The organism is Myceligenerans indicum (assembly GCF_016742955.1).
GTDB lineage: Bacteria > Actinomycetota > Actinomycetes > Actinomycetales > Cellulomonadaceae > Myceligenerans > Myceligenerans indicum.
Genome location: NZ_JABBYC010000020.1, coordinates 1 through 57671, shown reverse-complemented (window position 1 = coordinate 57671; position 57671 = coordinate 1). Strand labels below are relative to the sequence as shown.

Annotated in this window: 50 protein-coding genes and 1 pseudogene (1 of these 51 running past the window's edge); 23 read left to right on the top strand and 28 right to left on the bottom strand. The window is 72.0% G+C overall.

What is annotated here, in order from left to right; genetic code table 11:
- Positions 1 to 223: the 3' portion of a hypothetical protein gene (locus HGK34_RS12340; RefSeq protein ID WP_201847673.1), read on the top strand. 1007 nt of this gene lie to the left of the window's left edge; only the last 223 of its 1230 coding nucleotides appear in the window; its start codon lies beyond the left edge, outside the window; the stop codon is at positions 221 to 223.
- Between the two features lie 54 nt (positions 224 to 277).
- Here the strand turns inward: HGK34_RS12340 and HGK34_RS12335 are convergent, their stop codons facing one another.
- Genes HGK34_RS12335 through HGK34_RS12315 form a run of 5 tightly spaced genes read right to left on the bottom strand, consistent with a single transcriptional unit; the run spans position 278 to position 4814 of the window.
- Positions 278 to 937: an MSMEG_1061 family FMN-dependent PPOX-type flavoprotein gene (locus tag HGK34_RS12335; RefSeq protein WP_244666669.1), complete on the bottom strand. Its 660-nt coding sequence runs from the start codon at positions 935 to 937 to the stop codon at positions 278 to 280.
- Between the two features lie 38 nt (positions 938 to 975).
- Positions 976 to 1587, bottom strand: a complete 612-nt coding sequence (locus HGK34_RS12330) for a response regulator (RefSeq protein WP_201847671.1) — start codon at positions 1585 to 1587, stop codon at positions 976 to 978.
- The gene (locus HGK34_RS12325; protein ID WP_201847669.1) at positions 1584 to 2996 is read right to left on the bottom strand and encodes a sensor histidine kinase; all 1413 of its coding nucleotides are present in this window, start codon (positions 2994 to 2996) and stop codon (positions 1584 to 1586) included. The genes HGK34_RS12330 and HGK34_RS12325 overlap by 4 nt, the downstream gene beginning before the upstream one ends.
- On the bottom strand, positions 2986 to 3855 hold the full coding sequence (locus HGK34_RS12320; protein WP_201847667.1) for an ABC transporter permease: 870 nt from the start codon (positions 3853 to 3855) through the stop codon (positions 2986 to 2988). Before HGK34_RS12320 ends, HGK34_RS12325 begins: the two co-directional genes overlap by 11 nt.
- A complete protein-coding gene (locus tag HGK34_RS12315; protein WP_201847665.1) occupies positions 3852 to 4814 on the bottom strand; it encodes an ABC transporter ATP-binding protein in 963 nt (320 codons plus the stop codon). Before HGK34_RS12315 ends, HGK34_RS12320 begins: the two co-directional genes overlap by 4 nt.
- Before the next feature lie 341 nt (positions 4815 to 5155).
- Here HGK34_RS12315 and HGK34_RS12310 point away from each other — a divergent pair, with 341 nt between their 5' ends.
- Positions 5156 to 5740, top strand: coding sequence for a hypothetical protein (locus HGK34_RS12310; protein ID WP_201847663.1), 585 nt, complete (start codon positions 5156 to 5158; stop codon positions 5738 to 5740).
- A gap of 39 nt (positions 5741 to 5779) precedes the next feature.
- Here HGK34_RS12310 and HGK34_RS12305 read toward each other — a convergent pair whose 3' ends face one another.
- The 4 genes and pseudogenes from HGK34_RS12305 to HGK34_RS12290 form a co-directional block, all read right to left on the bottom strand.
- Complete coding sequence (locus HGK34_RS12305) at positions 5780 to 6670, bottom strand: hypothetical protein (RefSeq protein ID WP_201847660.1); 891 nt, start codon at positions 6668 to 6670, stop codon at positions 5780 to 5782.
- Positions 6671 to 6706: 36 nt separating this feature from the next.
- The gene (gene ileS / locus HGK34_RS12300) at positions 6707 to 10066 is read right to left on the bottom strand and encodes an isoleucine--tRNA ligase (protein ID WP_201847658.1); all 3360 of its coding nucleotides are present in this window, start codon (positions 10064 to 10066) and stop codon (positions 6707 to 6709) included.
- 902 nt (positions 10067 to 10968) lie between these two features.
- Positions 10969 to 11322: pseudogene (locus HGK34_RS23835) on the bottom strand (molybdopterin-dependent oxidoreductase); the annotation flags it as partial.
- A 1002-nt stretch (positions 11323 to 12324) separates the two neighbouring features.
- Positions 12325 to 13095 carry an SDR family oxidoreductase gene (locus HGK34_RS12290; protein WP_201847654.1) on the bottom strand — a complete coding sequence of 257 codons (771 nt, stop codon included), beginning with the start codon at positions 13093 to 13095 and terminating at the stop codon, positions 12325 to 12327.
- A gap of 110 nt (positions 13096 to 13205) precedes the next feature.
- Between HGK34_RS12290 and HGK34_RS12285 the strand changes: the two genes are divergently transcribed.
- From HGK34_RS12285 to HGK34_RS12270, 4 genes are all read left to right on the top strand, one after another.
- A complete protein-coding gene (locus HGK34_RS12285) occupies positions 13206 to 14456 on the top strand; it encodes a hypothetical protein (protein WP_201847652.1) in 1251 nt (416 codons plus the stop codon).
- Positions 14457 to 14643: 187 nt separating this feature from the next.
- Positions 14644 to 15657, top strand: a complete 1014-nt coding sequence (locus HGK34_RS12280) for a putative F420-0 ABC transporter substrate-binding protein (protein ID WP_201847650.1) — start codon at positions 14644 to 14646, stop codon at positions 15655 to 15657.
- Positions 15654 to 16709 carry a putative F420-0 ABC transporter permease subunit gene (locus tag HGK34_RS12275; protein WP_201847648.1) on the top strand — a complete coding sequence of 352 codons (1056 nt, stop codon included), beginning with the start codon at positions 15654 to 15656 and terminating at the stop codon, positions 16707 to 16709. Before HGK34_RS12280 ends, HGK34_RS12275 begins: the two co-directional genes overlap by 4 nt.
- Entirely contained in the window at positions 16706 to 17578 is an 873-nt protein-coding gene (locus HGK34_RS12270) for a putative F420-0 ABC transporter ATP-binding protein (RefSeq protein WP_201847646.1), read from the top strand. Before HGK34_RS12275 ends, HGK34_RS12270 begins: the two co-directional genes overlap by 4 nt.
- Here HGK34_RS12270 and HGK34_RS12265 read toward each other — a convergent pair.
- The 4 genes from HGK34_RS12265 to HGK34_RS12250 are packed head-to-tail and all read right to left on the bottom strand — an operon-like array spanning position 17565 to position 21532.
- On the bottom strand, positions 17565 to 18473 hold the full coding sequence (locus HGK34_RS12265; protein WP_307815929.1) for a PaaX family transcriptional regulator: 909 nt from the start codon (positions 18471 to 18473) through the stop codon (positions 17565 to 17567). The genes HGK34_RS12270 and HGK34_RS12265 overlap by 14 nt on opposite strands.
- A 10-nt stretch (positions 18474 to 18483) precedes the next feature.
- Positions 18484 to 19809 (bottom strand): kynureninase, encoded by a 1326-nt coding sequence (locus tag HGK34_RS12260; protein WP_201847644.1) that lies wholly within the window; start codon positions 19807 to 19809, stop codon positions 18484 to 18486.
- The gene (locus HGK34_RS12255) at positions 19806 to 20675 is read right to left on the bottom strand and encodes an amidohydrolase family protein (protein WP_201847642.1); all 870 of its coding nucleotides are present in this window, start codon (positions 20673 to 20675) and stop codon (positions 19806 to 19808) included. The genes HGK34_RS12260 and HGK34_RS12255 overlap by 4 nt, the downstream gene beginning before the upstream one ends.
- Entirely contained in the window at positions 20675 to 21532 is an 858-nt protein-coding gene (locus HGK34_RS12250) for a tryptophan 2,3-dioxygenase (protein ID WP_201847640.1), read from the bottom strand. Before HGK34_RS12250 ends, HGK34_RS12255 begins: the two co-directional genes overlap by 1 nt.
- A gap of 112 nt (positions 21533 to 21644) precedes the next feature.
- Here HGK34_RS12250 and HGK34_RS12245 point away from each other — a divergent pair, with 112 nt between their 5' ends.
- The 7 genes from HGK34_RS12245 (at position 21645) to HGK34_RS12215 (ending at position 27797) form a co-directional block, all read left to right on the top strand.
- Positions 21645 to 22061, top strand: a complete 417-nt coding sequence (locus HGK34_RS12245; RefSeq protein WP_201847638.1) for a PNPOx family protein — start codon at positions 21645 to 21647, stop codon at positions 22059 to 22061.
- The gene (locus HGK34_RS12240; RefSeq protein WP_201847636.1) at positions 22054 to 22539 is read left to right on the top strand and encodes a GNAT family N-acetyltransferase; all 486 of its coding nucleotides are present in this window, start codon (positions 22054 to 22056) and stop codon (positions 22537 to 22539) included. Before HGK34_RS12245 ends, HGK34_RS12240 begins: the two co-directional genes overlap by 8 nt.
- Before the next feature lie 223 nt (positions 22540 to 22762).
- Positions 22763 to 23542 carry a hypothetical protein gene (locus HGK34_RS12235; protein WP_201847634.1) on the top strand — a complete coding sequence of 260 codons (780 nt, stop codon included), beginning with the start codon at positions 22763 to 22765 and terminating at the stop codon, positions 23540 to 23542.
- Positions 23543 to 23650: 108 nt separating this feature from the next.
- Positions 23651 to 24223 carry an HhH-GPD-type base excision DNA repair protein gene (locus HGK34_RS12230; protein WP_372433121.1) on the top strand — a complete coding sequence of 191 codons (573 nt, stop codon included), beginning with the start codon at positions 23651 to 23653 and terminating at the stop codon, positions 24221 to 24223.
- A gap of 160 nt (positions 24224 to 24383) precedes the next feature.
- A complete protein-coding gene (locus HGK34_RS12225) occupies positions 24384 to 24632 on the top strand; it encodes a helix-turn-helix transcriptional regulator (RefSeq protein WP_307815928.1) in 249 nt (82 codons plus the stop codon).
- Positions 24592 to 25917, top strand: coding sequence for a type II toxin-antitoxin system HipA family toxin (locus tag HGK34_RS12220; RefSeq protein ID WP_244666668.1), 1326 nt, complete (start codon positions 24592 to 24594; stop codon positions 25915 to 25917). Before HGK34_RS12225 ends, HGK34_RS12220 begins: the two co-directional genes overlap by 41 nt.
- 35 nt (positions 25918 to 25952) lie before the next feature.
- Positions 25953 to 27797, top strand: coding sequence for a glycoside hydrolase family 15 protein (locus HGK34_RS12215; RefSeq protein WP_201847625.1), 1845 nt, complete (start codon positions 25953 to 25955; stop codon positions 27795 to 27797).
- Here the strand turns inward: HGK34_RS12215 and HGK34_RS12210 are convergent.
- The gene (locus tag HGK34_RS12210; protein WP_201847623.1) at positions 27785 to 28873 is read right to left on the bottom strand and encodes a fatty acid desaturase family protein; all 1089 of its coding nucleotides are present in this window, start codon (positions 28871 to 28873) and stop codon (positions 27785 to 27787) included. The genes HGK34_RS12215 and HGK34_RS12210 overlap by 13 nt on opposite strands.
- 61 nt (positions 28874 to 28934) lie before the next feature.
- On the bottom strand, positions 28935 to 30185 hold the full coding sequence (locus HGK34_RS12205) for a sensor histidine kinase (RefSeq protein WP_201847621.1): 1251 nt from the start codon (positions 30183 to 30185) through the stop codon (positions 28935 to 28937).
- Between the two features lie 149 nt (positions 30186 to 30334).
- Here HGK34_RS12205 and HGK34_RS12200 point away from each other — a divergent pair, with 149 nt between their 5' ends.
- The gene (locus tag HGK34_RS12200) at positions 30335 to 31024 is read left to right on the top strand and encodes a response regulator (RefSeq protein WP_201847619.1); all 690 of its coding nucleotides are present in this window, start codon (positions 30335 to 30337) and stop codon (positions 31022 to 31024) included.
- An 82-nt stretch (positions 31025 to 31106) separates the two neighbouring features.
- Here HGK34_RS12200 and HGK34_RS12195 read toward each other — a convergent pair whose 3' ends face one another.
- Positions 31107 to 31682 (bottom strand): TetR/AcrR family transcriptional regulator, encoded by a 576-nt coding sequence (locus HGK34_RS12195; RefSeq protein ID WP_201847617.1) that lies wholly within the window; start codon positions 31680 to 31682, stop codon positions 31107 to 31109.
- Between the two features lie 89 nt (positions 31683 to 31771).
- On the opposite strand from HGK34_RS12195, the gene HGK34_RS12190 reads away from it, so the two are divergent.
- Entirely contained in the window at positions 31772 to 33316 is a 1545-nt protein-coding gene (locus HGK34_RS12190) for an MFS transporter (RefSeq protein ID WP_201847615.1), read from the top strand.
- Positions 33317 to 33393: 77 nt separating this feature from the next.
- On the opposite strand, the gene ppdK is transcribed toward HGK34_RS12190, so the two are convergent.
- A complete protein-coding gene (gene ppdK, locus HGK34_RS12185) occupies positions 33394 to 36186 on the bottom strand; it encodes a pyruvate, phosphate dikinase (protein WP_201847613.1) in 2793 nt (930 codons plus the stop codon).
- 301 nt (positions 36187 to 36487) lie between these two features.
- Here ppdK and HGK34_RS12180 point away from each other — a divergent pair, with 301 nt between their 5' ends.
- From HGK34_RS12180 to HGK34_RS12170, 3 genes are all read left to right on the top strand, one after another.
- Positions 36488 to 37102, top strand: a complete 615-nt coding sequence (locus HGK34_RS12180) for a DUF4126 domain-containing protein (protein WP_201847611.1) — start codon at positions 36488 to 36490, stop codon at positions 37100 to 37102.
- 73 nt (positions 37103 to 37175) lie between these two features.
- Complete coding sequence (locus HGK34_RS12175; protein ID WP_201847608.1) at positions 37176 to 37805, top strand: 1-acyl-sn-glycerol-3-phosphate acyltransferase; 630 nt, start codon at positions 37176 to 37178, stop codon at positions 37803 to 37805.
- A gap of 57 nt (positions 37806 to 37862) precedes the next feature.
- Positions 37863 to 38345, top strand: a complete 483-nt coding sequence (locus tag HGK34_RS12170; RefSeq protein ID WP_201847606.1) for a GNAT family N-acetyltransferase — start codon at positions 37863 to 37865, stop codon at positions 38343 to 38345.
- Between the two features lie 33 nt (positions 38346 to 38378).
- On the opposite strand, the gene HGK34_RS23230 is transcribed toward HGK34_RS12170, so the two are convergent.
- From HGK34_RS23230 to HGK34_RS23225, 4 genes are all read right to left on the bottom strand, one after another.
- Positions 38379 to 39116, bottom strand: coding sequence for a hypothetical protein (locus HGK34_RS23230; RefSeq protein ID WP_201847603.1), 738 nt, complete (start codon positions 39114 to 39116; stop codon positions 38379 to 38381).
- Between the two features lie 63 nt (positions 39117 to 39179).
- Entirely contained in the window at positions 39180 to 39494 is a 315-nt protein-coding gene (locus HGK34_RS12160; RefSeq protein ID WP_201847601.1) for a YkvA family protein, read from the bottom strand.
- An 89-nt stretch (positions 39495 to 39583) separates the two neighbouring features.
- Positions 39584 to 40264, bottom strand: coding sequence for a YdcF family protein (locus tag HGK34_RS12155; protein ID WP_201847599.1), 681 nt, complete (start codon positions 40262 to 40264; stop codon positions 39584 to 39586).
- A 222-nt stretch (positions 40265 to 40486) separates the two neighbouring features.
- The gene (locus HGK34_RS23225) at positions 40487 to 40699 is read right to left on the bottom strand and encodes a helix-turn-helix domain-containing protein (protein ID WP_201847597.1); all 213 of its coding nucleotides are present in this window, start codon (positions 40697 to 40699) and stop codon (positions 40487 to 40489) included.
- A gap of 213 nt (positions 40700 to 40912) precedes the next feature.
- Here HGK34_RS23225 and HGK34_RS12145 point away from each other — a divergent pair, with 213 nt between their 5' ends.
- The 3 genes from HGK34_RS12145 to HGK34_RS12135 are packed head-to-tail and all read left to right on the top strand — an operon-like array spanning position 40913 to position 46448.
- Complete coding sequence (locus HGK34_RS12145) at positions 40913 to 42382, top strand: DUF3375 domain-containing protein (RefSeq protein ID WP_201847595.1); 1470 nt, start codon at positions 40913 to 40915, stop codon at positions 42380 to 42382.
- Positions 42379 to 43140 (top strand): DUF4194 domain-containing protein, encoded by a 762-nt coding sequence (locus HGK34_RS12140; protein ID WP_201847593.1) that lies wholly within the window; start codon positions 42379 to 42381, stop codon positions 43138 to 43140. The genes HGK34_RS12145 and HGK34_RS12140 overlap by 4 nt, the downstream gene beginning before the upstream one ends.
- Before the next feature lie 2 nt (positions 43141 to 43142).
- A complete protein-coding gene (locus HGK34_RS12135; protein WP_244666671.1) occupies positions 43143 to 46448 on the top strand; it encodes an ATP-binding protein in 3306 nt (1101 codons plus the stop codon).
- A 297-nt stretch (positions 46449 to 46745) separates the two neighbouring features.
- Here HGK34_RS12135 and cofE read toward each other — a convergent pair whose 3' ends face one another.
- From cofE to HGK34_RS12120, 3 genes are read right to left on the bottom strand one after another with little or no spacing between them, the layout of a single operon-like run.
- Positions 46746 to 47534: a coenzyme F420-0:L-glutamate ligase gene (gene cofE, locus HGK34_RS12130; protein WP_201847590.1), complete on the bottom strand. Its 789-nt coding sequence runs from the start codon at positions 47532 to 47534 to the stop codon at positions 46746 to 46748.
- Positions 47535 to 47561: 27 nt separating this feature from the next.
- Positions 47562 to 48551, bottom strand: coding sequence for a TIGR03557 family F420-dependent LLM class oxidoreductase (locus tag HGK34_RS12125; RefSeq protein WP_307815927.1), 990 nt, complete (start codon positions 48549 to 48551; stop codon positions 47562 to 47564).
- A gap of 34 nt (positions 48552 to 48585) precedes the next feature.
- On the bottom strand, positions 48586 to 48900 hold the full coding sequence (locus HGK34_RS12120; protein WP_201847587.1) for a hypothetical protein: 315 nt from the start codon (positions 48898 to 48900) through the stop codon (positions 48586 to 48588).
- Positions 48901 to 49081: 181 nt separating this feature from the next.
- Between HGK34_RS12120 and valS the strand changes: the two genes are divergently transcribed.
- Both valS and HGK34_RS12110 read left to right on the top strand, forming a co-directional pair.
- Entirely contained in the window at positions 49082 to 51841 is a 2760-nt protein-coding gene (gene valS, locus HGK34_RS12115) for a valine--tRNA ligase (RefSeq protein WP_201847585.1), read from the top strand.
- A gap of 74 nt (positions 51842 to 51915) precedes the next feature.
- A complete protein-coding gene (locus tag HGK34_RS12110; protein ID WP_201847583.1) occupies positions 51916 to 52803 on the top strand; it encodes a VOC family protein in 888 nt (295 codons plus the stop codon).
- A gap of 170 nt (positions 52804 to 52973) precedes the next feature.
- Here HGK34_RS12110 and HGK34_RS12105 read toward each other — a convergent pair whose 3' ends face one another.
- From HGK34_RS12105 to HGK34_RS12090, 4 genes are all read right to left on the bottom strand, one after another.
- Positions 52974 to 54002, bottom strand: coding sequence for a LacI family DNA-binding transcriptional regulator (locus tag HGK34_RS12105; RefSeq protein WP_201847581.1), 1029 nt, complete (start codon positions 54000 to 54002; stop codon positions 52974 to 52976).
- Between the two features lie 68 nt (positions 54003 to 54070).
- Positions 54071 to 55042 (bottom strand): hydroxyacid dehydrogenase, encoded by a 972-nt coding sequence (locus HGK34_RS23540; RefSeq protein ID WP_201847579.1) that lies wholly within the window; start codon positions 55040 to 55042, stop codon positions 54071 to 54073.
- 98 nt (positions 55043 to 55140) lie between these two features.
- Complete coding sequence (locus HGK34_RS12095; protein ID WP_201847577.1) at positions 55141 to 56718, bottom strand: DUF3502 domain-containing protein; 1578 nt, start codon at positions 56716 to 56718, stop codon at positions 55141 to 55143.
- 58 nt (positions 56719 to 56776) lie between these two features.
- Positions 56777 to 57671 (bottom strand): carbohydrate ABC transporter permease (locus HGK34_RS12090; RefSeq protein WP_201847575.1); only part of this gene is annotated, 895 nt, incomplete at its 5' end.

Genomic DNA, 57671 nt, shown 5'->3' with positions numbered 1-57671 from the left:
TGCAGCGTCGATAGTGACCGTTCGCCGGAGCACTCGCTCGATCCTGGCCAGGAATCTGAACAACCTCATCATCCCGGTGGCGTCCCTTGCCCTCGCCGGGGCCGCGCTGAACGATCCGAACTGGTTCGTGTTGACCTTCGGTGCGGTCGCCACGGCCTTGCTCGGACTGAGTCGCTTGCGCATGGGCAACAGGCGCGCGGCTTCGTTGGGGCGTCAACGCTGATACCCCGTCCGGCCTCGACCGGTGCGAGCACGCTCAGGCCGTCGGCACGGCTGGTCAGTCGTAGAGCTTCTCGGCGTACCTCGGTCCGTAGTACTCGTCGAGTTCGGCGATCGACTGATCCCTGCGTTCCAGCTCCTTCGAGATGACGGCCCGGCGTGGGGCGGCGTCCGGCGTCCAGGAATCCGGGTCCCAGGCCTTGGAGCGCAGGAACGCCTTGGAGCAGTGGTAGAACACCTCGGCGATCTCCACCTCCAGCCCGATCACCGGCACGTGGCGACGTACCTGGAGGTCGGCGAACCAGGGTGCGTCCCGGACGATGCGCGCGGTGCCGTTGATCCGCAGGGTGTCGCCACGGCCGGGGACGACGAAGATCAGGCCGATACGGGGGTCGGCGAGCAGGTTGTGGAACCCGTCGGCGCGGCGGTTGCCGGGGCGTTCGGGAATGGCGATGGTGCGGTCGTCGAGCACGACGGCGAACGATCCTGTCGGGTCGCCCTTGGGTGAGACGTCGAGGTTCCCGTCGGGATCGGCGGTCGCGACGAAGCAAAGTGACGCCGCGGCGAGGAACTCCCTGTCGAGGTCGTGCAGGACGCTGCGGGTCTTGTCTCGCGCCGGGTGGGCCGCGACGCCAACGAGGTCTTCGAGCTCGGCGACGGAGGTGATCGGGGTACCGGTTCGGGAGGCCGTTGCGTCCGTCATGCCCTCAGCAGTCATGCCCCCAAGATATCCGCGCCGTCCGACTCGCAGGTCCGTCAGCCGAGCCAGCCCTGCTCGCGAGCGACCCAGACCGCGGCGGTCCGGTCCTGGACGTCCAGCTTGGTGAAGACGCGGATCAGATGGGTCTTCACGGTGGCCTCGGCGATGAACAGCCGCGCGCCGACCTCCGCGTTGGAATGGCCGTTCGCCACGAGGGTGAGCACCTCGACCTCGCGCGGCGTGAGCCGATCACTGCGAACCGAGGTCACCAGGCGCGTGGCCACGCTCGGAGCCAGCACGGTCTCGCCTCGCGCGGCCGAGCGCACCCCGGCGACGAGATCCGCACGTGGCGTGTCCTTCAGCAGGTAGCCGGTGGCTCCCGCCTCGACCGCCCGCAAGATGTCGGCATCGGTGTCGTAGGTGGTCAGGACGACGACGCGTGGCGGGTTGCGCGCTTCACGGATTCGGGTCGTCGCCCCGACACCGTCGAGCACCGGCATGCGCAGGTCCATGAGGACGACGTCGGGGGCCAGTTCCCGAGCCAGATCGACCGCCTGAGCGCCGTCGCCGGCCTCGCCCACCACCTCCACGTCGGGCTCGACGGCGAGCATGCCCACCAGTCCGGAGCGCACCACGGGGTGGTCGTCGGCCACCAGCACCTGAATCACCGGCTCTGCCTCTCCGTCGTGCCCGCATCCGGGACGCCCGCGGGTCCGGCCGCCGGGACCGCGCCCGGTTGCTCTCGCGCCGGGGCCGTCGAGGTGCCGGCCGCTTCCGGCACGCCGGGTACGCCCGCCCTCACGCCGGTGTGGTCGGCATCGCCGAGCGGCAGCCAGGCCGCCAGCAGCGTGCCGCCGGTCCGGCCGGGGCCGATCGACAACCGTCCGCCCGCCGTCGCCACTCGCTCCCGCATCCCCGACAGCCCGAATCCTTCACCCGTGCCGATCCCGACACCCTCGGGCAGCCCGCGGCCGTCGTCCGACACCTCGAGGAGCACCGTGTCCTCCACGCGGGCGAGGCGGACCTCGACCAGGCGCGCGCCCGAGTGACGCCGCACGTTGGCGAGCCCTTCCTGCGCGACCCGCAGGAGCACCACCTCGACCGACGGCGGCAGGCCGAGCACACCGTCGGCGACGAACCACGCCTCCAGGCCGGTCTCGTCGCCGAACCGGGCCACGAGCCGGCCCAGGGCCTCGGCCAGGGACTTCTCCTTCAACGGCGCCGGTGCGAATGCCGCGACCAGCGCTCGCGCCTCGGCGAGGTTGTCCCGCGCCGTCTCCTCGATCAGTTCGAGCCGGTCGCGGACCATGTCCGACCCGTCCGCGTCCAGGACCGCCGAGGCCGCCTGCGCCTGCATGACGACACTCGTGAACCCCTGCGCGAGCGTGTCGTGGATCTCGCGCGCGATCCGCGCACGCTCGGCCTCCACACCCGCGGCGTGGTGAGACCGGGCGAGGGCGAGCTGTGCGTCCCGCAGTTCTGCGACCAGCCGCGCGTGTTCCTCAGCGCGCCGCAGCGTCCACGCGGTCCAGAGCCCCAGCCCGACCGCGAACACCAGGCTCACACCCATCTGGGCCGGGACGGACGTCACCGCTTCCGGGTCCGGACCCACGCGGGCCAGGGTGCCGCAGGTCGCCGCGACCGCCAGGGCCACGCTGGCCACCAGGGACCAGAGGCGGCTCTCGAGCAGCATCCAGCACTGGGCGAAGGCCACGAACAGAAGGAAGGACGCATCGCCGGTCACGGTCAGCGCAGCCGCCACACCGACCACGGTCACGGCCAGCTGCAGAACGGCCTTCCCCTGGTTCCGGGAGCGCGCGGCCGGGCCGCCCCATACGAGGTAGGCGACCCCGATCGCCCCGATCGCCCCGCCGGCCACCATCAGGTCCCGCCCCCGGACGCCCTGCAGGACGATCTGGAGCGCCGTCAGGGCGAGCACAGCCCAGAAGGCGACGTGCCACCACACCAGGAGCCGCCCCCATGCGGCGTACGGTCCGCCGGGCGCGGGCGGGAGGTCGTCCCGCTGGACGTCCGTCGCCGTCCCGGCCGCGTCGACGCCGGTCTCGTCACCCGTCATCACGCCTCCGCCAGCGGAACGTCCGCACCCCGATCACGAGTCCCAGTATCAGCCACAGGCCGAGCACACCCGCGATCAGGAGGTGCTGCCACTCCCCGGCGGTCTCGACCGCCGCGAAGCCGTCGGGCAGGAACACCGACCTCATGCCCTGGGCGAGCCACTTGAGCGGGAACACCTGGGCGACCTGCTGCATCCAGTCCGGCAGGGACGGGTAGGGGAAGAAGACCCCGGAGATGAACTGGAGCACCAGGACGACGGGCACCACCACTGCCGACGCCGATCTCCCGGACCGGGGCACCGCCGAGAACGCGACCCCGCAGACGGTCCCTGTCGCGGTACCGAGGACGAATACCCAGGCGAAGGTCCACCAGCGTCCGGCTTCCGGCATGGGCACGTCGAACGCGAGCACCGCGAGCGCGACGAGTGCGGCGATCTGTACGACCGAGACCAGGAGCACCTCCCCGACCTTGCCGAGGAAGTAGGCGACCGCCGGCATCGGCGTGGCGCGCAGGCGCTTGAGGGTGCCGTCGTCACGCTCGGTGGCGATCGAGGTGGCCACGGTCTGGAAGCTGGACAGCATGATGCCGGTGGCGATCATGCCGGGAAGGAAGTACTGGGGGAAGTTGACCTCCATCCGGCCGGTGCCGAGATCGAACACCTGGTCCTCGCCGCCGAAGACGGAGGCGAAGATCGCCATCATGATCAGGGGGTAGGCGAAGATGAAGATCATGGCGTCGCGCTCGCGCAGGAAGCCGAGCAGCTCCACGCGCGCTCGCACCAGGCCGACGGCCAGGGTGCCGGGCAGTCGGGAACGCTCCGCGGAACGAGCCGGAGAGGTGTCGGGGGTGCCGGCGGTCATTGCTGCTCCTCGGTGCTCTGGTGGGTGGTGCCGGGGGCGTCGATGAGCTCCAGGTAGACGTCCTCGAGGCTCGGCCGGCTGACGGTGAGGCCAGGGATCTCCCCGTCCGGAGCGGCGATCTCGTGCGCGAGGCGGGCTACCGCCTCGGTGGGCCGATCGGTACGCAGCGAGCGCAGTTCGCCGCCGTCCAGCCAGGTGACCAGGGGTGTGCGCGCGTCCGGGCCGCCGAGGCTGTCCGGGGTCCCGGAGGCCGCCACTCTCCCCTTGTCGATGACGACGACCCGGTCGGCGAGTTGCGCCGCCTCCTCCAGGTAGTGCGTGGTCAGCAGGATCGTGACGCCGTCGTCGCGCAGCCCGGTCACGAGGTCCCAGAACGAGCGGCGCGCCTGCGGGTCGAAGCCGGTGGTGGGTTCGTCGAGGAAGAGCAGCTCGGGCCGGCCGACGATGCCGAGCGCGACGTCGAGTCGTCGCCGCTGCCCGCCTGACAGGGCTCGCGCCCGCTTGCGGGCGTGTTCGGTGAGGCCGACCGCGTCGATGACCTCGGCCGGGTCGCGGGGATCGGGGTAGTAGCGGGCCGTGGCCGTGACCATCTCGGCAGCGGTCAGCTCGCCCAGGTCGCGTGAGTCCTGTTGCACGACGCCGATCCGGGCGCGCCAGGCACGACCGGCCCGGTCCGGGTCCTCGCCGAGCACGGACACCTCACCGGCGTCACGGTTGCGGAAGCCCTCGAGGATCTCGATCGTGGTGGTCTTTCCCGCGCCGTTGGGGCCGAGGACCGCGAAGATCTCACCGCGCAAGACGTCGAGGTCCAGGCCGTCGACGGCCGCGACCTGGGTGTACCCCTGGCCGCCGGGGCCGCGGGATCGATACGCCTTGTGCAGCCCACGCACGCTCACGGCCGTGTCACGGCCACCTGTGTCTGTTGCCGGTCTGCGGGTCGGTGCCGACTCTGTTCGCATGCCAACCATGTTTTCGCACACGCGGCCACCTCACCACCACCGACCGGACGGACTCTGCGTCCACCGAACGGTGGACCCTGCCCGACGGCGGGCCCGCGGCAGCGATGGTCGGGCCGCATCGCCGGGCGGACCGCACGGACGGGACCTGCCGAGAACCGGCGCGGAACCGTCTCTCGCCGATGGCGAGCGGAACGGATCCGGAGGCGCTCCGTCCTCCATGGCGTCGTCGCGCCTGGTGCCTGGTGCCTGGTGCCTTGTGCGTTGTGCCTTGGCGCCCGACGATGAGGAACAGTCGCAGGTTGCGGCCAACGGGCTCTCAGTGTTGACTCGAAGTTTGTGAGGTGGACCACATCTACCTCGCGGCCCTCCTCGGGAAGGACGCCCTCATGCTTCGACGCGCCATTGCCGCCGCGGCGGCCGCCGCCGCGCTGATCCTCGTCCCGGTGGCAGGCGCGCAGGCCGCCGTTAGCCCCGGCACCTATGCGGCGACCTACGACGACCTCAACGCCAAGACCGGTGTCCATCTGCAGACAGGCACACCGGAATGCACGGTCGCGGCGGATCTCACCGTCTCGTGCACCGGCTACGAGCTCGGCGGCGTGGGCAACACGAACGCGGACGTCGACCTGTCGGCCACCTATGTGGCTGACGTGCTCTGCAACAACCCGGCCGGCTCGAAGAACCGGAACAACGACGTCGAGGCACAGCAGCAGATCCTGAACGCGACCACCAGCCTGAGCAACCTGCGGGCCAAGAACGGCCGGCTCGACGTCCCGCCGGTCACGGTCGGTCCGGACACCGGAACCAACCCGTGCCCCAACAAGAACTGGACGGCCGAGTACGTGAACCTCGAGCTCGTCGCGTTCGTCTACACCCTGACGTTCAAGGGTGAGAGCGGCGCCTACATCACCATCGCGCAGCCCTGACCGGCACGACCGGTTCGGAGCCGCGCCTCCCGTGACGCCTCAGCGCGCGCCCCGCACGCGCCACGCGGCGATCGCGCCTCCCACGACCAGCGCGACCACCCACATGGTCGCCGGCCCGTGGGCGCCGGGATCGAGCAGCGTGAGCCCGAAGTACTCCCCCAGCAGCCTGACCGGCTCGAACGGATAGGCACGCAGGACTCCCCCACCGAGGTGCACCTGCTGCAGCGTCGCGGAGATCGCCGGCAGCAGCGACTGCGCGAGCCACACGAGGGCGAGCGCCGGCACCCACATGACCCAGGTCCACGGCCTGCCGACGGCGACGCTCAGCCCGAGCGCCACGCCCACCAGCATCGCCAGGAGCCAGCTCGTGCCCAGCTGCCCGCCGGGAAACGCCGGCAGCATGATCGCCAGTGCGTCCTGCGCGAACAGGATCGGCACCGCCGCGGCGCAGGCACGGAGCCAGACCGGCCCGAGAGCGGCGAGCAGTCCGAGGGCGAGGCCGGCCGTGGTGGCCGCCAGCGCGACGACGGTCAGCCCCGCGACGATCTCCGACCCGGCGGCCGCGCCGCTCGGCCACCAGCCCTCCATCGAGTCACCGGCCAGCAGGAACGCCCCCGCGGCGGTGCCGAGCGTTCCGACGGCGGCAGCTCCCGCTGCCCAGGCGACCGGCCGTCGCCGGCCGCCGATCCTCACCTCGGCATGACGTCGGACGACAGCCGCGAGGCACCCCGCAGCCGCCCCACCGGCCACCATCCCGGTCACGAAGCTCGACATCGCCGGAGGGCCCGGTTCACCGACGCGCGCCACGAGATACAGCTGTGGCGCGACCGCGACCAACAGCCAGGCCATGGCCGCGCCGAGCATCACGACGACCAACCACCAGGACCTGCGAACCAGGCCGGGACCGCCCACGTGTTCCTCAGCCTTCACGCGGGCGATCCTGGCAAGTATCTCCACACAGGTCAACTATGCGGACTTTTGCACCGAGATGCTGCGGTCCGGCCCGTCGGCAACGGACACGTCCACGGCGTCCGCCAGCGTCTCCGCGGCCACGAGCGCCTCGTGGGCGCGCACCGCCGCCACCCACTCCTGCGGCACCCCGAGCGTGAGCGCGATCCGGTCGGTGACGTGCAGCCCGGCCGCCTTGCGCGCCTCCTGCACGTCGCGGATCACGTCGCGGGCGTAACCCTCGCCCCGCAGGTCGTCGTCGAGCGCCAGATCGAGCACGACGAAGCCGCCACCGCTCAGCACCGCGGCCGCCACCTCCGTCCCGGCGCCCTGCCCGACGACCGTGGCCAGCTCGTACTCGGAGGCCAGCAGCTCCACGTCGCCGTCGGCGGTCTGCACGACCACCCGCTCGGCACCGTCCTCACCCACGCTCTTCGTCCACGAACCTGCCTTCGACGCCTTGATCACCGCCTGCACGCCCTTGCCGAGACGCGGGCCCGCGGCGCGGGCATTGACGGCGAGCCGCTCGGTGATCCCGTACGACGCCGCCACCTCGGGCGAGAACGCCACCAGCTCGACCGACTTGAGGTTCAGCTCGGAGGCGAGCAGCTCCGCGAACGGCGCGACACCGTCCGGGTCCGGGACGGCGACCACCAGGGAGCGCAGCGGCTGACGCACCCGCAGCTTGTTCGCCTTGCGCAGCGCGAGGGTCTGCGAGACGACGGCCCGCGCCGACTCGACGGCGGCCACGAGCGCGTCGTCGGACACCAGCACCGCGTCCTCCGCGCACCCGATCACCGACCCCGCCGGCGCGCCCAGGGACGGCCAGTCCGTCAGGTGCACCGACCGGCCACCGGTCAGGCCGCGCCACACCTCCTCGGTGGTCAGCGGCGCGAGCGGCGCCATGACCCGGCACAGCACCTCCAGCGCCGTGTAGAGGGTGTCGAACGCGTCCGCGTCCTCCTCCCAGAACCGGTCCCGCTGCGTGCGCACGTACCAGTTGGTCAGCGCGTCCAGGTACTGCCGCACGGACTCGCAGGCACCCGCGATGTCGTACCCGTCGAGCTGCTCGGTCACCGTGGAGACCAGGTCGCGGGTCCGCGCGAGCAGGTAGCGGTCCATCACGCCCAGCCCCGCCACGCGCTGCGGGTCGAGGTTGCGCGCGACCCGGCCCCTGTGCGCATCGACGGAGCCGTCGTCGGCCGAGCCCTTCACGCTGTTGGCGTACAGCGTGAAGAAGTAGTACGTGCTCCACAGCGGCAGCAGCACCTGACGCACCGCGTCCCGGATGCCGTCCTCCGTCACCACCAGGTTCCCGCCGCGCAGGATCGGGGAGGCCATGAGGAACCAGCGCATCGCGTCGGATCCGTCACGGTCGAAGACCTCGTTGACGTCCGGGTAGTTGCGCAGGGACTTGGACATCTTGCGGCCGTCCGAGCCAAGCACGATGCCGTGCGAGAGCGCGGTCTGGAACGCCGGACGGTCGAACAGCGCGGTGGCGAGGATGTGCAGCGTGTAGAACCAGCCGCGGGTCTGCCCGATGTACTCGACGATGAAGTCGCCCGGGTAGTGGTGCTCGAACCAGTCGGAGTTGTCGAACGGGTAGTGCACCTGCGCGTACGGCATCGAACCGGAGTCGAACCAGACGTCCAGGACGTCCTCGACGCGGCGCATGGTCGACTTCCCGGTCGGGTCGTCCGGGTTGGGCCGGGTCAGCTCGTCGACGAACGGACGGTGCAGATCGGGCACGTCCGGGTTCGCGGGATCGCGCGGCAGCCGCCCGAAGTCACGCTCCAGCTCCTCGAAGGACCCGTACACGTCGATGCGCGGGTAGGCCGGGTCGTCGCTCTTCCACACCGGGACGGGCGAGCCCCAGAAGCGGTTGCGGGTGATCGACCAGTCCCGCGCGCCTCCCAGCCACTTGCCGAACTGCCCTTCCTGGATGTGCTCCGGCACCCAGGTGATGTCCTTGTTCAGCTCGACCATGCGGTCCTTGAGCTTCGTCACCTCGACGAACCACGACGACACACCCATGTACATCAGCGGCTGCCGACAACGCCAGCAGTGCGGGTAGGAGTGGTCGTACGACTCGCGGCGCAGCAGCACCGTGCCTGCCGTGACCGACCCCGCCTCGTCCTGCTCCGCCCCGCGCGTACGCGCCTTGAGGTGATCGATGATCGGCGAGTTCGCGTCGAACACCTGCAGCCCCGCGTACTCGTCCACGGGGTGGGTGAACCGCCCGTCGGCACCGACCGGCATCACGGACTCGACGCCCTCGCGGTCGCAGACGATCTTGTCGTCCTCACCGAACGCACCGGCGCTGTGCACCAGGCCCGTACCGTCCGTGGTGGTGACGAAGTCCGCCTCCACGACCCGGTGCGCGCGCTCGCGACCCTCGTAGTAGGAGAAGGGCGGCGTGTAGGTCACGCCGAGCAGGTCGCGGCCGGTCAGCCGGGCGACGACGCGCGCCTCCTCGGCACCCTCCTCGATCAGCTCGCGGGCGTACGCCGCGAGTCGTGCCTCGGCGACGACGTAGCGCTCACCTGCCGACTCGACCACGGCGTAGTCGATGTCCGGCCCCACCATGACCAGCAGGTTCGACGGCAGGGTCCACGGCGTCGTCGTCCAGATCAGCAGCTTGTCCCCGGTACGGACGCCCGCCGACGCGGCCGCCTCGGTGACCGTGCGCACGCCGAAACCGACCGTGACCGCCGGGTCCTGGCGGTTCTGGTAGACGTCGTCGTCCATGCGCAGCTCGTGGTTGCTCAGGGGCGTCTGGTCGTTCCAGCAGTAGGGCAGGACACGGAAGTCCTCGTAGATCAGGCCCTTGTCGAAGAGCGACTTGAACGCCCAGATCACCGACTCCATGAACGTCGGGTCCAGGGTCTTGTAGTCGTGCTCGAAGTCGACCCAGCGAGCCTGGCGGGTGACGTAGGTGCGCCACTCGTCCGTGTACTTCATGACCGAGCTGCGGCAGGCCTCGTTGAACCTGTCGATGCCGAGCTCGACGATCTCGTCCTTCGTCTTGATGCCCAGCTGGCTCATCGCCTCCAGCTCGGCCGGCAGTCCGTGGGTGTCCCAGCCGAAGCGACGCTCGACACGGTGGCCGCGCATCGTCTGGTAGCGCGGCACGACGTCCTTCGCGTAGCCCGTCAGCAGGTGGCCGTAGTGCGGCAGGCCGTTGGCGAAGGGCGGGCCGTCGTAGAAGACGAACTCGTTCTCCCCGTTCTCCCCCGCGTCGCGCTGGTCGATGGAGGCCTGGAAGGTCCCGTCGACCTCCCAGTGGTCGAGGACCTCCCGCTCGATCGCGGGCAGGTTCGGGGACGCGGCGACGTTGTCCTCGTCGCGGTGCAAGGGATAGCGGGCTGAGTCAGCCATGGTCTGTGGCTCCTGCGGTGGTCGTCGGTCCGGCAGCGCTGCTGCGAGGACGACGTCGCGCCGCCGACGGACCGGGTTCCCGGACCGTGGCGGACCGCGTGCCGCGGTACCACCCCGCTTGCCGCGCGCCGGTGCCGCCCCGTGAGGGGCAGCAGCCGCGAGCGGCCGCTCGTTGACGGCTGTGACGGGCCTGCCCGTCCGGTTCTACTGAGGTGCCCGACGACGGCCGCGGGTGGCGGTCACGCGAGGGAACCCGTTCTTCCGGAGGCTCACCGGTGATGGCCGGGTCAACGCCTGTGCGCACATCCTATCGCCAGGTCGCAACCGATATACCGCTCGACCGTCGGACGTGCCGGTGCACGCGGCTCCCGGCGTACGACCGCACCCGTCCTGCTCGGCGGAGGCGCCGCCGAGCAGGACGCCCTGGTTCGTGCGCGAGCCGCGCCACGCGGACACGGCCGGTGCGTGCAACCCTGCTACGCGACGGTGAACGTGATGGTGTGGTGGCCCGTCGCGCCGTCCGGCGCGGGCGGGGACTCGACGTCTGTCTGGGTCTCGCCGTCGGCGTTCGTCGCGCGCACGGATACCGTGTGCTCTCCGGCGCCGAGGTCCAGCACCGCACGCCACTGGCGCCAGGTGTCGGGCCCGACGGTCTCGGCGAGGTCCGCCGTGACCCAGTCGCCGTCGTCGGCCCGGACCTCGACGCCGTCGATGCCGACGTGCTGCGCCCACGCGACCCCGGCCACGACCACCTCACCGCCTGCGACGCTTGCCCCGCTCCGCGGGACGTCGATGCGGGACTGGACCTTGACCGGGCCCAGCTCGGACCAGCCGCGCGGCGTCCAGTAGCCCTCGTCCTGGTCGAACGTGGTGACCTTGAGCTCCGAGACCCACTTGGTCGCCGACACGTACCCGTACAGCCCGGGCACCACCAGGCGTGCCGGGAACCCGTGCTGCGTCGGCAGGGGCTCCCCGTTCATGCCGATGGCCAGCAGCGACGTGCGCTCCGGGTCCGTGAGCACCTCCAGCGGCGTACCGGCGGTGAAGCCGTCCACGGACCGCGAGAGGACCATGTCGGCACCCGCCTGCGGCCGGGCCCGCTCCAGCAGGTCGCGGATCGGATAGCCGAGCCAGAGGGCGTTCCCGACGAGGTCGCCGCCCACGGAGTTGGACACGCAGGTGAGGGTCACGTGGTGCTCGGACATCGGCAGGGCGACCAGTTCGTCCCAGCCGATCTCGAACGGCTCGTCGACCATTCCGGTCACGCGCAGCGACCAGTCCGCGGGATCCACCTCGGGCACCCGCAGGGCGGTGTCGATCCGGTAGAAGACATCGTTCGGCGTGATGTACGAGGACAGGCCGTCCACCGACAGATCCGCCTGCGCGGGGACAGGGTCCGCCGAATGCGCGGCACCCGGGAGCCGGAAGCGCGAGCGCACCGCCTCGACCGCACGCCCACCGGCGCTGACCGCCTGCGAGGCCACGAGCGCCAGCACGGCGCCGCCCGCGGCGAGCCCGGTGATCTGCAGGAACCGGCGGCGGTCCGGGGCCGGCGACGGAGCGGAGGGCGTGCCGCCGCCCGAAGCCGGTCCGGCCTCGGACCCGCCCGCGGAGTCCTCGGAGCCCTCGCCGGCCCCGCGCACCGACGGACCGACGGGGCCCAGCGCCCGCACGGCCGCCCGCAGCACCGGGACCGCGACCCCGATGCCGATCACACTGGGCACGGCCCACACGAGGGTCGCGCCGGGGCGTGCGACGGCGAGGGCCGCCCCCGCCACCCCCACCAGGACCAGGAGCGCGACGCCGACGCCGGACCGGCGGCGCTCCAGCCATCCGGCGAGGCCGGCACCCACCGCGAGCACGGCACCCATCGAGCCGAGCAGCACCGCCTTGTCCGCGGTCCCGAACCACTCCACCGCGAAGTCCTTGAGACCCGGCGGGGCGGCGTCGACCACCGCCGCGCCGCCCGCGAAGATCGTGCTCGCACCCGGTGCGATCACGGCGGACAGCAGTTCGGAGACCGCCAGCCCGAGCCCTCCTGCGACGAGGCCGGCCAGGGCGGCCAGGGCGGCAAGGCCGGCGGCAGGCTTTCGGACCGCATCGGTCGTGGCAACGTTCATGTTGTCAGCGTGCCACTCGCGGCGTCGGTGCCCCACCCCGGAGCGGGGGCCGTCACGAACCCGTAAGGTCCTGCCCCAGGGCACCAGGGCGCCGACGGCGCGCCGCCGGAACCCGGTTCACGCCGGGCCTGCCGGGCGTCACACGCCCGCGTTGCGCACGATCTTGCTGTTGTGCGCCTGGGCGCGCGGCCGGATCGTGACCTGGTCGATGTTCACGTGGTCCGGCCGCGAGACCGTCCAGGCCACGGTGTCGGCGATGTCCTCGGCGGTCAGCGGCGTGTAGCCGGCGTAGACCTGCGCGGCCTTCTCGGCGTCGCCGTCGAAGCGCATCAGGGAGAACTCCTCGGTGGCGACCGCACCGGGCGCGATCTCGATGACGCGCACGGGCTCGCCGGCGATCTCCCAGCGCAGCGTCTGGGACAGCATGTGCTCGCCGTGCTTGGCGGCCGTGTACCCGGCCCCGCCCTCGTACGCGCCGAACGCCGCCGTCGAGGTCAGGTTCACGACGTCAGCCACGCCACGCGCCGCGCCGGCCGCGCGCAGCAGGGGCAGCACGGCCTTGGTGACGCGCAGGGTGCCGAGCACGTTCACCTCGTACATCCGTCGCCAGCCATCGACGTCGGCGTCCTCGACGCGGTCCATACCGAGCGCGCCGCCGGCATTGTTGACCACCGCATCCAGCCCACCGGTGGCGGCCAGGTGTGCGGCGAGCGCGGCCACGGCATCGTCGTCGGTCACGTCGAGGGCGTACGGCTCCGCACCCGTCTCGGCGGCGAGCGCGTCCAACCGCTCCTTGCGGCGGGCGGCCGCGACGACGGTCCAGCCGTCGGCGGCCAGCCGGCGTACGGTCGCGGCGCCGATCCCCGACGACGCTCCGGTGACGAGTGCTCTTCTCCCCGTGGTGCTCACGGGCACGAGGGTACGCGGTGCTTCTGGTCCCACACGCACGATCTCGTGGCACTATTTCCGACATACCACGCTATGAAGTGGCGGTTCACCAGGGACAACAGGGAGCATCGGTGAGCGATCTGCACGTGCTGACCCAGGTCGCGCACGACGAGCCGGGCTGGCGGCGCGGACGGTCGGCGATCCTGGCCGTCGCACTGGTGCTGGTGGTCGCCGTCGTCGTCGGACTCCTCGCGGCCCTCGTGCGAGGCTCGCGGGAGGAGGCCCGGGCCGAGGCCGCCCTCGGGCGGAGCACGCACGCCGCGGGCGACTGCGGCGCGGCCGACCGGCACCTGAAGGCCGCCCTGGACTCGGGAACCGTCCCCTTCCTCGACCCGCCGGTCGACCGGTCGGCGCTGCGCGCCGAGATCACCGCCTGCGAGGAGCTGGAACGCGCCCGCCACCTGGCCGAGCGGGCGCAGTACCGCGAGGCCGTGGACGGGTTCGAGAGTTACCTCGACTCGGGGGTCGCGCGATACGTCAACGCTCTGCGCGAGAAGTCGGAGGCGCGGATCGCACTCGCACGCCAACTGGAGGACCAGGGCGCGGAGTTGCGCGCCGTGCACCAGTACGCCGCGGTCATGACCGAGGCCCCCGGGTCGCCCTCGGCCGAGACGGCGCAGGAGCGGGTCTGGGCCCTGTACGCGGGACAGGTCGAGCGTGCCCGGAAGAAGCAGCCGTGCCGGGCCGTGGACGCGGCACGTGCCTGGTCCGAGCTGGACGGCGCGGCGCTGGAACCCGTGCGGACCGCCGCGGACGACGCCCTGTCCTGGTCGCTGCTGCGCTGCGGTGAGGCCAGGATCGACCGCGGCCGGGCGGCCGCGCGGGACGCGCGCTACCGGCCCGACGTCTTCACCGCGGCCCGGTCCGTCCTCACGCAGGCCGCCGAGCGCTACCCGGGGACCGAGCCGGGCAGGCTCGCACGCCGGCGGCTCGACACGCTGCCCGCCGTCACGGCGCGTGCGCAGGGGCTCGCCGCCGAGGTCGCCTCGGAGCGGCGCCGGGTCGCCGGCATCAGGCGGCAGGTCGTTGCCGCCCTGCGCGACGGCGACAGCCTCCCCCGGCCCCGGCGGACCGGGGACGGCGGGAGCGAGGTGCGCCTGAGAATCCGCAACGCCACGGGACATCCCCTCTACGTCGCGTGGACGGGCGAGGACACGGACGCGACCACGATCCCCGCCGGCGGCACGACCTGCGCCAAGGCCAGAACGGTCACGCTCACCCTGACGCCCGGGGCGTACTCGCTCGCGGTCCGCGAGGGCGACGACTGGGCCGCCGGCGCCTGGAGCTTCCCGAGCAGGAACTTCACGACCTGCGTGACGTAGCGCACCGGGGTGACCGTCTGCCGAGGTCCCGGCGTATGCTGTGGGCCGGATCGCGGGGCCTGTCCGGTCTGCCCCGTCGTCGTGGCCCGGACTGTGGGCCGCTGGTCCTCCGGCGCGAGATGGCGCGTCGTCCAGACCCGGCGCCCTCGGGCGCGGGTGTCATCAGCGACCCTGCACAGGAGCCATCGTGCGCACCCCCTTCCCTGCCGTCGTTCGCCCTCTTGCCCGTCCGGCCGCCGCGCTGGCGGTCCTCGCCCTCGCCGGCTGCTCGTCCCCCGCCGCGAGCGTCGACAGCGGCCCGACGCCGGCAGGCGCCTTCCCGGTCCGCGTCGACAACTGCGGTTTCACCGCCGAGATCCCGGCACCACCCGAGCGCGTGGTGACGATCAAGTCGTCCACCACGGAGATGCTGCTCGCCCTCGGTCTCGGTGACCGGATCGTCGGCAGCGCGTTCCTGGACGGGCCCGTTCCCGACTCGCTGGCCGAGGCCGCGGCCGGCGTCCCGGCCGTCGCCACACCCATGTCCGACGAGGCTCCCGGTTCGGAGGCGGTACTGGACCTGGAGCCCGAGCTGATCTATGCGGGCTGGGAGTCGAACCTCACCGCCGAGACCGCCGGCGACCGGGACACGCTCGCCGGGCTCGGCGTCGCGACGTACGTCTCCCCGGCCGCCTGCAAGGACCCCGCGTACATGCCGGACCCGCTCACCTTCGACGACGTGTTCGGCGAGATCGAGGAGGTCGGGACCATCTTCGGGGCCGACGCCGCCGCCGCTGACCTCGTCGCCGAGCAGCGCTCCGCCCTGGACGCGATCACGGCGGACGACCGGGGCCTGACCGCCCTGTGGTACTCCTCGGGGGACGACGTCCCGTACGTCGGCGCCGGCATCGGCGCCCCGCAGATGATCATGGACGCGGCCGGGCTGGAGAACGTCGCCGCCGGCGTGCACGACACGTGGACGTCGTTCGCCTGGGAGGAGGCCGTCGACGCCGACCCCGACGTGCTGGTGCTCGTGGACGCGGCCTGGAACAGCGCCGAGAGCAAGATGCGACGGCTCGCCGAGAACCCGGCCACGGCCCGGATGACCGCCGTGCGGGACGAGAACTACGTCGTCGTGCCGTTCCCCTCGACCGAGGCCGGCGTGCGGAACGTGGACGCGGTCGCCGACGTCGTCGACCAGCTCGGAGAACTCGACCTGTGAGCGGCGCCCGGCGCCGCGGTCCGGTGGCAGCCGGGATCGGGCTCGGCGGTGTGCTCGTCGCATCTCTCCTGGCCGCGGTGCTGATCGGGCCGGCCGACCTGTCGCCCGCCGAGGTGGGGCGCGTGCTGGCGACCCACCTCGGGCTGAACCTGTTCCTGGAGCCGGTCGGCCTGGGCGTGGAGCCGCTGTCCGCGATCCGCGACGGCATGGTGTGGCAGCTGCGGGCCCCACGGGCCCTGACGGCGGCCGCCGTCGGCGCGGGCCTGGCGGTGTGCGGCGTGGTCATGCAGTCCCTGACGCGGAATCCTCTGGCCGATCCCTACCTGCTCGGGCTCAGCTCCGGGGCGTCACTCGGTGCGGTGCTCGTCCTGGTGGCGGGCGGCGCCGCCGCCGCGACGCTGCTGCCGGTCGCCGCGTTCGGCGGCGCGCTGCTCGCGCTCGGCGCGGCGCTCGGCCTGGCGGGTGCACTCGGGCAGGTGACACCCACCCGCACCGTCCTCGCCGGGCTGGCGATCAGCCAGCTGTGCTCGGCGGCGGTGTCGTTCGTGATCTTCTGGTCGGTCAAGGGCGACGCCTTCCGCGAGGTGATGAGCTGGCTCATGGGCTCGGTGGGGTCCGCGACCTGGGTATCCGTGGCCGTGACCGGCATCGCGACCCTGTTGCTGGGGACGGGCCTGATGCTGTGCGGGTCGGTCCTGGACGCGTTCACGTTCGGTGAGTCCGCGGCGGCGGCGCTCGGCACGGACGTGCAGCGGGTCCGCTGGGGCCTGCTGGTCGCCGTCGCCGTTCTGACCGGCGCGCTCGTGTCGCAGAGCGGTTCGATCGGGTTCGTCGGACTGATCCTGCCGCACGCCGTGCGGCTCGTCACCGGCGCCCGGCACCGCCTGCTGCTGCCGCTGTCGGCGCTGGCCGGGGCGTCGTTCCTGGTCTGGGCGGACACGATCGCCCGAACGGTCTTCGCCCCGCGGGAGCTGCCGGTCGGCATCGTCACGGCCGCGGTGGGCGCGCCGGTGTTCGCATTCCTCCTCTGGAAGGGCAGGGCCCGCGCATGACGCGCCGACCGCCGTCGGGCGCTCCGGCCCCGCAGGCCGGTTCCGGCCGGAACACCGCCGGGCTGACGGCCGACCGCGTGTCGTGGGGCGTCGACGGGCGGCTGATCCTGGACGGGGTCGGCCTCGAGGCACCGGCCGGAGCCGTGACCGGGCTGCTCGGGCCGAACGGATCAGGCAAGTCGACCCTGCTGCGGGCGATCGCCGGCATCCGGCCGCCGCAGGGCGGCGAGGTCGTGTTCGACGGCGACGACCTGCCGCGCATGCCGCGCCGCACCCGCGCCCGCGCCGTGGCACTGGTCGAGCAGGACGCGAGCACGGACCTGCCCGTCACCGTGCACGACGCCGTCCTGCTGGGACGCATCCCTCACCGGCCCCTGCTCGCGGGGGCCTCGGAACAGGACCGGGGGGTCGCCCGCCGCGCCCTGGAGCGCGCCGGGGCGACCGGCCTGGCGGACCGGGAGGTCACGACACTCTCCGGCGGCGAGCGCCAGCGGGTCCACCTGGCCCGCGCGCTCGCGCAGACCCCGCGCCTGCTCCTCCTGGACGAGCCGACGAACCACCTGGACATCTCCGCGCAGCTGCACACCATGCGGGTGTTGCGCCTGCTCGCCGACGACGGGGTGACCGTGCTCAGCGCGCTGCACGACCTGAACCTGGCCGCGGCGTCCTGCGACCGGATCGTGCTGATCGCCGACGGGCGGGTCGTGGCGGCGGGCCCGGCACAGGAGGTTCTGGTCCCGGAGATCATCTCGCCGGTCTACGGCGTGCACTGCGACGTCCTCACTCATCCGCGCACGGGCCGTCCGGTCCTCTCCTTCGCCCCGGCCTCGGCCGCATCGGCGCCCACGCAGCCGGTCAGGCCTGGCTGAGCCGGGGTGGCCGGTGGGGAGCCTCGTGACGGGGACGGCCCGCATCGGCCGCGACCGCGGCGGCATGGGAGCCGGCGGGGACGCGGGCGGCCGCCGCGAGGCGGGTGAACTCCGCCGCGCTGCGCGTTCCCGGCCAGTCGTCGGGCAGGAACCGCGGCGGCAGGCCCGGGTCGAGGTAGGGGATGGGTCGGTATGCGTCGAGGGCGTGGATCCAGGTGCGGAACGCCTCGGACGGCCCCGGGCCGCCGGGTCGCAGCGTGGCGTCGAGCAGCCGGGCGATCGGTTCCGCATGCCCGGCGAGGAACCGTTCGTGCAGCTCCCGCAGCGCGGGCAGGTCCCACCAGCGCGCGATCGCGGCCGCGAGACCACCGCTGTAGCGGATCTCGGAGGCGAGGAAGACCGTGGCCCGGCCGGTCAGCTCCAGCTCGTCGAGGATGAGCGCGACCTCGTCGGCGAGGTGGTCGGGGCAGATCCACAGTGCCGAGGACACGGATCCGCAGCCGATGGCGGCGAGCCGGCGCCGTAGCCGGTGACGCAGGTCGCGCCGGTCCTCGGGCACGCTCCAGGAGATGAGGCACCAGCTCTCGGCGTTGTTCCCGGTACGTCCGGTGCCGAAGATCCGGCGATCTCCGCGGGCGAGCATGTCGGCGGCCGAGCGTGCGACGGCATAGCCCGCGACGCCGTCGCGGGCCTCGGCGACCAGGAGCCCCTTGGCCTTGACGCGGCCGAGGGCCGTGCGCGTGCGGGCGGGCGGGACGTCGAGCTCGGACATGAGCGTGACCAAGGCGGAGACGGGCATCCATCCGCCCTGGTCACGCAGGGTGGCGCCGACGAGCGTCCGGAGCAGCGAGGTGGCGCTGCCGGGACGCGACTCGAAGTCGTCGAGGACGGTCACGGTCGGCCGGTCACCGTGCCGGGGAGGCCCCGGGGTCGCGGAGCGCCTCGGCGACCAGGGTGAGGCCCCGCGCGACCTCCGTGAACGACGTGCTCAGCGGCGAGAGCCCGATCCGCATCCCGGAGGGCGGCCGGAAGTCGGGCACGACACCCCACCGCCACAGCAGCGCCGTCGTCTCCTGGAACCGGGGGTGCTCCAGGGTGACGTGACTGCCGCGCACCGCCGCGTCGCGCGGGGACGCCACCTCCACTCCCAGCGGCGCGAGCTTCCGGTCCGCGACCTCGATCACGAACTCGGTCAGGGCGACGGACTTGGCGCGGACCGCCGCCATCCCGGCCTCCTCGAGGACGGCGAGCATGTCACGCATCGGCAGCATCCCCACCACCGGCGGTGTCCCGCTGATGAACTGCCGGATCCCCGCCGCGGGCTCGTACGCCGGGCCCATCGCGAACGGGTCGGCCGCGCCCATCCAGCCCTGCACCGGCTGACGCAACTGGTGCTGCAGCTCGCGTGCGACGTAGCCGAACGCGGGCGCGCCCGGGCCGCCGTTCAGGAACTTGTACGTGCACCCCACCGCCAGGTCGACCGCGCAGGCGTCGAGCTCCACCGGCACGGCGCCCGCCGAGTGGCACAGGTCCCACAGGACGAGGGCGCCGGCGTCGTGCACGGCCCGCGTGATCGCGGGCATGTCCGCGACGAAGGCGGACTTGAACGCGACATGGCTCAGCAGGACCAGGGCGGTGCGTTCCGAGACGACGCCCGCGACGTCGTCCACCGTCACGCCGAGCGCCGGGTCCGGCTCGATCCACCGGATCGTCATCCCGCGCTCGGCGGCGATGCCTTCGAGGACGAAGCGGTCGGTCGGGAAGTTCTCCGTGTCGGCCACGATCTCGTCGCGCCCCGGACGTGCGCCGACGGCGGCGCGCGCCAGCTTGTACAGCATCACGGTGGTGGAGTCCGCGACGACGGTCTGTCCCGCGGCGGCGCCGAGCGTGACCCGGCCGATGGTGTCGCCGAGCTCGGTGGGGGCATCCATCCAGCCCTCGTCCCAGGCACGGATGAGCCGGGAGGCCCAGACGTCGTCGACGAAGCCCGCGAGCCGGTCCCGCGTGGCGCGCAGGGGCCGTCCGAGCGAGTTGCCGTCCAGGTACGCCACCAGTCCCGGGCTCTGGACGAACCGGTCGCGGTACCGGGCCAGCGGGTCGGCCGCGTCGAGCGCCGCGGCGCGCTCCGCGACGTCGGGCGGCGTGAGCACGGCGGCGTCGGGAACGGCTCCGGCCGGGTCCAGGACCGGTGCGCCGCCAGGCGCCGTGGTGGCGCCGCTCGGTGTCGTCATGTCAGGGCCTCCAGGTCGGCGGGGGTGAGCCGACGGGCGTCGGCGAGCCAGTCGATCAGTTCGCCGGCGGTCTCCGGCCTGGGGTGCGGCGAGATCAGCGCCCGGCCCGGCACGACCCGGTCCGGAGCCCCGACGACGGCGCGCAGCAGCGCCTTGCCGGTCAGGCCCGCCTCGCCGAGCAGCTCGATCTCCCGGTTGTTCAGGCCCACCGGGATGGGGCCGTTGCCCATGTCCGTGCCGTACACGACGGCGCCGCCCGCCGCGGAGAACCGGCGCACATTGTCCAGCGCGGTCGCGAGGGCTTCGCCCTCGTGGATCGCGAGCGTGGAGATCCAGGTGGTGCGCCCGGCCGACGCGCGCAGCAGCTTGTCCGGCAGCGGCTCGGACCATGGCGCGTGGACGAGCACCTCGGCGCCGGCACCGAGCGCGCGTGCAGCCTGACCGGCGCCCTCGGCGTGCACGACGGCGGGGAGCCCGGCCGCGCGGGCGGCGCGCACGAGGGCGACCAGCGTGACGTCGTCGAGCAGCGGCATGTCGGCGTGCAGCGCGATCTTCACGAACGACCCGCCCGCGGCGACGACGTCGGCCACGGCACTCTTCGCGTCCTCACGTCCGGTCACGGGCCGCACGGCGGCCCGTGGCGCCCAGGCGCGCCCGGTCGGGTAGCCGCCCGGAGCGGTGTGGAAGGGGCCGGCGAAGCGGACCTTGACCCCGGCCGGCGGCGCCTTCGCGATGGCGGCGATGACCACGGGGTCCCACCCCAGATCGTGCACCTCGGCGACGACCGAGCCGGCCAGCCGGTCCGGGTCCACCAGGCCCAGGTGCACGTGGTGGTCGACGACGGCGGGCAGCAGGGACCGGGTCATCAGGCACCGACCTCCGTCCGCACGGAGATGAGTTCCGGGAAGAACGTCAGGTCCAGGGCCCGCTTGAGGAAGTCGACTCCCGAGGACCCGCCCGTCCCGGTCTTGAACCCGATGGTGCGCTGCACGGTTCGCAGGTGGCGGAACCGCCAGAGCTGGAAGGCGTCCTCCAGGTCGACCAGGTCCTCGCACGCCTCGTAGATGTCCCAGGCGGCCGACGGGTCCTGGTAGATGCCGGTGAGCACGGGGATGAGGTCCGGGTGTTCCACCCATGCCTGGCTCACGTCACGCCCGAGGATCTCCTCCGGCACGGCATGCCCCCGGCGGGCCAGCAGGCGCAGGAACGCGTCGTAGATGGTGGGCTCGTGCAGGAGGCCCTCCAGCAGCGCGTACGCCTCGGGGTTGCCGCGGAAGACGGGCAGCATCTTCTCGTTCTTGTTGCCCAGGATGAACTCGACCGCGCGGTACTGGTAGGACTGGAAGCCCGACGAGGAGCCCAGCACCCCGCGGAACTCGGCGTACTCGCTCGGGGTCAGCGTCGCCAGGACGGACCACTGCTCGGTGATGGTGCGCTGGATGTGCTTGACCCGGGCGAGCGCCTTGAGCGCGCGGAGCAGGTTGTCGGCGTCCAGGTAGGCCCGCGCCGCGCGGAGCTCGTGCAGCACCAGCTTCAACCACAGCTCCGTGGTCTGGTGCTGGATGATGAACAAGAGTTCATCATGGTGCTCGGGCTCGCTCACCGGGTGCTGCGCGGACAACACCTGATCCAGGCCCAGGTAAGAGGCGTAGTCCATCTCCTCCCGGAAGTCCGTCCGGATGCCTTCCTCCAGGGGCCGCACGCCCGCCGTCGTCGTCTTCATCACACCTTTCCCTCCTCGACCGACCATAACGCCAACCTGACGACCGGCACGAATCTGTGAGACCTCCGCACGGCGGCTCGCTCCGCGGCACAGTCCTGGCCATCATGGGCGCATGGATCTGCCTGAGCCCATCGCCGCCCTGGCCAAGACCGTCAATCCCACGTTCGAGAAGGTCGCGAACGGCCTCCCGCCCTTCGCCGTCGTCCACCACACCGGCCGCACGTCCGGCCGGGCGCTGACAACTCCCGTCACCGCGTTCGCCGGGCGGGACCCCGACTCCGCCGAGATCCTCACCGTGATCCCGCTGCCCTGGGGCCCGCGGACCGACTGGATGCGCAACATCACCAGCGCCGGGACGTTCGAGCTGACGCGCGGGTCCGAGCGCTTCCACGTGGACCTGCTGCGGGTGCTGTCCGCCGAGGAGGCGGTGACGATCCTCGCCCCGCTGCCGCGCCAGCTCCTGCAGACGCTCGCCCTGGAGGAATGTCTGGTGGGGCGGTTGCGCCGGGTACCGTCTGCCCATGCCTGAGTACACGCTGCGTGACGCACGCCTCGACGACGCGGCCGCGATCGCGGCCGTCCACTGGACCGGCCGTCGCGCCGTCTACGTGCCGCTGGTCCCCGAGGAGCACTGGATCACCGACACGCAGGCGGCCGGCATCGAGTCCTGGAAGCGGCGCCTCACCGCCGGCGAGACCCCGCTGGTGGCCGAGGTGGACGGGCTGGTGGTCGGGTTCGCCGTCATCGGGCAGGCCACCCCGCGGCTCGGCCACGAGGCCAAGCGCGACCTCGCCCTGCACGACCTGTGGGTGATGCCGGAGATGCACGGCAGCGGGATCAGCCGGGCACTCCTGAACGGCGTCCTGCCGCCCGCCCGGTCGGCAGAGCTGTGGATCGCGGCGGCCAACACGGGCGCGCGCCGGTTCTTCCAGAAGAACGGGTTCCTGCCCGACGCCACGACCGGCACGGGCGAGGACGGGGTGCTCGAGGTCCGGCTGGTGCGCTGACCGGCGGGATCACCCGCTCGGCCGCACCCCGGCCGGGCGGCGGGCCTCACCGCTGCCCCGTACCGGCCACACCCCACACGGCCGCACCTCACCGGGCGGACCGAACGCACGTCTGAGACACTCCAGCCATGGCTCCGATGAACGTCTTGGCGTCATTCATCAGCACTTACCACTCCGCTCGCCTCTGTCCCGGACTGGGCACCGCGAGCGGAGGCGGTATCCGGTGAGGCGGCCCGGCCCCCGGGGCACCTGGCGGCCGCGGCAGGCCTCGGGAGCGGTGATCGCCCTGACGCTCATGATCGCGGCATGCACGGCGAGTTTCGGCGATGGCGGGCCCGGCCCGAACGCCCCGCGCCCCGTCACGGTCGCCGAGTCCCGGCTCCTGGCGGACGTGCGCCTGCGCAACCTCGACGCGGGCAGTCGTGCGATCAGCGCGACGTACACCGACCAGGACCGTGAGATGCGGCTCTCGGGGTGGTTCGACTTCAGGACGCGCACCGGATACGGGATGGTGTCCGCCGACGGGCTGCCGTCGGACCGTGTGGCCTGGAACGACGAACTCGTCGCCACCTCCGCCGCGGGAAGCATGGGCAAGCCTCTGACATCGCTGGACGGCTGGGTGGCCGCGCCGCTCGACCCGGGCCGGTCACCGCTCGCGGTGGTGCTCGCGGTCGTCGCCGGGCTCGGTGCGGAACGCCCCGACGACGCGGCGCTCATCCGGGCCGGTGGCGCGCTCCGGCTGCGCGAGGACGAGGCCGGCGGCGAACCGGTCACCGTGTTCACCGGCCCGGCGCCCGTGGGCGCAGGCGCGGCGGACCGGACACCCGCGGCTCCCGATACCTCCCCGCTCAGGTACTGGGTGGACGAGGACGGACTGGCACATCGCGTGGACGTGCGGCTCGGTGAGGACTGGGCCGAGGTGACGCTCGAGAACGACGACGTGCCGGTACCGCCGCTGCTGGCGGAGCTGGACCTGGACGCAGGGGGCGAGCGTGCCGGCTAGCGCCGCGCCCGGCGTCCGCACGGCCCGCGGGCGTCGGGGACACGGCGCGATAATGACCGCAGGGGAATCCGCGGGACTCGCGGCCCGCGAACCGCGTCAGGAGGGGTGATTCTCGTGTCGTTCCAGGTCACAGGAGTGCCGGAGGCCGATGCCGTGCTGGACGAGCATCCGTTCGCGGTGGTGGTCGCGATGCTGCTGGACCAGCAGTACGGGATGGAGCACGCGTTCCGCGGACCGTGGAAGATCAAGTCCCGGCTCGGGTCGATCGACCCGGCCGTGATCGCCGGGACCGACCCGGACCGGTTCGTGGAGCTGGCCACCACTCCCCCGGCGATCCACCGGTACGGGCGGTCGATGGCCGGCCGCGTCCAGGACCTGGCACGGCACGTGGTCGAGGAGTACGACGGCGACGCGACACGTATCTGGGGCGAGGCCACCGACGGTGCGGACCTGTTCGCTCGCGTGCGCGCGCTGCCGGGGTACGGCGACCAGAAGACCAAGGTCTTCATCGCCCTGCTCGCCAAGCGACTCGACGTGCGCCCTGAGGGGTGGGAGGAGGCCGCCGGCGACTACGCCCTGGACGGATACCGGTCGGTCGCCGACGTCACCAGCCCCGAGACCCTCCAGAAGGTCCGCGACTTCAAGAAGGCCAGGAAGGCAGCCGCCAAAGCCGCGGGTTGAGCGGAACCTGGCGCCGCAACGGCGCATCGAGGCGCCGCGCCGCAGAGCGGTCAGGTCAGTTCGCCGATGGAGCGGTCATGTCGCCGTGTCAGGATATCGTTACATCGGTCGAACGTCAGGATATCTTTGCATCGGAAGCATGTCGCGGTACCCTGACATTGTGAGTGAGGACGGCAACGCTCTTCTCAATGCCCGATCGCTTCCCCGTCTGGCGCGGTCGGTCAAGAGACTGCGCCTCAACCGAGGTCTCACCCAGGCGGAACTGGCTCGCCGGGCGGGCGTCTCGCGGGTGTGGATCATCAACCTGGAGCGTGGAGAGACCGAGGGCCTCGAAATCGGGCGCCTGATGCGCGTGCTCGACGAACTCGATGCAAACCTCACCATTCACGATCAGCAGGCGGAGACGTGACGTGGCCACCATCAATCATCTCGCAGTGCTCATCGGCGGGCGCCACGTTGCCGACCTGGAACGTACGAGTTCCGGCCTCAGGCTCTCCTACGACCAGTCCGATCACCGTTCACGCACGGCCCCGGTGTCACTTTCCCTTCCGATGGAGGCTCCCGTCCACACGGGCGCCGTCGTCGAGAGGTTCCTCAAGGGCCTGCTACCGGAGAGCGACGGCGCCCTGCGTGCCATCGCCCGCCGCCACCAGATCGACACGACCGACACCCTCGACCTGCTGTCCGCCATCGGGAAGGACTGTGCCGGGGCTATCCAGTTCTGCACTGCCGCCGAACTCGAGGCCACGCTGAACCGCGAGGGTCACCTCGAGGAATGCAGCGTCGGCGACATCGAGATCCGTCTCGACGAGATGGATACCGACGACAACGCTTCCTGGCTCATGCCGGACGAGCACTGGTCACTCGGAGGGACGCAACAGAAGTTCGCGCTGCGACGTCAGGAAGGTCGCTGGTACATCGCGCACGGCTCCGAGGCAACGACACACCTCATCAAGCCCGGGATCCGCAAGATGCGTGCGCAGGCGCTCGACGAGCACGCGACCATGCGGGCGGCCGGTCTGATGGGCCTGGAGGTCGCGCATACGGAGTACACGGAGTTCGAGTCCCAGAACGCGATCGTGATCACCCGCTTCGACCGGGAGTTCACCGACGACGGACGGGTTGTTCGCCTGCACCAGGAGGACCTGTGCCAAGCCCTCGGAAACCCCGAGAAGTACGAGGAGTACGGTGGCCCGTCGGCGGCCGGGATCATCCGATTCCTGCGAGCCGAGGCGGACTCGCCCAAGCAGGCGCGAGCGAACGTGGAACGGTTCGTCGACGGCCTGGTCTTCAACACCGTGGTCGGTGCCCCCGACGCACACGCACGGAACCATGCCGTCATGCTCACCGGCGAGCAGGTCTCCTTCGCGCCCCTCTACGACATGGCGACCGGCTTCGCCTACGCCCCGCCGTCCGACGGCGGACGCGTGTTGTCCATGAGCATCGGCGGAACGTTCGTCCTGGACGAGGTGGACGACGACGCCTGGCGGCGCTTCGCCGGATCAGCGCGCCTGGACGAGGCTCACGTCCTCGACCGGGTCGCCGAGCTGACGGAACGCGCCCCGGATGCATTCGCCGAAGCCTTGTCCGAGGTCGACGACCACGAGGGTCACGCCGGTGCGATGCTGGAGCGGATCCAGGAGGAACTCACCGCTCGCCGCATTGCGAGCGCACCGCAGGGCGCGTCACGCTGATTCCCGTAGGCACGGACCCGGCAGAGAGGACCATGATGAGCCGGCAACCGATCGCGGACTACGCCCTCCTCTCCGACCGGCACTCCGCCGCCCTGGTCGGCCGGGACGGGGCCGTGGACTGGCTCGGCTTTCCGCGCTTCGACAGCCCCTCGGTGTTCGGCCGGCTGCTCGACGCCGACGCGGGCACCTGGACGATCCACCCGACCGACGACGACGCTCGCGCCACCAGGAGCTACGTGCCGGACACCCTGGTCCTGCGGACGATCTTCGCCACCGCGACGGGATCGGTCGAACTGACCGACGCATTGGCCGTCGCCGACCCCCGCAATCCCGACGCGGCGGATCCGGCCCGGCAGGATCCTCATCGTCTCGGAGAACACGCACCGCACACGCTGATCCGCCGGCTCCGCGGCCTCTCCGGCGAGGTCGAGCTGGACGTCGCCGTGCGCCCGCGCCCCGAGTACGGGCTCGTCGTGCCTCTGCTGTCCCACGTCGGCGACGCCGTGCGCGGCGCGGGCGGCGCCAGTCGGCTGCTCCTGTCGTCCACCGTCGACTGGACGCTGGACGACGGCGAGGCGCGGGCGACCGTCCGCGTCGCCGCCGGCCAGGAGCTTGGGTTCGCCCTCCAGCACGCGCGGCTCACCGACCGGCCGCCACGCCCCTGCTCCCCCGACCAGATCGAGGCGTCGCTGCGGTCCACGATCACCGCCTGGCAGGCCTGGTCGGCCGCGCACCAGAACTACGACGGGCCCTGGCGCGACCTCGTGCTGCAGTCCGGCCGGGTGCTGCAAGGGCTGAGCTACCAGCCGACCGGAGCGATCGTCGCCGCGGCCACGACCTCGCTTCCCGAGCAGATCGGCGGCGTTCGCAACTGGGACTACCGCTACGCCTGGGTGCGCGACGCGAGCCTCACCATGGACGCCCTGTGGGTCGCCGCGTGCCCCGACGAGGCGGGCGAGTTCTTCGGGTTCATGGCCGCCGCCGCCGCGCACGGCGCCCGCGGCGCGCTGCAGATCATGTACGGCGTGGGAGGCGAGCACGACCTGACCGAGCGAACCCTCCCCCACCTGTCCGGCTGGCGCGACAGCCGGCCCGTCAGGGTCGGCAACGCGGCATGGACCCAACCGCAGCTCGACGTCTACGGCGAGCTGCTCGGCTCGGCCCACCGGCTGCGCCATCAGCTCGCGAACCCGCCGGAGGCCACCCGGGACTTCCTGATCGGCCTCGCCGACACCGCCGCCGCCGTGTGGCGGCAGCCCGACAACGGCATCTGGGAGATCCGCGGCGAGCCCCGGCAGTTCCTGTACTCCAAGCTGATGTGCTGGGTCGCGCTGGACCGTGCGGCCGCCCTGGCCACCCAGCTGCGGGCCGGCGGGCGTGACGAGCACTGGGCGGCGGTCGCCCGGGAGATCAGGTCAACGATCCTCGACGACGGCTGGAACCCGCAGGTCGGCGCGTTCACCCAGTCGTTCGGCTCGGCCGACCTCGACGCCTCGGCCCTGATGATCCCGATCGTGGGGCTCCTGCCCGGCACCGACCCGCGCGTCCTCTCGACGATCGACGCGATCGCCGACCGGCTCACCGACGACCACGGGCTCGTGTACCGGTACCGCACCTCGACCGACGTCGACGGGCTGCCCGGCGACGAGGGCACCTTCCTCCTGTGCACGTTCTGGCTCGCCCAGGCGCAGGCGCAGGCCGGCCGTGTGGACGACGCCCGTGCCACCTTCGAGCGCGCGACCCGGTACGCGAACGACGTCGGACTGCTCGCCGAGGAGGCCGCAGGCGGCGAGATGCTCGGCAACTTCCCGCAGGCCTTCAGCCACATCGGCCTGATCAACGCCGCCTGGGCCATCCAGCAGGCGTCTCAGCGGTACTGAGCCACGATCGGGCACTCCATCGGGTCGCTGTGCCCGAGCCCCACCCTGTTGAGGTAGCGGATCACGATCCCGTAGGACTCCACCAGCCCGGTCTCCGTGTACGGGATCCCCCGCTCGGCGCAGAACTCCCGCACGATCGGCTGCACGCGCCGCAGGTTGCCCGAGGCCATCCGCGGGAATACGTGGTGCTCCACCTGCAGGTTCAGGCCGCCCATCGCCCAGTCGAGGAACCGGCCGCCGCGGATGTTGCGGGAGGTGAGCACCTGCCGGCGCAGGAAGTCCACCTCGACGTCCTTCGGGATCAGCGCCATGCCCTTGTGGTTGGGCGCGAACGACGCCCCCATGTACACGCCGAACGCCATGAGCTGGACCGCGAGGAACGCCGCGCCGAGCCCCGGCCCGAGCGTCGCGACGACGAGCACCGGGAACCCGATGAGCCGGACCGCGAGCAGCCAGCCCTCCGCGGCACGGTGCTTGATCGCCGGCGTCGTGGCCAGCACCTGGATGGCGGTCGCGTGGAAAACCGGCCCGAACAGCGTGAGCAGGGGGAAGAACAGCCAGCCCTGCCGCCGGGTCACCCAGCCGAGCAGGCCGGTGCGGCCCTCCGCCTCGCCCGGCACGAACACGAGCGCACCGGTGGCGATGTCACCGTCCTTGCCGATCACGTTGGGGTTGGCGTGGTGCTTGTTGTGCTTGCGGGTCCACCACCCGTAGCTGAGCCCGACGACGAGGTTGCCGATGATCCGGGAGTACCACCCGTTGCGGGACCCGCTGGTGAACACCTGCTGGTGGGCGCCGTCGTGCGCGAGGAAGGCACCCTGGGTGAAGACCACGGCGAACCCGACCGCGACCAGCAGCTGCCACCACGTCTGGCCCAGCGTCAGCAGCAGCACGAGGGCGGCGGCGAGCTGGGCCCCCAGCGCCACCGTCCGCCAGACGTACCAGCGGAACCTGCGCTCCATGAGACCCGCGTCGGTGACACGCTTCATGAGATCGAAGTAGTCCTGGGTCTGCGGGTTGCGGGCGGTGCGGGGCCGTGGCTGCCTTGCCGGGCGGACCGGGGCGTCGATCGTCATGGCGTCACGGTAGGAACGAGGTCACCCGGCGCACGTCCCTCCCGGGAGCCAACCTCACCCCCTACGTGAGTAGTGGGTCGGCGTCCTCGACGACGGGGATGACCGCGGTGAGCTCGAACCCGCCGTCCGCCGTCGCGCCGGCCCTGACCGTGCCACGGACGGCGCCGACGCGCTCGCGGATGCCGGCGAGGCCGAGCCGGGCACCGGGTGCGGGCTCGGCGGAACGCTCGGGCGCGGAGTTGATGATGCGAACGGTCAGGTCGTGCCCGTCCTCGGACAACGTGACCGCCACGGACGAGCCCGGGGCGTGCCGCAGGGCGTTGCTCAGGGCCTCCTGGACGACACGGAACGCCGTGAGCCCGACGGCGTCGGGAACCTCGGCGTCGGTGCCCTCATAGGCGATCTCGACCCCTGAGGCGCGGGTGGCCTCGACGAGATCGGCGACGTCGGGCAGCCCCGGCAAGGGGGCGGTGGGTGCCGTGTCGTGGCCGCGCAGGATGCCGAGCAGTCCCCGCATCTCCCCCAGAGCCCTGCGCGAGGAGGCGGCGATCTCCGCGAACTCCTGCTGCACGGCCTCGTCGATGCCGGGCCGGCGGTAGCGGGCCGTGGTGGCCTGGACGGTGATGACGGACATGGAGTGGGCGACGACGTCGTGCAGCTCGCGGGCGATGCGGTTGCGCTCCTCCAGCTCACGGCGTCGGGCGACCTCGGAGGCGCTGAGCCGCTGCGCCGCCTCGGCGCGGTCCGCACTGGCGATCCACAGCCGGACGAGTAGCCCGACCAGCGCGAACGCACCGCTCACCGAGAGCAGCACGACGCCGTTGGCCACCACGACGTCGTCGGCGTGGTGGTCGATGGCGGCGGGCGCCAGCACCGTGAGCAGGGCTCCCGCCGACCAGAGGGACGCGGCCCAGTACCAGGGGTGGCGCAGTGCCAGCACGAACACGGTGAGGCAGTGGGTGAGCAGCACGGTCACCGGCCAGGGCCACGGCCAGCCGGGTGCGGCGCCGGCCGTGATCAGGATCAGCACGAGCGCCCCGGCGACGGAGGCGCTCAGTCCCGCCCACGGCCACCGGACCGCCAGCGCCACGGCGGCACAGTGCAGCAAGGTGCCGACCATCGCCGCCGCGGGGCCGGTGCCGTAGCCGGAGGCGGTGACCGGCCAGCCGACGGCGACGAGCACCACCGTGCCGACCGAGACGACGGTCCACAGCCACACGACGGCGCGCCGCCCGGCCGGGACGGTGGCGGCGTCGGTCCCGGTCAGGGCGCGCATGACTGCGGGGAAGCGGCGTTCACGGGTGCGATCCATCACCGTCAGACTAGGCGCCGGGCGAGGTCCGCCGCGTCACTCGTGGGAGCCAACTGCAGGTCCTTCCCCGTGCCGGGCCGGGAACCGGGCCGGGCACCGGGCCGGGCACGGGCACCGGGCCGGGCGCGTCGCCGGGATAGGTTGAGACCATGGCGCCGCCCCCCGATGACCCCGAGCGGGACATCCGCGTGCTGATCGTCGACGACCAGTCGATGATCCGCGCGGGCTTCGCCGCGCTCCTGGACGCCCACCAGGGCATCACCGTGGCCGGCACCGCGGACGACGGCGCGGGAATCACCGAGGTGGTGCGCCGCACCCGGCCCGACGTCGTGCTGATGGACATCCGCATGCCGCACGTGAACGGCCTGGACGCGACCCGCGCGATCCTCGCGGCGCCCGGGACACCGCCGAAGGTCATCATGCTGACCACGTTCGACGCCGACGACTACGTGTTCGCCGCCCTGCGGGCGGGAGCGAGCGGCTTCCTGCTGAAGGACTCCCCTCCGGAGGAACTGACGCACGCGGTCCGGGTCGTGGCCGGCGGCGAAGCTCTCCTGTCCCCGAAGATCACGCGGGCGCTCATCGCCGACTACGCGGCCCGGCCGGAGGCGGAGGCCCGGCCCGACGCGACACTGTCCGGACTGACCGACCGTGAGCTCGACGTGATGCGTCAGGTCGCGGCGGGGCTGTCCAACGCGGAGATCGCCGACGAACTGGTGCTCGCGGAGCAGACCGTCAAGACTCACGTGTCACGCATCCTGGGCAAGCTCGGGCTGCGTGACCGGACCCAGATGGTCGTGCGGGCCTACGAGTCGGGGCTCGTGCGCGCGGGGCGTTAGGGCACGCACGCACCGGGCGCGTCCGCCGCCCGCATGCTGCGACCGGCAGACGGGGCTGCCGCGCCGGTCCGCGCACCGCCTCTCAGGCGCCGCCCGAGGACCGAGGACCGGACGTCATCGCCAGGAGCCGCTCGCGCAGCGCCTCCAGCTCGTCCGCGGACGGCTCGTCGCCCCAGATGGGCTGGGCACTGGCACCGTCGGCCGCGGCGATCACCAGGGTGCGCAGGCCGTCGGGCAACCCGTCCGCGCGAAGGTCCTCGCGCCACCGCCGCGCGTCCTGCCGGGCGAGCTCGCCCACCGCCTCGACGGTGGACAGGTGCGCGATGAGCGCGAGCTCCTCCCGCGCCGCCGCGGCGTCCTTCGCGGTGTCGATGCTCACGCGGACGTAGGCCCGCAGGAGCCGGCCGGGAGCCTCGTCCCCCTCGTCCACGTCGGCCAGCACCACGCCGCGGAACCGCTCCAGCCGATCGACCACCAGGGCCTGCAGGAGCTCGTCCTTCCCTGCGAAGTGGTACAGCAGGCCGCCCTTGGAAACCCCGGCGCGGCGGGCGACGTCACCGAGCGACCCGGACACGCCGCGCTCCCGCACCACCTGTGCCGCGGCATCCAGCAGCGCGCGACGCGTCGCGTCCCGGTCTCGTCCCGCAGTCCTGCTCACCTGCTGTGCCCCTCCTCGGTCGGCCGCCCTACCCTGCCACAACCTGCTCGTGGTTTTTACTGTACCGTCCAGCCGGTACAGTAAGCGGCATGCCCCAGACCGCTCGCACCGCAGAGATGTCCGCCGGGCGCCGATGGGCGGCCCTCGCCGTCCTCGTCCTCGCGGTCGGCCTCCTCGCCATCGACGCGACCGTGCTGTACCTGGCCGTCCCCTCCCTCACCCGCGATCTCGCACCCACCTCCACGCAGGTGCTCTGGATCGGCGACGTGTACTCGCTCGCCATCGCGGGGCTCCTGATCACCATGGGCACGGTCGCCGACCGGATCGGACGCAAGCGACTCCTGCTGATCGGAGCGTCCGCGTTCGGCGCCGCCTCGGCGCTCGCCGCGCTCGCGCCCAGCGCCGAGGTGCTGATCGCCGCGCGCCTGCTGCTGGGCGTCGCGGGGGCGACGATCATGCCCTCGACCCTGTCGCTGATCCGCACGATCTTCGTCGACGCGCACGAGCGCACACGGGCGATCGCGGTCTGGTCCGCCGCCGCGGGGGCGGGGGCCGCCGTCGGACCGCTCGTGGGCGGCGCGCTGCTGGAACACTTCTGGTGGGGATCGGTCTTCCTCGTCAACGTTCCCGTCGTCGTGGTGCTCGTGGTCGCGGGTCTCGTCCTCCTGCCCGAGTCCCGCGACCCCGCGCCGGGCCGGCTCGACCCGATGTCGGCGGCGCTGTCCTTCGCCACGCTCATGCCGCTGGTCTACGGCATCAAGCACGCCGTCAGCGACGGTTTCGACCCTGTCACCATCGGGGCTCTCGTCGTGGCCGCCGGTTCCGGTGTCACGTTCATCCGCCGCCAGCGACACCTCCGCGACAGATCGCTGGCACCCCTGCTCGACATCGACCTCTTCCGGATTCCCGCGTTCAGCGGGGCCGTGATGGCCAACTTCATCGCGATCTTCGCCCTGACCGGGCTGCTGTTCTTCTTCTCGCAGTACCTCCAGCTCGTGCGCGGGTTCAGCCCGCTCGTGGCGGGGCTGGCGGAGCTGCCCGCGACGGTCGCGTCGATCGTCGTCGTGGTGCTGGTGGGCACCGCCGTCGCACGCCTCGGGCGCGGACGGGCGATCGCCGCCGGGCTGGGTTCGACGGCGATCGGCATGGTCGCGATCGCGGCGGCCGAGGGCAACGACCGGTACGTGTGGCTCGCCCTCGCTCTCGTCCCCGCCGGACTGGGGGTGGGGCTGGCCATGACCCTGACCACGGACGCCGTCGTGTCGTCCGTCCCGCCCGCCCGGTCCGGGGCCGCGTCCGCGATCTCCGAGACCGCCTACGAGCTGGGCGTCGCACTCGGTGTCGCGATCCTCGGTTCGCTCGTGTCGGTGGGCTATCGCGCCCGCCTCACCGTCCCCGAGGACGTACCCGGCGACGTCCGTGCGTACGTGACCGACTCGCTCGCCTCCGCCGTGGTCGCGGCGGGCGACCGGCCCGACGTCGTCGACGCCGCCCGGGAGGCCTTCGTCGGAGCCCTGCAGACCACGTGCCTCGTGGCTGCCGCCCTGACCCTGGCCGCCGCCGTCGTGGCGTGGTGGCTCATCCCGTCGGAGCCCGCCGACCGGCTCGCCGCGCGGTCCGGCGGTCACGCCTGAGCCGCTCCACGCGCCGGAGACACGTCTCCCGCTCGTATCCGGACGACATGGCGGCCCCCTGCCGGGCCGCCATGTCCTCACCGGGTATCGCTGCCCCCGCCGTGCCCGGTCACGGCGGCGCGCCCCGCCTCCAGCCGGGCGATCGGGACCCGGTACGGCGAGCAGGACACGTAGTCCAGGCCGGCCCGGTCGAAGAACCTGACCGACGCCGGGTCGCCCCCGTGCTCCCCGCACACGCCGAGTACCAGTCCAGGACGTGCGGCGCGCCCCTCCGCGACCGCGATCTCGATCAGCCGGCCCACCCCCTCCTCGTCGATCGCCTCGAACGGCGAGACGGTGAAGATGCCCTTGTCCAGGTACGCACCGAAGAACTCGCCCTCGACGTCGTCGCGTGAGAACCCCCAGGTCGTCTGGGTGAGGTCGTTCGTGCCGAACGAGAAGAACTCGGCGGAGCCTGCGATCCGGCCCGCCGTGAGGGCGGCCCGCGGAAGCTCGATCATCGTGCCGATCGCGATGGGCACGTCCACGCCGCTGCCCGCACGGACGTCCGCCAGAACGGCCTCGATCTCCGCCCGCAGCAGCTCCAGCTCCTCGGCGCCGCCGACGAGCGGGACCATGACCTCCGGGCGTGGCGTCCCGCCCGCGCGCTTGTGGGCGACGGCCGCCTCGGCGATCGCCCGCACCTGCATGCCGACCAGCCCCGGCACCACCAGGCCGAGACGGACACCGCGCAGCCCCAGCATCGGGTTCCGCTCGTGCTGCTTGCGCACCGCCTGCAGCAGACGTTCGTCGTCCTCGTCGGGCTCACCACGCTCGCGGGCGACCGCGACCTTGACGGCGAGCTCGGTCAGATCCGGCAGGAACTCGTGCAGGGGCGGGTCGATCAGCCGGATGGTCACCGGAAGATCGTTCATCGCCTCGAAGATCCCGGCGAAGTCGTCCCGCTGGAGCGGGAGCAGCGCGTCCAGCGCCTTGTCCTGCTGCTCCCCCGTCTCCGCGAGGATGAGGTCCTCCACGTAGTGGCGGCGTTCGCCCAGGAACATGTGCTCCGTACGGCACAGCCCGATGCCTCGCGCTCCCAGCCGGCGGGCCCGCTCGGCGTCCTGGGGCGTGTCCGCGTTGGCGTGGACGCCCAGACGCGCGACCGAGTCGGCGTGCCGCATCAGACGCCGGACCGCGTGCACGACGGCGGCCGCGCCGTCGGCTCCGGCGGCGTCCTGACGCGCGGTGTCCGGCCGCGCGGTGTCCGGCCGGCCCCCGCTCTGGAGATCGCGCATGACGGGCGACGGCACGACGGCGATCTCGCCCCGGTACACCGCGCCCGTCGTGCCGTCGACCGAGATCACGTCGCCTTCGCGCACCTCGGCGCCGTGAACCGTGAACCGGCGGCGTCCGGTGTCGATCTCCAGGGCGTCGGCACCGACCACGCAGGTCTTGCCCATCCCGCGGGCGACCACCGCGGCGTGGGACGTCTTGCCGCCGCGGCTGGTGAGGATGCCCTCCGCGACGAGCATGCCCGGGAGATCGTCAGGGTTGGTCTCCTGCCGCACCAGGATCACCCGTTCGCCCCGGTCCCGGCGGGCCACGGCCTCGGCGGAGTCGAACACGGCGGCCCCGACCGCCGCTCCGGGCGAGGCCGGCACGCCGTGTGCGAGCGGTGCGGTCCCGGAGCTCTTGTCGAACTGCGGGAACATCAGGTGGGCGAGCTGGGCTCCGGTCACGCGGCGCAGTGCCTCGTCCAGGTCGATGACACCGTCGTCGACGAGCTGGACGGCCATCTGGAAGGCTGCCGCCGCGGTGCGCTTGCCGACCCGGGTCTGGAGCATCCACAGCTTGCCGCGCTCGATCGTGAACTCGATGTCGCACAGGTCCTTGTAGTGCTCCTCGAGCAGCGCCATGATCCGCAGCAGCTCGTCGTAGGACCGCTTGTCGATGTGCTCCAGCTCCTGGAGCGCGACCGTGTTCCGGATACCTGCCACGACGTCCTCGCCCTGGGCGTCGGTCAGGTAGTCGCCGTACACGCCCGGCCGGCCGGTGGCCGGGTCGCGGGTGAACGCCACGCCCGTGCCCGAGTTCGGGCCGAGGTTGCCGTAGACCATCGCCATGACGTTCACCGCGGTGCCGAGGTCGTGGGGGATGCGTTCCTGGCGCCGGTACGCCCGGGCGCGCTCGGTGTTCCACGACTCGAAGACGGCACGGATCGCCATGTCGAGCTGTTCGCGCGGGTCCTGCGGGAAGTCACGTCCGGTTCGGTCGCGGACGACCGCCTTGTGCTCGGCGACCAGGTCCCGCAGGTCCGAGACCCCGAGGCCGAGATCGCTGGTCACACCCCGGTCACGCTTCATCCGTTCCAGCGCGTCGTCGAACAGCCTGCCGTCGATACCGAGGACGGTCTTGCCGAACATCTGGATCAGCCGGCGGTACGAGTCCCAGGCGAACCGCTCGTCGCCGGACTCGGCGGCGAGCCCCGCGACCGAGCCGTCGTGCAGTCCGATGTCCAGGACGGTGTCCATCATGCCCGGCATCGAGTACATCGCACCGGAACGGACGGACACCAGCAATGGGTCCTCCTGCGCTCCGAGCTGCTTGCCGCGCTCGGCCTCCAGCCGGGCGAGATGCCGGTCCACCTCCTGCGCCAGCCCTTCCGGCTCACGCCCTTCGGCGAGGTAGTACCGGCAGGCCTCGGTGGAGATCGTGAACCCCGGGGGCACCGGCAGACCCAGGTTGGTCATCTCCGCCAGGTTGGCGCCCTTGCCGCCCAGGAGCCGCTTCTGCTCCTTGCTCCCCTCGGCGAACTCGTGGACGAACTGACGGGCGGGATCGGGCGTACGGTCGGGTGTGCCGTGGGAACCGCGGGCCGGGTTGGACATGGGACCTCCTCGTCGGGATCTCCTCGACCTCATCACCGCGGCTCGCCCCGCCGACAGGGCCGACCGGCCACGGCGGGCGTGACGTTGGTCCCTTCCGCCCGTGCCGGCGGAGCGGATCGCCTCCAGGTGGTCCGGTGCCCCCCACACCGTCCGCGGCCCGGCCCCGACGCCTCGCGGCGCCGAGCTCCCGAGAAGGTGCCGTCAGGCACCAGGGTGTCCGCATCGCCCCACTTCAGATTACAGATCGGACAAGAGCGGCATTTCGTGGTGGAGTGTCGGTGTCCCGTGGAACACTCGTCGCATGCTCGAACTCGCCACCGGTAGTGGCCTGGCCATGGCGGCCGGGGTCAACGCCTGGATCCCGCTGCTCCTGCTCGGACTGCTGTCCCGCTTCAGCGACCTGCTCACGCTGCCGCAGGGCTGGATGTGGCTGGAGAACCCGTGGGTCATGGCGATCCTGGCGGTGCTGCTGGTCCTGGAGATGACGGCCGACAAGATCCCGGCGCTCGACTCCGTCAACGACGTCATCCAGACCGTCGTCCGGCCGACCGCGGGCGGCATCGCGTTCGGGGCGGGCTCGGCATCCGAGACGGTCACCGTGCAGGACCCGCAGGCGTTCGTGTCCGGTGGCGAGTGGGTCACCGTGGTGATCGGGATCGTGCTGGCCCTCGTGGTGCACGCGGCCAAGGCCGGCGGGCGGGTCATCAGCAACACGGTGAGCGGCGGGACCGCCGCCCCGGTGATGAGCACGGTCGAGGACGTCGCCGCCGTCGGCATCTCGTTCCTCGGCATCACCCTGCCCATCCTGATGATCCCGGTGCTGATCCTGTTCGCGGTCGGGCTGTGGATGATCGTGCGCGGCGTGCGCAAGCACCGCCGTCTGAAGCGGATCGACGAGGCGTACGGCACGGCGTAGCGCACCACGCGGTCCGGCGACCAGCCAGGTCTGCGAGACTGGGGGCCTCACCTCCCGGAGATCAAGGACCCCCATGCCTCGTACCCGCCCGTCCGCTGCCACGCGTGCCATCCGGCGCGCGGGAGCCCGGCTGATCTGGTTCTTCACCGGGTATCGCCTCGCGCCCAGCACCCCTCCGGGCGAACCCACCGTGTTCGTCGGAGCGCCGCACACGTCCAACACGGACTTCTTCCTCATGCTCGCGATCGCCTGGGAGCTGGACCTGCACGTCAAGTTCCTCATCAAGGACTCGTGGCTGCGCGGCCCCTTCGGCGGGCTGATCCGAGCCCTGGGCGGAGTGGCGGTGGACCGGGCCGATCCTTCAGGACTGGTCGACCAGTTGCTGCAGGGCGTGCGGACCGGCGCGGTGTCGCACCTGGTCGTCACCCCTGAGGGAACGCGGGGCACGGGCACGGGCTACTGGAAGTCAGGTTTCTACCGGATCGCGCAGGCGGCCGGCATGCCCGTGACGCTCGGCTATGTCGACGGCGACCGGCACCTCGTGGGGCTCGGCCCGTCCCTGCGGCTGACGGGCGACGTCCGGACGGACATGGATCGCATCCGAGCGTTCTACGCGGACAAGTCGGGTGTCCGCCCGGGGAATCGCGTCGAGCCTCGCCTCCGCACGGAAGACGATCCCGGCAGCGGCCGGGCCGCGGCCTGAGCAGACGCCCTGCCGGCCGCCCGGAAGGTCCGTCGCCGCCGTCAGTAGGATCCGGGCATGAGACTGCGCACCGCGAGACTCGCCGACGCCGCTGCCGGCGCCCGGGTGCACCACACCACGTGGGTCACCGCCTACGGCGACCTGCTCCCCGCCGAGTTCTGGCGGACCCACACCCTCGCCGACCGGACCAAGGGCTGGCAGCGATCACTGCTGGGGGGTTTCGCGCCCATGCTGGCCGAGGTGGACGGCGAGGTGGTCGGGCTCGCCCATGCGTCGCGGGCGCGGGAGCAGCACGGTGTGCGCCCGGTGCGGGACACGCAGCTCTGGATGCTCTACGTCCTGGACGATCACCACGGGACAGGCGTGGGGCAGGCGCTGCTCGACGCCGTCGTCCCGCCAGACATGCCCTGCCAGCTCTGGGTCGCCGAGGACAACCCGCGGGCGAGGCGCTTCTACGAGCGCAACGGCTTCTCCGTGGAGGGTGCGCGCATCACCGACGAGAACTTCGCGGACATCACCGAGCTGCGCATGGTCCGCTGACCCGGCCCTCGTCCGGCAGCCGGGTTCCCGCTCCTACTTCTCGAGCCTGCTCGCCTCTTCCTCCGTCTGCGCGGCGCCTTCCTCGTCGCCCTTGTTGCGCAGCATCCCGGCGAGGGATCGCAGCGACACGGCATCGTCCGAGGCGGCCAGGCCCGAGGAGGCGCCACGAGCTCCACGCCACAGGCCCATGGCCTGCTGGGCGACGTCGAGCACCTTGCCGCGTTCGGCGTCGCCGACGAAGTTCGAGGTGAGGTCGCTGAGCGCGCGCTCCATCGCCTCGCGCTGCCGGGCCGGGTCGTCGTCGAGACTCTTGAAGAGCTGGACCGCGTCCGAGACGAGCGCGGACGTCCCCTTCTCCTCCTTGTCCCGCCCCCGTTCCGTCATCGCGCTGCCGAACGAGAGGAGCGCCACGGCGAAGCGGGAAACCATGCTGCCCTGGTCACCCGGGATCTTCTCGGCGCCGCGTTCGACGAGCGCGTGCAGCCGCTCGGCAGCCTTCTCCTCCAGGCCGCCCCCGGTCCGGCCGGAGCTGCCGGACCCGTCGCGGGTGGCGCCGGAGTCGGGGTCGACGGTGCCGGAACCTGCGGCTCCGTCGTCGGCGCCGGTGTCACCGGAGCCTGCCGGCCCGTCGCCGGACGCCTCCTGTGCCGCGACGTCCGTGACCGGCACCGCCGTCGGGCCGTCGTGGTCCGCCGTCGGGCCGTCCTGGTCCGCCGTCACGCCGTCCTGCTCCGCACCCGACTCGCGCACCGTCCTGCTCCCGTCACTCATGATGGAAGCGAAAATACCAGAACCGGGCAAACGACCGGCAAGATGACATGTCCCTGAAGCCGGCTACTTCCGACGCCTGCCGGGCAGGTCACCCGGATTCGCGATGATCTTCGTCCCGGCACCCGTGGGTGACGTCCTCGCCGTTCCCGCGGCGCCCTTCGCCGCGTCCGCCGCCCCCTTCGCGGCACTGCCGGCCGCCTTCGCGAGCCGGGCGGCCCGGAATGCCTTGATCGCCTTGTAGAGCGTGTACCCGGCCACGACGACGGCAACGGCGTCGTCCGACAGGCCGAGGATCGGGATGGCGTCAGGGATCAGATCGATCGGGCTCGCGATGGTCCCGATCGACGCCGCGAGCGCGATGATCTGCTTCCAGTTCATGCGTTCGAACGTAACGGAATTCTTTGCGACTCGCCAGGCTTGCCGCCGAAGACCGTTATGCCGGGCGCGCCGCCCGCCCGCCGGGTGCGTCAGACGCGGACCGGCTCCTCGGGGACCAGGCGGCTGGTGTACCCCGCGGCGACAAGGCGGTCGAACGCCCCCTGCACGTCCCCGGGAACCTCCTGGTCCGCGGCGATGAATCCCCTCTCGGCGTACACGGTCAGGCGCTGGGTGTCACCGACCAGCATGTCGATCACCCGGTCGACGTCCCCGATGCTCGAGACGTACTCGTCGAGAGGCAGTGGCGGGGAGACGCAGTACGCCGTGACCTCGGGCCACACGACCTGGCATGTCGCGAAGACCCGCCGCTGGTGGTAGGGCTTGGTGACGAACATGACCGAGCCGGCGTCGATCTGGTGGTCACTGAGCACCTTGCGGCTGTACTCGACGTTCTCGGCCGTGTTCCGGGCGAGCGGCTCGATCAGGACGGCTCCCTCCGGAACCCCCTGGGCGACGGCGCGCTCCCGGTACCCCACCGCCTCGCCCTGCGGGAAGGCCTCAAGGGTGGTGGTCGCGTTCGCCCCCGTGAAGACGATCCGGGGAAAGTAGCCCTGGTGGTAGAGATCGGCCGTGTAGTCGGCGACTCCGGTGTCGTGTCCGCCCAGGCCGATGCACACATCCACCTCACGAGGATCCTGCTGCAGGTCATGGAACGCCCACAGCGTCTCGACGTCCTCCCGCACCCCCGCAGGGATTCTGACGTTCGGCATAACTGGACCATACGACTCAGAGCGTCGTACGGCACGGGCGGGAGTCGCGCCCCCTCCCGGCTTCCGTCGGTGACGGACCTTCTCATTCATTGCGCCACGCGCTTCCGGTCGATTCCCAGCGACATGCGGAGACAACGTAGCGGAAGATTCACCCATTTCACGACCCCCGGCCGGTGATCCCGTCGCGTCGGCGTCACTGGGACCATGCTGCGGAGACCGCACCTACCCGCGCGCCCCGTCGTCCTCGGGTTCGGCGTCGATGTCGAAGCCGCCCGCCTCCACGACCCGGCGCAGGAGCGCGAAGGTGGGCTCGAACTTGCCGGACTCGATCCGGCTGACCGTGGATCGCGAGACCCCGGCCATCTCGGCCAACAGGCTCATGCTCAGGCCGCGCTCCCTACGGACTCGGGCCACGATCTCGGCTGCAGTGCTCACGGTTCCTCCGCGCTGTGGTGCCTGGCTGGACGCACGACAAGGTCTGCCGATCGGCATGTCACCGGCAGACCTTGTCGCACCTCGAGACTATTCATCTAGTTTTCCACTGTCACGCCGGACGGACCGGAGATCGCCGACAAGTTGCACGCCGTATCACTGTCCGGTAATGGCTCGTCATATATCGGTCAGCCAAACCCAGTACCCTCTGCGCTCATGAGCACCGTCCAGATCGCGCGCACCGCGCGACGCCTCGCCGGCGAGCATCCCGCGTGGATGCTGCTGCGTTCTGGGCACGCAGCCGCCGCCGTCACGCTGCTCGGACGACACCTCGCCCGCGGAACGCGCCGCCTGCCCGAGGCCGAGCTCGTCGGGCGGCTCGAGGACGACATCACGGAACTGCGGCGCCAGGGATTCACGCTTCCGCACTCCGCGGGACCGCAGGTGTCCGAGTGGCTGCGCGACGGCGTCCTCGTGCGCCGTCCCGGCGCGGGGTCCGACCGCTCGACAGCTCCCGAGCAGCTCGAGCTGTCCGACGCCGCGCTCGCCGCGATCGCCTTCGTCTCCGGTCTGACCCGCCCGCACCACGTCGCCACGGCGACGCGGTTGTCGATCGTCCTGGGCGCGCTGGGCGATCTCGCGGACGCCGCCGATCCCGACCCCTCGGCGCGGCTCGCGGCCCTCCGTGCCGAGCGAGCACGGATCGACGCCGAGATCGACCGCGTCCGGCGCGGAACGGTGCCGGAGCCGGACCCGGCCGACCTCGCCGAGCGCGCTCGCGAGGTGCTCGCCCTGGCGGCCGAGGTCCCTGCCGACCTGCTGCGCGTCCGCGCCGCCCTGACCGTGGCCGACGTCGAGCTCCGCCGCAGTCTCACGGCGTCCGGCCCGGTCCGGGACGCGTTCGTCGACGACCTGTTCCGCGGCGTCGACCACCACGCCGAGACGCCCGCCGGACGGAACCTCACGACCTTCCGCGCCGTGCTCGACGCAGGCGAGCACGATGCCACGGCCCACGTCACCCGGCTGCTGCGGTCGCCGGAGGCCACGACCGAGCTCACGTCGTCCGAAGTGGCGTCCCTGCGGCGGCTGGTCACCGAGCTGCGCTCCGCCACGGACGACGCCACGGACACCATGACGGCACTGCGCCGGGCGCTCCAGAGGGCCGCGCGGTCCGGCGACCTCCCCCAGGAGCAGGCCCTGGCCTCGCGGCTGCGGGAGGCGGAGACCATCGCGCTCGAGCTGGCCGACGAGGTGGCACCGGGCACCTGGACCGGTCTGACCCTGAAGCTCGGCGCCGTCGCGCTCGCCTCACCGGCGGGCATCCGCCCGCACGACCCCGCGGACGACCGCCCGGCGCCGCTGGTGCGTCCCCGGCCGCCGGCGGACGACGCCCCCACCGACCTCGCGGCGCTGCGCGCCCTCGCCCGGTCCGCCGAGATCGACGAGGACGAGCTACGCGGCAACGTGAACGACGTCGTAGCACGCCGGGGCGCCGCCACCGTCGGCGAGGTGCTCCGGGCCCATCCGGCGACCCAGGGCCTGGCCAGCGTCGTGGGGCTGCTGTCGCTCGCAGAGCGCCACGGGCGACGTGAAGGCGACACCGAGGACATCGCCTGGCCCGGCGCGCGAGGCAGTCTGCGCCGCGCCCGAGTACCCCGCCACCGCTTCGAGGAGCCCGTCCCGTGACCGGACCCATGGAACATCTGAGCAGCTCGCGCCCGGGCGGGACCGGACAGGCCCGGGTCGTCCGGTCGGCCCGGCCCGACGACACCGGGCAGCAGCCCGTCGCCGGCCCGACCGGTCTGGCGCACGACCTGCCCGGGACGCCGCACACCGGGGGCGAGGAGCCGGGTACCCGCCTCTGGCAGGGCGATCCCGGAAGCCTGCCCGCCTCCGCCCGCCGGTCGCTGGCGGCGCTGGTCCGGGGCCCGTACCTGGCCGCCGCCGACGACGAGGAGGCCTGGCGCGACCTGCTCACCCATCTGGAGCTGGTGCGTGGCCGGCTCGCGGACATGTACCTGGACGTGGTGGTGGACCACGACGAGCAGATCGCGTTCGTGCGGGACGCCACCGCCGCGCCCGACGCGCCCGCCGTCGTCCGGGAGCTCCCGCTGACGTTCCTCGACACGGTTCTCCTGCTGCACCTGCGCACCCGCCTGCTGGAGTCGCCCGGCCAGGAGGTGGTGACCGACCTCGACGACGTCGTCGAGCACCTGCACCCGTTCCGGCGCCGCAGCGGCACCGGGACGACCGGGTACGGGACCGGGTTCGACGCCGCCATGGACGCCGGGTGGGACCGGCTCACCGAGGCCGGGCTCCTGCAACCCACCGGCGAAAGGGGCAGGCGCCGCATCGTGTCGCCGGTCCTGCGCACCCTGTTCGGGGCCGACGAGATCCAGGCCGTCCAGGCCGAGTACACCCGACTCAGCAGGGAGGGGCTGTGAGCATGCAGAGCAGCACGCATCCGGGGCAGTGGCGCCTCGCCCGTGTGGAGGTGGTCAACTGGGGCACGTTCACCGGCCACCACCGCATCGACGTCGCGCGGAAGGGCTTCCTGCTCACCGGCCACTCCGGGTCGGGTAAGTCGTCCCTGGTCGACGCCGTCGCCGCGGTCCTCACGCCTCCGGCGGACCTCCGCTTCAACGCGGCCGCGGCCGCGGCCGTCACGAGCGGGCGCGAGGACCGGTCCGTGACCAGCTACGTGCGAGGAGCCTGGCGGCACCGGACCGACGGCGCCACGGGCGAGGCCGTCGCGGAGACCCTGCGCCCGGCCACGACATGGAGCGGCGTCCTGCTGCGCTACGAGGACGGCTCCGGAGGGGTCGCCACGCTCGCACGCCTCATGCTGCTGCGCCGGGCGGCGACGCAGTCCGCGGATCTGTACGTGTACCAGCCCGGAGAGGCCGACATCCTCGACCTGGAGCCCTACGTGCGCTCCGGGCTGGACGCTCCCGGACTGCGCGCGCACCTGCCCGACGCCACCGTGTCCGACCGGCACGCCGGTTTCGCGGCCGCGTTCAGCGAGCGGCTCGGCGTCGGCGACCCGAGCGCCCTCGTGCTGCTGCACCGCACGCAGTCCGCCAAGAACCTGGGCAGCCTCGACGACCTGTTCCGCGACTACATGCTCGACGAGCCCATCACCTTCGGCCTCGCCGAGGCCGCGGCGCAGCAGTTCGGCGAGGTGGCGCGCGCCCACGCCCGCATCGCGGACGCGCGGCGCCAGGTCGGGGCCCTCGACCAGCTGGCCCCGCTGTGCCGCCGGTTCGACTCCGGCGCCAAGGCCGCCGTCCAGGCGGCATCCCTGCACGGCTCGCTGGAGCCGTACCGGGACGCGATCAAGCTGGAGCTCGCGACGGCCGCTCTCGGCGACGCGCAGCGCCACGAGGACACGGCGGCGTACGAGCGCGACTCGGCCGACGCCGAGGTGGAGCAGGCCGCAAGCGCTCACCGCCAGGCCGTGAGCGTGGTGCAGGTGCGCGGGGGCCAGGCTCTGGCGACACAGGGCGACCGGCTCCAGCGGGCGGGTGAGATCACGGCGCTGACACGGACGCGGCGTGGGGAACTGGCCACCGACCTGGAGATGGTGGGGCTGGCTGCGCCGGAGTCGTTCGCCGAGTTCTCGGCCCTGCGTGAACTCGCACGGTCCGAGCTGTCGGCGAACGGCGGCGCCGAGACGGCCTCGTCGACGGGGTCCATGCCGGTGCTCACCGGCCCGGCCGCGCAGATGCGCAGGGCACACGAGACGCGTGCCGCTGTCGCCGCCGAACACGCCGCGATCTCCGCGCAGGTTCAGGCGCTGCGGACGTCGGCGAGCAACCTTCCGGCGGATCTGCTCGCGGCGCGCCGTGCGGTGTGCGACGCGACGGGGATCAGCGAGTCCGCGCTGCGGTTCGCCGCCGAGCTGCTCGGGGTCCGCCCGGGTGAGGAGCGCTGGACGGCCGCGATCGAGCGGGTGCTGCGCCCGCTGGCCACCACGATGCTGGTGCCGTCTGCCCACCGGGACGCCGTGCGGGACGCCGTGGACTCCATGGACCTGGGCACGCGCCTGGAGTACCGGGTCGTGGGTGTGCGGCAGGACGCGCCCCGGGCGGCGTCGGGGCCGGACTCCCTGATCCACAAGGTGGAGGTGACGGACGGACCGGCGTCGGGCTGGCTGCAGCGTCAGCTGTCGGACTACGACTACCTGTGCGTGGAGGATGCCGCCGGTCTCGACGAGGCGGAACGTGCCGTCACCCTCGCGGGTCAGGTCAAGCACGCGAGCGACCACGTGATCAAGGACGACGCGGCGGCTGATCCCGCCACGTGGGTCCTGGGCGGGGACATCACCGACAAGCTCGACCATCTGCTCGGCAAGGCGCGCGAGATCCAGTCCCGGCTCACGGCCGCCGAGGACGCCGTCGCCGCCGCGACCGCCGCGGAGCGCGAGCGCCTGCAGCGCGCCTTCGCGCTGCGGCAGGTGCAGCGCAGGGAGTGGCGCGACGTCGACATCGAGTCCGCCGAGCAGGACCTGGCCGAGGCGCAGCGGACCTTCGACTCCCTGCTGAGCGGGACGCAGGATCTCGCCGCGGCCGAGCACGACGTCGCCGGTGCGGAACGGCGGCTCGCCGAGGCCCGGACGGCGGCGTCCGCCGCGGCGGACGTCCTCGCGGAGGCGCGGGCCGCGCGTCGTGCGATGGAACGCGTGGTGCGGGAGCTGCGCGGAACGGTGTCCCCCGCGATCCCGGACGAGCACCGGGCCGAGCTGGAGCGGCGCTACGCAGAGGTCCGGCCGACCGTGACGCACGACGTCGTCGACGAGGTGTCGCTCGTCGTCTCGCGCGCCCTCGACGCGGAACGCGAGGCGGGCCTGCGCGGCTCCGGTGCGGCGGAGCGGGAGATCACCGAGCTGCTCGGCGAGTTCCGGCGGAACTGGCCCGCGCTCACGCGGGACATCGGCGCCGGGGTGGGCGACCGGGGGCACTACCTCGAGCTCGCCGAGGAGATCCGCTCCCGGCAGCTGCCGGAGCTGGAGGCCGAGCTGGAGCAGCTGCTGTCCGGCGGCGCGCAGCGCGCCCTGGACCGGCTGGCCGCCGAGATCCGGCAGGCACCGTCGGTGATCCGGGAACGGATCGTGCCGGTGAACGAGTCGTTGCGTCGATCGGAGTACGCCCCCGGACGCTACCTGGAGATCCGGGTCAAGGAACAGCAGCCCGCGGCGGTGCGCGAGTTCCTCGACACGCTGGAGGGCCTGGCGCAGGACCGTGCCACGGCGATGCCCAGGCTGGAGCGGCTGATGCGCCGCCTGGCCTCCGCGGATCCCTCCGACCGGGCGTGGCGGACACTGTGCCTGGACACGCGGCGTCATGTGCGGTTCACGGGTGTCGAGCTGGACGGGGCGGGTCTGACACTGGACGTGCACGAGTCCTCGGCGGGACTGTCCGGCGGCCAGCGCCAGAAGCTGGTGGTGTTCTGTCTGGCCGCTGCGCTGCGCTACCGCCTCTCGACCCTCGCCGACGGCGCACCGGCCTATGGTTCCGTGATCCTGGACGAGGCCTTCGACAAGGCCGACACCGAGTTCACCCGCACGGCGATGGACACGTTCCGCGACTTCGGCTTCCACATGATCCTGGCCACGCCGCTCAAGCTGCTGCAGACGCTCGAGGAGTACGTCGGCGGTGTCGGCCTGGCCACGTGCACCGACGGCCGGGAGTCCCGGATCGACGTCGTGGCCCTGGACCCGGCCCCGATCACGGAGCCCGCACCGGCCCGGTAGCAGGGAGGGCCGTCCGCGGCCCAGGCAGGCAAGGCCGCGCAGCAGGCTGCGCGGCCGGGGATGTATGGCTCGGCGCGTGGTCGGTCACCCGGCGCATGGTCGGTCAGACGACGCGTGGTCGGTCAATCACTTGACCGACCATGCGCCGGATGACCGACCACGCAGCGGTCTCCCGACCCGCGAACAGCGACCCCCGACCCGCGACGGCGCTGAAGCCGGCCCGGCGCTCCGGGACGACGAGGCGCCTCGGACGCCCCGACGCGGGTGACGTCGCGGGGCAGGAGCAGCATCGTCGGCTCAGGTGGTGGCGGCGCGCGTGTGCGCGTCGGCGAGTCCGCGCTCGTAGGCCTCGCGGGAGCCCTCCCGGAACAGGTCGTCGCCGCTGGGCCGCACGAGCGACCGCGCGCCGGGGCCGGCGTCGTCGGACACGTACCGGGCGAGTCCGCGGACGACGGCGACGGCGCGTCCGGTCGCCTTGCCCCGCACGAGTTCCGTGGCGGAGGCGACCTCGTCGGCGACGGCCGTGACCGTCACGTTCAGGGGGCGGCCGTGGCTGTCGGTGCCACCACGCAGGTCGTCGGTGGGCGAGATGCCGGCGGCGCCGATCGCGATGTCCACGAGCGCGTCGCGCCAGGGCCGGCCGGCGGTGTCGGTGACGACGACTCCCAGGCGGTCCAGTCCGAACCGGTCGCGCAGGGCCGCGCGGATGCCACGGGCGGACGCGTCCGGGTCCTGCGGCAGCAGCAGGACGGTTCCCTCCGGCGTGTTCGAGGCATCCACGCCCGCGGCCGCCATGACGAGTCCCAGGTGGTTCTCCACGATCCGCAGCGGAGGCCCGTCGGGGCGTTCTCGCACCGCGACCACACGGACCGTCTCGTCCGTGATCGCTTGTTCCCGGTCCGTGGCCGCCACCACCCGCCCTTCGGCCTTGGACACGATCTTGGAGGTCACCGCGACGACGTCGCCCTCCGTGGGCCGGTCGGCAAGCTCCTGCGCGGCGAGAAGTTCGCCGATCACGGCTCCGAGGTCGGTTCCGGGGGTGATCTCGGGCAGCCCGTCGGGCGCCCACACGGTGAGGCGATGCATGGCGGCATTCTCTCCCGCCGGACGACCTCAGCGGGTGAGGGCAGGGAGGACCTCGGCGGCATAGGCGTCGATCCAGGCGCGGGCGTCCGGGCCCGCGTCGTGCACGTAGAGGCGGTCGAAGCCCAGGTCGAGCAGGCGCTGCAGGTGCTTGGCGTGGGCCGCGAGGTCGGCCGAGACGAGGACCCGGCCGGCCAGGTCCTCCGCACGGAGCAGGCGCGCCACGGCGGCGACGTCGTGCGGGGAGCGCAGGTCGGAGCGGGGCAGCCGGGCCGCACCGATCGGCGGGTTCGCCAGCACGTTCTCCTCGGCCTGCGCGAGGTCCGGCGCCCACGAGACCGGGACCTGCACCACCTTCGGCATGGTGTCAGGGTCCTTGCCCGCCTCGCGCGCCCCGGCCGCGAACCGGTCGAGCAGCACCTGGAGCCGTTCGGGCGGTGCCGCCATGGTGATCAGGCCGTCCGCCTGCCGGCCGGCGCGGCGCGCCGTGACCGGGCCACCGGTGGCGACCAGAACCTCCGGCGCCGCCTCCGGGACGGTCCACAGCCGGGTGGCCTCCAGCCGGAAGTAGTGCCCGGAGAACCTGACGTCACGCCCCGCCGGAGCGGCGAACAGCTTCCTGACGATCTCCACTGCCTCGAACAACCGCGCGATCCGGCCCGGTGCCTCGGGCCAGTAGTCGCCGGTGACGTGCTCGTCGACGGCATCGCCGCTCGCCACGCCCAGCCAGTGGCGACCGGGATTCATCGCCGCCAGGGTCGCGGAGGCCTGCGCGAGCACGGCGGGGTGCATCCTGCTCCCGGGGACGGCGACCGGGCCGAGGTCGCCGGTGGTCCGTTCCCCCAGGGCGCCGAGCACGTCCCAGACGAAGCCCGCATGCCCCTGACGGGGCGTCCAGGGCTGGAACCGGTCGGTTGCCATCACACCGCTGAAACCGTGCTCCTGTGCGTGAACCGCCAGTTCCACCGCGTCCCGCGGATGCAGCGTCTCGAGCATCGCCGCCAGTCCGATCGTCGCCACGGCGTCGACCCTAACCCGCCCCCGGACGTCCGCGTCAGGCGGGCCCACGCGTCTCGGCACGCCGCCGGATCCAGATCCGTGCCTCACCACGGTCCACCCCGGACTCCTCGAAGTAGATCCGTGTCGCGTCCTTGGTCCGGCCCTGCGCGACGAGGTCGTCGACCTCGGCGAGCGTCTCCGGCGAGATCCCGGCGGTTCCCGGCTCGGCCGCACCGAGGTGATCCAGCAGCAGGTCGAGCCGACGTTCCAGCCGGCGCAGGCTCCTCGCGGAGGATCCGAGGTTGCCGGTGACGTTGACGACGAGGATCACGAGGAGGATGACCAGGACCGGGATGAGGTACGACTCCATACCCGGACGTTAGCCGCACAGGTCGCGACCGGGACCACTTCCGGCCGCGGAGAGACGGTCAGATCCCGGCCGGTGCCCTCGGCGGCGCCTGAACATCGCGCTCCGGGGACCGGGCAGGGTATCCCACCCGAGCTGTGGATGACGGGACACCCGGCCGTGCGGAATCTGGGACACTTGACCCATGAGTACTCCGATCCCCGCCGGTCACACGGACCCGGCCACGACCACCACGAACGCCACGACAACACCCGCCGCTCAGGTAGCTGGTGCCGACGTCGTCCGCGCGGTGGTCAAGGGAGTACCCGATCGCGTGAGCACGGACGGGCTGGAGGAGAAGCTCGACGCCCGCTGGAGCGACGAGGCCACGTTCGCGTTCGACCGCAGCAAGACCCGTGAGCAGATCTACTCGATCGACACCCCGCCACCCACGGCCTCCGGCTCGCTGCACGTGGGGCACGTGTTCTCCTACACGCACACCGACCTGGTCGCCCGCTACAAGCGCATGCGCGGGTACGAGGTCTTCTACCCGATGGGCTGGGACGACAACGGCCTGCCCACCGAACGGCGCGTGCAGAACTACTACGGCGTCCGGTGCGACCCGTCCCTGCCCTACGTGGAGGACTTCGAGCCGCCCCACCAGGGCACGGACGGCAAGAACGTGAAGCCGGCCGATCAGGTGCCGGTCAGCCGCCGCAACTTCATCGAACTGTGCGAACGCCTCACGACGGAGGACGAGCAGAAGTTCGAGCAGCTGTGGCGCCGCCTGGGCCTGTCGGTCGACTGGTCGCAGACGTACCAGACCATCGGCGCGGACTCGATCGCGACAGCCCAGAAGGCCTTCGTGCGCAACCTCGCCCGCGGTGAGGCCTACCAGGCCGAGGCGCCGGGCCTGTGGGACGTGACGTTCCAGACGGCGGTGGCCCAGGCCGAGCTGGAGGCACGTGACTATCCCGGGCACTACCACAAGGTGGCGTTCGGCCGTCCCGGCGGCGAGCCGGTGTTCATCGAGACCACTCGCCCGGAGCTGATCCCGGCCGTGGTGGCGCTCATCGCCCACCCCGACGACGAGCGCTACCAGCACCTGTTCGGCACCACGGTGACCTCGCCGCTGTTCGGCGTCGAGGTGCCGGTGCTGGCACACCACGCGGCCGAGCCCGACAAGGGCGCGGGCATCGCGATGTGCTGCACGTTCGGCGATCTGACGGACGTGCAGTGGTGGCGGGAGCTGCAGCTGCCGACCCGCTCGATCGTGCGACGGGACGGCCGGATCACCCGGGAGGTGCCGGAGTGGATCGAGGGCGGCGCCGGCGAGGCGCTGTTCGGTGAGATCTCCGGCATGACGACGTTCAGCGCACGCAAGGCGATCGTCGAGGCGCTGCGCGCCTCGGGTGACCTCGCCGGCGAACCCGTCGCGACCCAGCGCAAGGCGAACTTCTACGAGAAGGGCGACAAGCCGCTGGAGATCGTCACGTCCCGCCAGTGGTACATCCGCAACGGCGGCCGCGACGGGGACCTGCGTGACGAGCTGCTGGCCCGTGGCAAGGAACTCGACTTCCACCCCGACCACATGCGGGTGCGCTACGAGAACTGGGTGGGTGGCCTCAACGGTGACTGGCTGATCAGCCGCCAGCGCTTCTTCGGCGTGCCGATCCCCCTGTGGTACCCGGTGCTCGCCTCGGGTGACGTGGACCACGAGAACCCGATCGTCCCGGCCGAGGACCAGCTCCCGGTGGACCCGACGTCGCAGCCGCCCGCGGGATTCACCGAGGACCAGCGCGGTCGTCCGGGCGGGTTCGTGGGCGATGCCGACGTGATGGACACCTGGGCCACCTCCTCCCTCTCGCCGCAGATCGTCGCAGGCTGGGAGCGGGACGAGGACCTGTGGCAGCGGGTGTTCCCGATGGACCTTCGTCCTCAGGGCCAGGACATCATCCGCACCTGGCTCTTCTCCACCGTGGTGCGCGCACATCTGGAGAACGGCGTGCTGCCCTGGAAGAACGCGGCGATCAGCGGCTGGATCCTCGACCCGGACCGCAAGAAGATGTCGAAGTCCAAGGGCAACGTGGTCACGCCGATGGATCTGCTCGTGGAGCACGGCTCGGACGCGGTGCGCTACTGGGCCGCCTCGGCACGCCTGGGCGCGGACGCCGCGTTCGAGGTGGGGCAGATGAAGATCGGTCGCCGCCTGGCCATCAAGGTGCTGAACGCCTCGAAGTTCGCGTTGTCGTTCGGGCTGGACCCGGAGTCCGGCGAGGGTGAGATCCTGCTGGACCCGGCAGCGGTGACGGTGGAGCTGGACCGCGCGATGCTCGCCGGCCTCGCGGCCGTGACCGAGCAGGCCACGGCAGCGTTCGAGGCATACGACCACACGCGCGCGCTCGAGGTCACGGAGACGTTCTTCTGGACGTTCTGCGACGACTACCTGGAGCTCGTCAAGGACCGTGCCTACGGCGCCGGTACGGCGACGGGGTCGGCCGAGACCACGTCGGCACGCACCGCACTGGCCATCGCTCTCGACACCCTCCTGCGTCTCCTGGCGCCGTACCTGCCGTTCGCCACGGAAGAGGTCTGGTCCTGGTGGCGCACGGGTTCCGTGCACCACGCTGCGTGGCCCACGCCGGACCCGCTGCGCAGCGCCGCCGCGGGCGCCGAGGCCACCAACCTGACGGCGGCCGGGAACGCGCTGGCCGCGATCCGCAAGGTGAAGTCCGAGGCGAAGACCTCGATGCGGGCCCCGGTGCTCGCGGCCACCCTGGCGGTACCCGCCGCGGACCTGGCGGCGGTGCGCTCGGCGGTCGGCGACGTGCGCGCCGCGGGCCGGGTGACCGGTGACCTGGTGCTCACCGAGACCGCCGAGGGTCAGGGCGACCTGAACGTCCAGGGTGGCATGGTGACCTCCGGCGTCGAGCTCGGCGAGCCGGAGCCCCGCAAGAAGGGCTGAAGCGCGCGTCGGCCGGCGCGGATGTCGGTGTCCAGGTGCACCATCGGGGTATCGGAACCGAACCGGAGGGCAGCATGGCTGACGCACCCACCACACGGACGTATCCCCACGGTGTGCCGAGCTGGATCGACCTGGAGGTGCTCGACGTCGACGCGGCGCTCGCCTTCTACGGCGAACTGTTCGGCTGGACATTCACCGAGAAGGTGCCGCCCGGAGCACCGGGGCGCTACGTCGTCGCCTCCCAGGACGGCACGGACGCCACGGTGATCGGCGCGATCGCCACACCCGACCCGGGCTTCGACGGCGAGGTGATGTGGCATACGTACCTCGCCGTCGACGACATCACGGCCACGGCGAGGCAGGTCACCGCTCTGGGCGGCGTCGTGAGCTCACCTCCGGAGACGGTCGGGCCGCCGGGTGGGCCGGCCGCCGGGCAGATGGCGCGGATCGTCGACCCGCAGGGGGCGCCGAGCAGGCTGTGGCAGGCGGGTGCCCGGCTCGGTGCCCAGGTCGTCAACGCGCCGGGCACGTGGAACTTCAGCAACCTGTTCACCCCGGACGTGGATCGTGCGCTGGAGTTCTACGGCCCGCTGCTCGGGTGGGTGCGAACCGACGACCTGGGGGCCGGCATGGCGCGAGTGCCCGGCTACGGGGACCACCTGGCCCGCACGACGGACCCGGGCATCCACGAGCGTCAGGGGCACGCGCCCCCGGGCTTCGCCGACGTCGTCGCCGGGATCGTGCCGCATGACGGGCCGGCGCACTGGTCGGTGGTCTTTGCCGTGTCCGACCGGGACGCGTCCGCGACGACGGCGGAGCGGGCGGGCGCGACGGTGCTGCACAGCGAGGACAGCGCCTGGACCAAGGAGGCGACGATCCGCGACTCCTTCGGCGCCGAATTCGTCCTGTCCCAGTTCGCCCCGCCGCCGTCGTACCTCTCGACGGAGGCCGGTCGGGGCTGACGTGACGACGTGGGCTTCCGGCCCGGGACGCTTCGCCGGGGCGTTCCGGCGTGCCCGGCGCACGTCGGCCGTCGTCCGCCGAGCCATCAGTGGACGAGGTGGCCGAGGCGGACGATGACGGGACCGCCGTGCGGCCGGCGCAGCAACAGGCGCCAGGCAGTGCCCCCTCGTCAGCGCGACACGTCGGGCGTGCTCTCGCGCACGATCACATGCCCCTTGACCACCCGGGTCCGCACCTGGTCGCTCCGCGGGCTCACCGCCAGCGCCAGTGCCTCTTCCGCGACCTGCTCCCAGGCAAGGTGCACGGTGGAGAGCGACGGCGTGACGTCGCGCAGCGCCTTGATGTCGTCGAACCCGGCGACCGCCACCCGGCGCGGGTCGCCCGTGTCGCGCAAGAAGGTCAGCACGCCCAGAGCCATCGAGTCGTTGACGGCGAAGATCGCGTCCACGGCGACGTTGCGGCGCAGCAGGTCCCCGGTCAGCGCGTACGCGGCGTCCCGGTTGAAGTCGCCGATCAGGATGCGGTCGGCGGGCAGCTCGATACCCGCATCGGCCAGGCCTGCCACGAAGCCTTCCGTCCGGTCCCGCTGCGTCATGCCGTGCCGCATCCCGGAGATCACCGCGAAGTTCCGGTAGCCGAGACCCACGAGGGTGGTCGCCATCTCGTACCCACCCTCACGGTTGGCGTACGCGACGGTGTCGAACGGGAGACCTTCCTGGGTCACCAGCACGACACGTCCGCCCTCGGCCTCGTACCGTTGCAGGGCCTCGACGAGGTCCGGGATGGTCACGTCGTCCGTGGCGCGCCCGCCGGTGATCATGAGGATCTCCGCACGGTTGCCACGGGCGAGATTGACCGCCTCGACCAGGTCGGCCGGGTCGGTGCCGGCCGAGATCAGGGTGAAGGGCAGGCCACGCCGCTGCGTGGCGGCCACCACGCCCGCCGTGATCGGGTTCGCGTAGTCGTCCGGCAAGTTCTTGACCAGCAGCGTCACGCCGCGTGAACGGCCTTTGGCCACCGCCTGCGCGGCGATGTTGGTGGTGTACCCGAGCGCTTTCGCCGCCTTGAGCACCCGCGCCCGGTTGGCTTCGCGTACGCCACGGTCGCTGCCGTTCAGCGCGCGTGACGCCGTCGCGGCGGAGACACCGGCGAGCTCGGCCACATCAGCCAGCCGCGCCGGGCGTTCCGGAGCACTCATTCGACGATCGCCTCCCTGGTCATACGCCAAAATCCTATCGGGGACCACTTCGGGCGGCCTGCGAGCGCTCAGGCACCCGCCCGGCCGCAGACCTCGTGGACATAGTGGGCGAGGTCTGCCGCGACGACGTCGCCCATCCTGCGCAGCTCGGTTCCCATCGATCCGGCGATGTGCGGCGTCAGGAAGACGTTCGGCAGGTCGTACAGCGGCGACGCGGGTGGTAGAGGCTCAGGATCCGTCACATCGAGAATGGCGTTGATGCGCCGGCTGACGAGTTCCTTCTCCAGGGCCGCCGCATCCACGATCACACCGCGAGCGGTGTTGATCAGGGTAGCGCCGTCGGGCATGCGGGCAAGCATCGACGTGTCGATCAGGCCCACCGTCTCCGGAAGGACGGGCGCGTGGAGGGACACGACGTCGCTCCGGCGCATCAGCTCGGGCAGGTCCACCTTCTCCACGCCCATCGCCTCGGCGTCGCCGGGCGTGAGCAAAGGGTCGTACACCAGGATCCGCAGACTGGGGAACGGGCGCAGCAGCTCGACGACGGCACGTCCGGTGCGGGACGCGCTCACGAGGCCTACCGTGCGCGCGTAGTTGCCGGCCGTGGCGAACTCCGCCTCCCGGTCGATGAAGGCGCGCCGCTCACGGAGAAGGTCACGCGATCGGAAGGCGTCCTTGTTCGCCAGGATGATCATGGCGAGCGTGAGCTCGGCGACGGGGATCGCGTTGGCCGCACCGATGTCAGACGTCGCGATCCCGCCGGCCCCGTCGGGAAAGAGATGTCCCGTCGCGCCACCCGCGTGGATGACGCGGCGCAGCCGATTCGCGCGACGCAGCACCGAGGCGGGCAGTGGCGGTGTGTCCCAGCCGGTGAGGAGCACCTCGGTCCGGGACAGCGTCAGCCGGGCGTCGTCCGAGTCGAACTCGGTCAGCACCTCGCCGACCCGCTGTGCGGGGACTCGGGTCAGGGCTTCGTGCCCGGGGCCGAACAACCGCTCGGCCAACCGGTCCGACCCGACCGCCACTGCGTACTCGATCACACTGATCCTTTCAGGGACAGGGACTGGTGGTGGCCCGGGGCCGGCACGATCGTGCACCGGCCCCGGGATTCTTCGCGCGGGCCCGGAGGCCCGTACCGTCACTTCGACGCGAGGTAGGCGTCCGCCTGCTTGTTCAGCTCCTCCTGAACCTTTGTCAGGCCGGCGCGGTCCACGGCCTTCTTGAGCTTGTCCAGCCCCTCTTCCACGGGCACGGCGCCGGCGAAGAGGGGGTTGCCGAACTCGGTCACGGCGGCCGTGATCTGGGCGTGCTCGGTCTCGACCGCGCTGAGGTCGGGGATGAAGGAGGCGAACGGGTCGAGCGTGAAGTTGCCGTAGTCCTTCGACCAGTCGAACCACATGGTCTCGCTCTCGCTCATGCGCGAGTACTTGCGTTCGAGCGGGATACGCCAGCTCAGGGCGTAGCCGGGGAACCCGCCGGCGTACTCCCCGATCGGTTCGTAGGCGTCGTCCCCGACCGCCTTCCAGTCCGTCCCCTCCTCGCCGTACTGGAGCAGGTCGTGGTTCTCCTTGACGGAGACCCAGTCCAGGAGCTGGAGGGCGGCATCGGCGTCCGCGGCGGCGGCGTTGACCACCACGAGGTTGTCCGCCTGGAACGTCTGGTTCGGCTTCGTGGCCAGGCCGTCCCGGAAGGGCAGCACACTGACCACGGACGCCCCGGGCACCGCCTTCTCCAGGAGATCGAGGTGCGAGGAGGTGTCGCCGCCGTCGGTGATGCCCCAGCAGGTCGCGGCTCCGCCGCCGTCGAACAGGGCCTTGATGGTGGACGGGTCCGCGTTGAGCCGGTCGGCGTTGATGATGCCGTCCTCGAAGTACCGGCGCACCCGGTGCAGGGACTCGACGTACGGCTCGTACTCCCAGAAGGGGACGGCGTCGGCCGAACCGGTCGAGGCCGCGTCCCGCGACGGGACGAACAGGAGGGAGTCGCTGGAGAAGTAGAGCGGGAGGAAGTCCGGGGTCTCCCAGCCCTGGGCGTAGAGCGCCCCGGTGGGAGCGCCGAGGACGTCGAAGGGCGAGTTCCGGTTGACGTACCCCGGCAGTCCCTCCTTCTGCTGCACGTCGTACCAGAACTTCTCGAGCTGGTCGAAGTTCTCGATGCCCCCGGAGGCATACTTGTCGACCAGGTCACCGCGAGCGATGAGGTGGTGGATCCGGGCTGCGCTGTTGACGGCGGGAACGCCGTAGACCGAGCCGTCGGGCCAGCGGTTGGCGTCGAAGGCGCTCTGGTCGACGGACGCGGTGAGGTTCGTGTACTTGCCGCTCGCCAACGCGTCGTCGAGCGGCTGGAGGGCACCGGACTCGATGAGCTGGGCGATGTTCAGCCAGCGGGCGGACAGCGCCGTCTGGAAGTCCTCCTGCGCCGTGAACTTCAGCAGGGACTGCGAGCCGTAGTTCTTCCAGTTGATGAACTCGGGGTTGAACTCGAAGCCGAGGTCTGCCTTGAGCTTGGTGTTGACCGCAGCGTGCACACGGTCCCACTGCGTGGGCACGTCGCCGGGCAGCAGCAGGCCGTACGTGGTGCTGCCCCCGCTCGTCCCGCCGCCGCCCGGAGCGCACGCGGAGAGGGTGGCAGCCGCGAACAGCGCGCCCGTCCCGGCGAGGAATCCTCGGCGGGACAGGGACGAGGACAGTCCAGCGGCGTCGATGAGCTGTGCCATGGTTCTTCCTTTCAGATGATGGCCGAGGTGGCCGGTAAAGATGGCCGACGTGCGGTTGTCAGCCCTTCGAGGCGCCGAGGGTGAGCCCCTTGACGAAGTAGCGCTGGGCGAACGGATAGGCCAGAAGGATCGGTCCGATGGTGATGACGGTCATGGCCAGCCGGATCTGATAGACGGGGGCAGCCGACGTCGTGCCGAGGTCTGCCGCGTTGGCGACGCTCGTGATCAGGTTCTGCAGCACGAGCTGCAGCGGGAACCTCGTGGGCTCACTGATGTACAGCAGGGCGTGGAACCACTCGTTCCAGAACGTCACGGCGTAGAACAGGGCGATGACCGCGATGACGGGCTTGGACAGCGGCAGCACGATCTGGAAGAAGATGCGCAGCTCGCCGGCGCCGTCGATGCGAGCGGCATCGAGGATCTCCTGGGGAGTTCCCCGGAAGAAGCTCACCTGCACGAACACCAGGAACGGAGCGATGACGAGCGGCAGGATCACCGCGAACAGCGAGTTGCGCAGCTGGAGCACCTGGGTGATGAGGATGTACATCGGCACCAGACCGCCGGTGAACAGCATCGGGATGTACGCGAAGATCGCCAGTGGCCGGCTCACCCACGGCAGGCCGCGGGCGATCACCCAGGCGATGCCCGATGTGGCCGCGACCGCGATCGCCGTACCGACGACCGTGATGAAGATCGTCGCGCCGTAGGACAGCCAGACGCGCGACCCCGTGAAGATCGTCGTGTAGGCGTCGACGGAGAACGGGGCCGGCCAGAACGAGTAGCCGCGCTGCGAGAGCACGGCCTCGTCGGTGAACGAGCCCGCGACGACCATCCAGAACGGGATCAGGCAGATGAGTCCGAACGTGACGACGCCGATGTAGCTGGCGATGGTGAACGGTTCGGGACGGGACTGCCGGCGCCGTCGGGCTACGGGCTGTCTCTTATACACATCT

What these genes read in the sequence shown, in the direction of transcription:
- HGK34_RS12120 (WP_201847587.1), bottom strand. Translation starts at nt 48,900, where the DNA reads ATGGAGTCGTACCTCATCCCGGTCCTGGTCATCCTCCTCGTGATCCTC.
- HGK34_RS12155 (WP_201847599.1), bottom strand. Translation starts at nt 40,264, where the DNA reads ATGCCGAACGTCAGAATCCCTGCGGGGGTGCGGGAGGACGTCGAGACG.
- HGK34_RS12170 (WP_201847606.1), top strand. Translation starts at nt 37,863, where the DNA reads ATGAGACTGCGCACCGCGAGACTCGCCGACGCCGCTGCCGGCGCCCGG.
- ileS (WP_201847658.1), bottom strand. Translation starts at nt 10,066, where the DNA reads ATGGCTGACTCAGCCCGCTATCCCTTGCACCGCGACGAGGACAACGTC.
- HGK34_RS12335 (WP_244666669.1), bottom strand. Translation starts at nt 937, where the DNA reads ATGACTGCTGAGGGCATGACGGACGCAACGGCCTCCCGAACCGGTACC.
- HGK34_RS12220 (WP_244666668.1), top strand. Translation starts at nt 24,592, where the DNA reads ATGCAAACCTCACCATTCACGATCAGCAGGCGGAGACGTGACGTGGCC.
- HGK34_RS12135 (WP_244666671.1), top strand. Translation starts at nt 43,143, where the DNA reads ATGCAGAGCAGCACGCATCCGGGGCAGTGGCGCCTCGCCCGTGTGGAG.
- cofE (WP_201847590.1), bottom strand. Translation starts at nt 47,534, where the DNA reads ATGCATCGCCTCACCGTGTGGGCGCCCGACGGGCTGCCCGAGATCACC.
- HGK34_RS12160 (WP_201847601.1), bottom strand. Translation starts at nt 39,494, where the DNA reads ATGAACTGGAAGCAGATCATCGCGCTCGCGGCGTCGATCGGGACCATC.
- HGK34_RS12095 (WP_201847577.1), bottom strand. Translation starts at nt 56,718, where the DNA reads ATGGCACAGCTCATCGACGCCGCTGGACTGTCCTCGTCCCTGTCCCGC.
- HGK34_RS12200 (WP_201847619.1), top strand. Translation starts at nt 30,335, where the DNA reads ATGGCGCCGCCCCCCGATGACCCCGAGCGGGACATCCGCGTGCTGATC.
- HGK34_RS12320 (WP_201847667.1), bottom strand. Translation starts at nt 3,855, where the DNA reads ATGACCGCCGGCACCCCCGACACCTCTCCGGCTCGTTCCGCGGAGCGT.
- ppdK (WP_201847613.1), bottom strand. Translation starts at nt 36,186, where the DNA reads ATGTCCAACCCGGCCCGCGGTTCCCACGGCACACCCGACCGTACGCCC.
- HGK34_RS12260 (WP_201847644.1), bottom strand. Translation starts at nt 19,809, where the DNA reads ATGACGACACCGAGCGGCGCCACCACGGCGCCTGGCGGCGCACCGGTC.
- HGK34_RS12205 (WP_201847621.1), bottom strand. Translation starts at nt 30,185, where the DNA reads ATGGATCGCACCCGTGAACGCCGCTTCCCCGCAGTCATGCGCGCCCTG.
- HGK34_RS12250 (WP_201847640.1), bottom strand. Translation starts at nt 21,532, where the DNA reads ATGAAGACGACGACGGCGGGCGTGCGGCCCCTGGAGGAAGGCATCCGG.
- HGK34_RS12215 (WP_201847625.1), top strand. Translation starts at nt 25,953, where the DNA reads ATGAGCCGGCAACCGATCGCGGACTACGCCCTCCTCTCCGACCGGCAC.
- HGK34_RS12180 (WP_201847611.1), top strand. Translation starts at nt 36,488, where the DNA reads ATGCTCGAACTCGCCACCGGTAGTGGCCTGGCCATGGCGGCCGGGGTC.
- HGK34_RS12270 (WP_201847646.1), top strand. Translation starts at nt 16,706, where the DNA reads ATGACGCGCCGACCGCCGTCGGGCGCTCCGGCCCCGCAGGCCGGTTCC.
- HGK34_RS12175 (WP_201847608.1), top strand. Translation starts at nt 37,176, where the DNA reads ATGCCTCGTACCCGCCCGTCCGCTGCCACGCGTGCCATCCGGCGCGCG.
- HGK34_RS12145 (WP_201847595.1), top strand. Translation starts at nt 40,913, where the DNA reads ATGAGCACCGTCCAGATCGCGCGCACCGCGCGACGCCTCGCCGGCGAG.
- HGK34_RS12105 (WP_201847581.1), bottom strand. Translation starts at nt 54,002, where the DNA reads ATGAGTGCTCCGGAACGCCCGGCGCGGCTGGCTGATGTGGCCGAGCTC.
- HGK34_RS23230 (WP_201847603.1), bottom strand. Translation starts at nt 39,116, where the DNA reads ATGAGTGACGGGAGCAGGACGGTGCGCGAGTCGGGTGCGGAGCAGGAC.
- HGK34_RS12240 (WP_201847636.1), top strand. Translation starts at nt 22,054, where the DNA reads ATGCCTGAGTACACGCTGCGTGACGCACGCCTCGACGACGCGGCCGCG.
- HGK34_RS12190 (WP_201847615.1), top strand. Translation starts at nt 31,772, where the DNA reads ATGCCCCAGACCGCTCGCACCGCAGAGATGTCCGCCGGGCGCCGATGG.
- HGK34_RS12325 (WP_201847669.1), bottom strand. Translation starts at nt 2,996, where the DNA reads ATGACGGGTGACGAGACCGGCGTCGACGCGGCCGGGACGGCGACGGAC.
- HGK34_RS12315 (WP_201847665.1), bottom strand. Translation starts at nt 4,814, where the DNA reads ATGCGAACAGAGTCGGCACCGACCCGCAGACCGGCAACAGACACAGGT.
- HGK34_RS12210 (WP_201847623.1), bottom strand. Translation starts at nt 28,873, where the DNA reads ATGACGATCGACGCCCCGGTCCGCCCGGCAAGGCAGCCACGGCCCCGC.
- valS (WP_201847585.1), top strand. Translation starts at nt 49,082, where the DNA reads ATGAGTACTCCGATCCCCGCCGGTCACACGGACCCGGCCACGACCACC.
- HGK34_RS12255 (WP_201847642.1), bottom strand. Translation starts at nt 20,675, where the DNA reads ATGACCCGGTCCCTGCTGCCCGCCGTCGTCGACCACCACGTGCACCTG.
- HGK34_RS12110 (WP_201847583.1), top strand. Translation starts at nt 51,916, where the DNA reads ATGGCTGACGCACCCACCACACGGACGTATCCCCACGGTGTGCCGAGC.
- HGK34_RS12245 (WP_201847638.1), top strand. Translation starts at nt 21,645, where the DNA reads ATGGATCTGCCTGAGCCCATCGCCGCCCTGGCCAAGACCGTCAATCCC.